The organism is Micromonospora sp. NPDC048909, assembly GCF_040649635.1.
In the GTDB taxonomy this organism is placed as follows: Bacteria; Actinomycetota; Actinomycetes; order Mycobacteriales; family Micromonosporaceae; genus Micromonospora.
Genome location: NZ_JBEZFU010000001.1, coordinates 337,187 through 393,483 on the forward strand (window position 1 = coordinate 337,187; position 56,297 = coordinate 393,483).

A 56,297-nucleotide genomic window follows, 5' to 3' on the forward strand; every position below is an offset into this window, starting at 1 on the left:
ACGCGGGCGGGGTCCGGCGCTGGCTTTCCGTCGAGGAGGGCCCGGACCTGGAGCTGGTGCTCTGGGCCGCCGAGCCCGGCGCCACCGTCACCCCCGGCGCCCCGACCATCGACTTCGCCGGCCGCCGCTACAGCTGGGACGAGTCCGGTCAGGCCCGCTACACGGCCATCGGTGCCACCGGGCTCGACCCGGCCGGCACCATGCGGTACCACGACTACCAGGCACCCGGCGGCGCCCGGCTCTCCTTCGAGGCGTACGGGGAAGCGGGCTGGGAGGTGGCCCGGGGCGAGCTGCTGCACCGTGCCGAGGTGATGATCTACCCGCAGGCCGGGGAGGACTGAGTGCTGGTCACCCTCGACGCCCCGTACGTCGACACCCGCGCCGCCGACCTCAGCCTCGCCCGCGACGACGTGGAACGGCCCGCGCTGCACGTGCTCGACCTCGACCTGCCCGGGGCGGTCCGGCTGCGGCTGCGGTTGCTCGGCGCCTCGCACCAGGTGCTGCTCCGGGCGGGCGAGGTGGCGCTGACCGAGACGGTGGCCTGCCTGCCCGGTCGGCCGCCCGAGCTGCCCGCGGCGCTGCTCGACGAGGCCACCGGCTACCGGTTCGCCGCGACCGTGCTCCGGCCGGCCGGCACCGGCCTGCGCGACCGGGTCGCCGCGCTCCGCGCGGAGCTGGCCGACGACCCGTACGCCCTGGTGGGTGTCTTCCCCGGCGATCCGGACGCGGTGACCGCGCTCGCCGTCCGTCCCGAGCCGCCCGTCGGCACACTCGGCTGGCGCACCTGGCACGCCTATCCGCAGACCAACGAGCTGGTCCTGACCGAGACGGTGGTGGCACTGCGATGACGTACCGACGCTGGTTCGTGGTGGGGGTGGCGTTCGCGGTCATCGGCGCGTTGGTGGCCGCCTTCGCGATCTTCTACGGCAACTTCTCGCCGCGCGGCTACGTCGAGGACCGGTACACGCGCGCCGCCGGCCAGGACATCGGCCGGGACGCCGTCGCCTACACCTCGAACCGCACCCCCAGCGAGGTGGCGAAGGACGTCACCGACGCCTGGCGACCGGCCGACCAGTACGTCGACGGCAGCGGCGTCTACCTGCGCTACGACGACGACTCGGTGGTCATCCTGCCGGTCGCCGCCGGGTCGCTGATCCTGCTGGAGCGGCTCGGCACCGCCTACCCGCGCTACCACTCCACGGTCGGCTCCGGCTGGGGCTGGGGACGTGGAAGCACCGTCCGGGGCGGCGGCCCCGGCAGCGGGAAGTAGCCCTCCCGATCGACCCCTCACCCCTGGAGCACCCCGTGCAGACCCTCGTCACCGATCTGCTGGTCACCCTCGCCTACGGGGTGGTCGGCGTGCTGCTGATGGGCATCGGCTACGTCCTGGTGGACGTGGCCACCCCCGGCCGGCTCAAGGAACTGATCTGGACCGACCGCAACCGCAACGCGGCCCTGCTGCTCGCCTCGAACCTGGCCGGGGTCGGCGTCATCGTGGTCGCCGCGATCGCCGCCAGCGAGGACGACTTCGTCCTCGGCATCATCGGCGCGGCCGCGTACGGCGTCCTCGGGCTGGTCATCATGGCGACGGCGTTCCTGCTGCTCGACGCGGTGACCCCGGGCCGGCTCGGGCAGCTCCTGGTCGACCCGGAGCCGCACCCGGCGGTCTGGGTCTCCGCCGTCGTCCACCTGGCCACCGGCGCGATCATCGCCGCCGCGATCAGCTGATGGCCGCCGGGAAACGGGGCGCGGCGAAGTCCTCCGGCGCGGCCAAGGCGGTCGCGATCGGCGCCGTCGTGCTGGTGCTGGGCGGGGTCTGCCTCGCCGGCGTGCTCGCCGACGACGACGGCGGCACCACGGTCCTCCCGCCCACCGCCACCGAGCGGGCCGACACCGTGCCAATCCTGAAGCGGGCAACCGACGCCCAGGGGATCTGCTACGGCTGGCGGTTGACGGACGGCACCAGGGTGGTGAACGTCGGCTCCAGCCTCGGCGACGGCGTGCCCGCCGAGGGCGATCCGCGCTGCCCGCGTTGGGTGCAGGTCGCCGCGGAGATCACCTACACCGCCGAGAGCAGCGAGTCCGAGGACAGCGCGCTCGTCGGCGTCGAGGGCTCCGCCGACCTGGACCGGTCCGACCTCAGCACCGTCCGGGCCGGGCTGGCGCGGTTCGGGCTGACCGACGACGCCTTCCTCGACGATCCCGGTTGGGCGGTCACCCGGGCCGCGGTCAGCCTGCCGCTGCTGGTCGCCGAGGCCGGTGCGGCGAGCCCCGCGCCGGTCGCCGCGGCCACCCCGGCGTCGACGCCGACGCCGCTGCCCGACGCCGGCAACGACCTGTGGCGGGACCGCTGGGGCTACCTCCTCACCGCCGCCGGGCTGCTGCTGCTCACCGCGCTGCTGATCACCGTCGGCGTGGTCCAGCGCCGCCGGCATCGTCGTCGCCCCACCGCGACGGCGACGCCGGCACCTCCGCGTCCAGTCGATGCGGCCACCGGCCGTACGCCGGAGCGAGGGTGACCACCGAGGCGCCCGCGTCCCCGACCCGGCGGCCGGCCCGCGCGGCGGTCCTGGCCGCGGTCTTCGTCTGCGCGGCCTGTGGCCTCGTCTACGAGCTCGCGCTGGTCGCGCTCGGCAGCTATCTGATCGGGGACACCGTCGGTCAGGCGTCGATCGTGCTCGGCGTGATGGTCTTCGCGATGGGCGTCGGCGCGCTCGCCGCCAAGCCGTTGCAGCCCCGGGCCGCCGCCGCGTTCGCCGCGATCGAGCTGGCCCTGGCGCTGCTCGGCGGGCTCTCGGTGCTCGGCCTCTACGCGGCGTTCGCCTGGCTGGATCTCTACGGTCCGGCGCTGGTCGGCACGGCGTTCCTGCTCGGCCTGTTGATCGGGGCGGAGATTCCGCTGCTGATGGTGCTGCTGCAACGGATCCGGGAGCAGGCGGCGGGCAGCGCGGTGGCCGACCTGTTCGCCGCCGACTACGTCGGCGCCCTGCTCGGCGGGCTCGCGTTCCCGTTCCTGCTGCTGCCGGTCTTCGGGCAGCTCAAGGGGGCGATCGTGGTCGGCGCGGTGAACGCCGTGGCCGGGCTCGCCCTGGTCTGCACGGTCTTCCGCCGGGAGCTGGGTCGGCGGTCCCGGGTCGCGCTCGGGGCCGGCGCCGTGGTGGTCGCGCTCTGCCTGGGGTACGCCTGGCTGACCGCGCACGACTTCGAGGTGACCGCCCGGCAGCAGCTCTACCGCGACCCGGTGGTGCACGCCGAACGGAGCCGCTACCAGGAGATCGTGCTGACCCGGTCGGTACGCGAGGTCGGCCACACCGACACCGACCTGCGGCTGTACCTCAACGGCGATCTCCAGTTCAGCTCGGTCGACGAGTACCGCTACCACGAGGCGCTGGTGCATCCGGTGCTGAACGGGGCTCGCGGCGAGGTGCTGGTGCTCGGGGCCGGCGACGGCCTCGCGGTTCGGGAGCTGCTGCGCTATCCCGACATCCGACGGATCACGGTGGTCGACCTGGACCCGGCGGTGGTGGTGCTGGCGCGTACCGAGCCGCAGCTGCGCCGGCTCAACGGGGACGCCTTCGCCGACCCCAGGGTCCGGGTGGTGCACGCCGACGCCTTCGGCTGGCTGCGCAGCAACACGGCCCGCTTCGACGCGATCGTCGCGGACCTGCCCGACCCGGACGAGACGGCCACCGCCAAGCTCTACACCGTCGAGTTCTACACGCTGGTCCGCGCCGCGCTCGCCGACGGCGGACGGCTGGTGGTGCAGTCCGGCTCGCCGTACTTCGCGCCCCGGTCGTACTGGTCGATCGAGGCGTCGCTGCGCGCGGCCGGTTTCGCCACCCTGCCGTACCACGTGGACGTGCCGTCCTTCGGGGACTGGGGGTTCGTGCTCGCCGGGCCCGGCACCGTCCCGCCCGCGCTGGCGCTGCCGGCCGACGCGCCCCGGTTGCGTTTTCTGGACGAGCCGACGCTGCGCGCGGCGGCCACCTTCCCCGCCGACCGGGGCCGGATAGCGGTCCCCGCCTCGACCTTGTTGCAGCCCCGGGTGCTCGAGTACGCCCGCGCGGAGTGGCGGGGCTACTGACCGACCGGCGTGGTGCGGGCTCGGCCCCACCCTTTGCCGGCCGGCCCCGGGGCGTCGCGGCATGCCGGGTTGGCCGGTTGCCGATACGGTGTGGGCCCGATCTAGGGAAGGAGCACCGTGGTCGACCCCCAACGCCCGCCGGCCCGCACACGGCCGAGCGTGGTGACCATTTCCAGCTACCTGCTGATCCTGTTCGCCGTCCTCCAGGTGATCAATCTGATCATCACCCTGACGACCATCGGCACCATCCGCGACGTGCTGCGGGACGCCTACCGCGGCACCGAGGCGAACGGCGCGGAGACGATCGCCGACTTCACCTTCGCCATCGGCATCGGCACCGCGATCTTCGTGCTGCTGCTGGCGATCGGTCTGGTCGTGCTGGCCATGCTGAACAACCGCGGCAAGAACGGATCCCGGATCACCACCTGGATCCTCGGCGGCATCCTGATCTGCTGCACGGGCGGCAGCCTGATCAGCGGTGCGGCGGGCGGCCTCGGCGGTGCCGGCGGCGGCAGCACCAGCGGTGACATGCCCAGCGGCGAGGAGATCCAGCGCCGCCTCGACGACGCGCTGCCGGGCTGGTTCACGCCGCTGAGCACCGTGCTCGGGGTGCTCGGCGTGCTCGCGCTGCTCGCCGCGCTGATCCTGCTGGCCCTGCCGAAGTCGAACGAGTTCTTCCGCAAGCCGAAGGCCGGTTGGGAGCCGCCGGTGCCCGGCGCCGCCTACCCGGGCTACCCGCCGGCCCCCGGCTACCCGCAGGGCCCGGGCCAGCCCGGTCAGCCCTCGGGCGATCCGGGCTACCCGCCGGCCCCGGGGTACCCGCCGCCCAGCCAGCCCGGCCCGTCGGGACAGCCGCCGGCGCCGGGTCAGTCCGGCGACCAGCCACCCCCGTCGGATCGACCCGGCTCGACCCCGCCGCCGGTGAGTTGATCGTCGGATAACGGCGACGCTGACGGTCCCTCCGAGTAGGTTGCAACCCGACGCCTACCGGAGGGATCCGTCGTGTCGTACCCGCACCAGGCGCCGGCCCGCCGTCCCCCCGCGGTCGCGCTGGCGACGGCGGTGCTGCTGCTGATGGCGCTCGTCGCGCTCGCGTACGCGGTCGCCGGGCTGCTCGTGCTCGGCGGCACCGTCGACCGGTTCCGGTCCGCCGCCACCGGCACGTCGGCCACCGCCGGTGACATCGACGCGATCGTCGCGCTGCTGCGCACGTCCGGGGTGGTCTCCGCGGTGCTCAGCCTGCTGGCCGGGGTGCTCCTCGCCGGGCTCGCCCTCGGCCTGGGCAGTGGCCGCGCGGGCGCCCGGGTGGCCACCTGGGTGGTCAGCGGGCTCGGCCTGCTCTGCGGCTGCTGCGGTCTCGCGGTGCTGGTCGGCCAGCGGGCCGCCCCGCTGCGGCTCGGCGCCGACGAACGCTCCACCGCCGAACTTCTCAACCTGGTCGGCGACGCCTACCCGCCCTGGTGGATTCCGCTGAACGCGGGGCTTTCCGTCGGCCAGACGCTCGGTTACCTTGTGGTGGCCGCGTTGCTGGCGCTGCCGGCGGCCAACGCCTGGTTCCGCCGACGCCCGGCCGCGCCGTCCGGGTTTCCACCCGCCCCGCATCCGGCCCCGCCGGCGCCCACCACGCCCTCTTACCGCCCAGCTGAGGATCGCCCGTGACCCCCGACTCCACCTCCACCGAGCGACGGGCCCTGGTGACCGGCGCGACGGCTGGCATCGGCGCGGCGTTCGCCCGCCGGCTGGCCGCCGACGGCTCGCACCTGGTGCTGGTGGCCCGGGACGCCGCCCGCCTCGGCGAGCTGGCCGCCGAGCTGACCGGCCGGCACGGTCGGGAGGTCGAGACCATCGCGGCCGATCTGTCCACCGACGACGGTAGTGCCGTCGTCGAGCGCCGGCTCACCGGCGGCAGCCCGATCGACCTGCTCGTCAACAACGCCGGGATCAGCCTCAACAAGCCCTTCCTGCGCTCCTCCGTCGAGGACGAGGCCCGACTGCTCCGGCTCAACGTGCACGCGGTGATGCGGTTGACCCTTGCCGCGCTGGGTCCGATGACCGAACGGCGGAACGGGGCAGTGATAAATGTCTCTTCCGTTGCCGGGTTCGCGGCGGTCATGCCGGGCTCCACCTATTCGGCCAGCAAGGCGTGGGTGACCAACTTCAGCGAATCGGTCGGCCAATCGGCGCGTCCGTTCGGCGTACGGGTGATGGCGCTCTGCCCCGGCTACACCCGCACCGAGTTCCACCAGCGGGCCGGCATCAACATGTCCAAGACTCCGGAGTGGATGTGGCTACGGGCCGACGACGTTGTCGAAGGCGCGCTTCGTGACCTGCGGAAAGGCAAGTTGGTCAGCGTTCCGGCTTGGAAGTACAAGCTCGCCGTCGCCGGCCTGCGGCATGCGCCCCAGCGGCTGCTGCACGCGGTCGCCCGGGACACCCGGGGCCGGATCGGCCGCGACGAGCGCTGATCCGGCCGCCACGCGGCGTTCCGGCGGCGTCACAGGCCTTTGTCGGTAACTGATCCGGCCCGATCGCGCAGAGTAGTGGTACATCGCCACTCATCGGTCGCCCGGCGGATGGATCCGGGTGGACCCCACACCCGGCTCCCAGACTTGCGCAGTACCCTCTATCGCCATGGGGGACCACGACGACCTGCGTAAATTCATCACTGACCTGGCTGTGGTGCACGGCCGGGTGGTGCTCTCGTCCGGGCGCGAAGCGGACTGGTACGTGGATCTGCGGCGCGTCACGCTCCATCACCAGGCCGCACCGTTGGTCGGCCGGGTGTTGCTCGACCTCACCGCCGACTGGGCGTACGACGCGGTCGGTGGCCTGACCCTTGGCGCCGACCCGGTCGCGCTCTCGATGCTGCACGCCGCGGCGCCGAGCGGCCGGGCCCTGGACGCCTTCGTGGTCCGGAAAACCGGTAAGGCGCACGGGTTGCAGCGCCGGATCGAGGGGCCGGAGGTGGCCGGCCGCCGGGTGCTGGCGGTGGAGGACACATCCACGACGGGTGGAAGTGTGTTGACCGCGGTCGAGGCGCTTCGTGAGGCCGGGGCCGAGGTCGTAGGGGTTGCGGTTATTGTTGATCGAGGCGCCGGCGACGCGGTGCGAGCCGCCGGACTGCCGTATCGGGCGGCCTATACGTTGGCTGACCTCGGCCTTGTGGCGTAAAAGTCTGCCGATTCGGATCTGCTGATATGCAGGCGGATCGATGCTGCTGGTGGAAGGATGGAAATCGTGGGAACTGCGTTGGCTGAAATGACTATGCCTCAGATCTCGCCGCTTGCCGGCGAGCCGATCGAACGTGCCGATGCCGAGCGTCTCGCGGGGGTCCTCAAAGCCCTCGCCGACCCTGCCCGGCTGCGGCTGCTCAGCCTGATCCAGTCGGCCCCCGAGGGCGAGGCGTGCGTCTGTGACCTGACCGCACCACTCGGCCTCTCTCAGCCGACGGTCAGCCACCACCTCCGCATCCTCACCGAGGCCGGCTTGCTGGAGCGGGAGAAGCGCGGTGTGTGGGCCTACTACCGGCTGGTCCCGAGCGCGATCGCGACGATCGCCGATCTGCTGACTCCGCCGCGCAAGCGGGCCACCAAGAAGGCCCGCTGAACTGAACCGATCGTCCGGTGCCCTCCCCGCAGGGAAGGCGCCGGACGGCCGGCCGGTCAGTGCTTGCCGTAGTGCTGCCGGGTCTCCCGGATCGCCTGCTCGGCGGCGGCCCGCTCGGCGGCGGTCGTGCCCCGCTTCGCCGCGATGCGCGCCCGGAGCAGCTCGATCGCGATCGGCACCACCGAGATCGCGACGATCGCGATCAGGATGAGTTCGATGTGCTCCTTCACGAACGGGATCTGGCCGAGGAAGTAGCCGAGCACCGTCACCCCGGTGCCCCAGAGCACCCCGCCGATCACGTTGTAGATCACGAACGTCCGGTAGTTCATCCGGCTGACGCCGGCCACGATCGGCGTGAACGTCCGCACGATCGGCACGAAGCGGGCCAGCACGATGGAGCGGGCACCGTACTTCTCGAAGAACTCGTGCGCCTTGACCACGTTCTCCTGCTTGAACAGCCGGGAGTTCGGGCGGCGGAAGAGTGACGGCCCGACCTTACGGCCGAACGCGTACCCCACCTGGTCGCCGGCGATCGCCGCGAGCGTGATGAGCAGGCAGACCAGCCAGAGCGGGTAGGTGATGTACTGCCCGTCCGCGGTGAGCAGCCCCGCGGTGAACAGCAGCGAGTCGCCCGGCAGGAAGAACCCGATGAGCAGGCCGGACTCGGCGAAGACGATGGCCAGGATGCCGAGCAGCCCGAACGTCGAGATCAACCACTCCGGATCGAGCCAATCGGGCCCCAGGGCCAGGGTGGTGGTGGGCGTCGGCACGAGCGGACCTCCGATGGCTACCAGTGGGGGTGGCGTTCAGCCGCCACCGGCGACGCCACGTCCGTAGTCTAGGTGCCCGCCCGACACGCCCGGTGCTCGACGTCACACCTGCCGCCCTCAGCCCAGGCCGACGCGGGTGCGCGCCGGCCCGGGCGACGACTAGAGCCGCGGGTCGACCGGCTCGGACTCGCAGGCCAGGATCGCGAAGACCAGCTCGTGCCGGCGCCACAACGGCGCCCCGGCGGCCAACGCGTCGAGCGCCGCCAGCCCCAGCCCGTGCTCACGCAGCGCCAGCCCGCGCTTGCGGCCCAGCGACCGCCGGCGCAGCGCGGCCAACTGCTCCGGCTCGGTGTAGCCCGGTCCGTAGATGATCCGCAGGTACTCCCGCCCCCGGCACTTGATCCCCGGCTGGAGCAGCGAGCCACGCTCGGTCCGAGCGGCCAGCCCGGCGTACGGCTTGACCACCATTCCCTCGCCGCCGGCTGCGGTGAGGGAGAGCCACCACCGCGTGGCCGAGGCGACCGCCTCGTCGTCGGCGAGGTCGACCACCTGCCGCCGGGTCGGCGTGAAGAACTCCGGGTCGGCGGCGCAGAGTCGGTCGGCCACGTCGAGGTGCCAACCGTGGTCCCGGTCGGCGTAGCTGGCACCGGCCCCGGCGAGCACCGCGAACGGTGCCAGGGTCACGCCGCGCAGGCCGTCCGTCGGTCGCACGTACGCCCGGTAGGCGTCGGTGTAGGCGCGCACCTCCTCGTCGCGGCGGGCCATCTTCTCCCGCAGCCCGGTCAGCGGCAGCCCACGGGCGGTCGCCGCGTCGAGCACCCCCAGCACCGCGGGGAGAGCGGCTCGTCCGGCGGCCCCCACTCCGGCGTACTGCTCGCGGATCAGCCCAGCGGCCTTCGCCGACCAGGGCAGCAGCTCGGTGTCGAGCAGCAGCCAGTCGGTGCCCAGCTCGTCCCAGAGCCCCGCCTCGGTGACCGCCCGGCGGACCCGGTCGAGCAGCGCGGCGTCCAGCGGTTCGCCGAAGAACGGCCGGCCGGTGCGGGTGTGCACCACCCCACCGCCCGGTCCGAACGGTCCACCGGCCGGATCACGGCAGACCAGCACCACGGCCCGCGATCCCATGTGCTTCTCCTCGCAGACCACCCGGTCGACCCCGGCCGCCCGGTAGTCGGCGAACGCCTGCGCCGGGTGCTCCAGGTAGCCGTCCTCGGTCGCGGTGGAGCAGGGCGCCATGGTCGGCGGCAGCCAGGCCAGCCAGCGCGGGTCGACGGCGAACCGGCTCATCACCTCCAGCGCCGCGGCGGCGTTCTCGGCGGGCACAGTCAGCGAGCCGTACCCGTGCTCGATGTGCCGCCGGCCGGTCACGTCGGCCAGCTCCAGCACCAGGTCCGGGCGGGTCGGCGCGGCGGCCAGCGGCCGGGCCGGGGCGTACCACTCCCGCTCGGCCGGGACGGAGACCTGCTCCTTCTCCGGGTAGCGCAGCGCGGTGAGCCGGCCGCCGAAGACGCAGCCGGTGTCGATGCAGATGGTGTTGTTGACCCACTCCGGCTCGGGAGTGGGCGTGTGCCCGTAGACCACCATCGCCGAACCCCGGTAGTCGCGGGCCCACGGGTAGCGGACCGGCAGCCCGTACTCGTCGGTCTCGCCGGTGGTCTCCCCGTAGAGCGCGAACGAGCGGACCCGACCGGACGCGCGTCCCTGGTACTCCTCCTTCAGCCCGGCGTGCGCGACCACCAGCCGGCCGCCGTCGAGCACGAAGTGGCTGACCAGGCCGTCGATGAAGCCCGCCACGGTGGTGGCGAACTCCGGCTCCTCCGTCGCCAGCTGGGCCATCGTCTCGGCCAGGCCGTGGGTGAGCCGCACGTCGCGACCGCGCAGCTTGCGCAGCAGCTTCTGCTCGTGGTTGCCGGGCACGCAGATCGCGTGCCCGGCGGCGACCATGCCCATCACCAGGCGGAGCACGCCGGGGGAGTCCGGGCCGCGGTCCACCAGGTCGCCGACGAACACCGCGGTACGCCCCGACGGGTGCGTCGCGTCGACCGGGCGGCCCCGGTCGTCGTGGTGCAGCTGCCAGCCGAGCCGGCCCAGCAGCGTCGCCAGCTCGGACCGGCACCCGTGCACGTCGCCGATGATGTCGAACGGCCCGGTCAGCTCGCGCCGGTCGTTGTAGAGCCGCTCGTAGCGGACCTCGGCCGCCTCGATCTCGGCGATGCCGCGCAGCACGTGCACCTTGCGGAAGCCCTCCCGGGCCAGCTGCCCGTACGTACGCCGCAGGTCGCGCTGCATCCGGGCGAGCACCTGGCGGCCGAAGGTCCGGTCGGCGCGCCCCTCGGTGCGCTCCCAGGCCAGCGCCTCGGGCACGTCCAGGACCACGGCCACCGGCAGCACGTCGTGCTCCCGGGCCACCCGGACCAGCCCGGCCCGGGCGTGCGGCTGGAGGTTGGTCGCGTCGACCACAGTGAGCCGGCCGGCGCGCAGCCGCTTGCCGGCGACGTAGTGCAGCACGTCGAAGGCGTCGGCGGAGGCGGACTGGTCGTTCTCGTCGTCGGCCACCATTGCCCGGAACGTGTCCGAGGAGAGCACCTGGGTCGGGGCGAAGTGCCGGCGGGCGAAGGTCGACTTGCCGGAGCCGGAGATGCCGACCAGCGCCACCAGCGCGAGTTCGGGAATGTCGAGGGTGGTCACGGCCGGTCCTCCTGCCGGGTCGGGGCCCGCGCGGCGAGCGTCAGCACGGCCAGTTGGGTGGGGGCGCCGACCTCCGGGTCCTCGTCACCCACCCCGCTGATCCGGGCGGTGTAGCCGTAGTCGGTCGCCACCCGGTCGACCCAGGCGGCGAACTCGGCCCGGGTCCACTCGAAGCGGTGGTCGGCGTGCCGGAATCGGCCCGCCGGCAGCCCCTCGTAGCGGACGTTGTACTCGGCGTTCGGGGTGGTCAGCACGACCGTGCCCGGCCGGGCGTGCCCGAACACGGCGTCCTCCAGCGCCGGCAGTCGGGGCGGGTCGACGTGCTCGATCACCTCCATCAGCACCGCCGCGTCGTAGCCGCGCAGCCGGTCGTCCCGGTAGGTCAGCGCGGACTGCCGCAGGGTGATCCGGTCCCGCTGCCGCTCCGGCAGCCGGTCCAACCGCACCCGGCGAGCGGCCATGGCCAGCGCGTGGGGGGAGACGTCGGTGCCGACGACCTCGGTGTACCGGCGGTCGCCGACCAGGGCGGCCAGCAGCGCGCCACCGCCGCAACCCAGGTCGAGCACCCGGCCGGCGCCGCTCTCGGCGAGGGCGGCGAGCACCGACTCTCGGCGGCGGGCCGCCAGGGACGGCCGGCGCTCGGCGGTCCCGTCGGTCTCCTCGTCCACCGTGTCGGCGACCGCCGGCTCGTCGGCGAGCCGCTGCTCGGCGAGGCGGGCCAGGGCCTGCCCGGCCAGCGCCCGCCGGTGGGCGAGGTAGCGCCGGCTGATCATCCCGCGCTCCGGGTGGTCGGCCAGCCAGCCGGCGCCGGCCCGGAGCAGCTTCTCCACCTCGTCCGGCGCCACCCAGTAGTGCTTGGCGTCGTCGAGGACCGGGAGCAGGACGTACAGGTGGTTGAGCGCGTCGGAGAGCCGGAGAGTGCCGGTCAGCCGCAGGTCGACGTAGCGGCTGTCGCCCCACGCCGGGTGCTGCTCGTCCAGCGCGAGGGCGGTGGCCTCCACCGCCCAGCCGAGCGGGGTGAAGACCCGGGTCGCCACCTCCGCGCCGCCCCGGCAGCGCAGTACCGGCACCCGCACCTCCAGCGGGATCGGAGTCGCGGCCAGCTCCGGCCGGTCCCGGGACTCGCCGCGCAGCGCCGAACGGAACACCTTTGCCAGGGCCGAGGCGAGCAGGCTCGACGCCGCGTACGGCCGGTCGTTGACGTACTGGCCGAGGGTGAAGGTCTCCGGGGTGGCCGTCGAGCCGCCCCGACCGCGGCGACGGGCACCGGCCAACCGCAGCGGGTCCACGTCCAGCAACAGGGCGGCCGTGCAGCGCTGCTCGTCCGCCTCCGGGTAGAAGACGTGCGCGGTGCCGACCGGCACGTCGAAGGCCTGCGCGCGGTCAGGATGCTTGACCAGCAGGTGACCGAGGTCGGTCGCCGGCTGGTGGGTGGTGGTCAGGGTGAGCAGCACGCCGACCATGGTGGCAGCCGCATCGATCTTGCGTCGCCCGGTTTTGTGGGCGGCCGGGTATCAGTGCCGGGCCGTGGGCGGGAAACGACGGTGCCCCGCCGACCGGGCGGTCGGCGGGGCACCGGATGTTGGTACGGATCAGGCGACGAAGTTGGTCCTGCGGCGGCGGGCCAGCAGGAAACCGACCAGGCCAGCGACGAGGAGCAGGCCGCCGAGGCCGGCGATCAGGCCGGTGGAGGTGCCGGTGATCGGCAGCGAACCCTCGCCGTCGTCCGCAGCACCGTTCTCGCCGCCACCCTGGCCGCCGGTGGTCCCGTTGACCAGGATCTCTGCGGTGTCGTTCGCTGGATTCAGGTCCTCGACCTTGACCGGGTCGGCGTCCCTGCTCAGCATCATGTCGACTCGCCCCACGAGGTGGCCCGGCGTGTCGATCCGGAGTTGGAAGGTGTACGTCGCCGACTCTCCGGCGTGACGCCGCCCGTCCCCGCCACAGTGATAGATGGCGGCACCAGCGTTGCCCGACCCGGGCGGGCGCCAACAATTCGTCGCTGCCTTGACCACAGTGGTGCCCTTCGGGATGGTCGCCGTCGCCGAGGCGTACGGCGTCCTGTCCCCTCCGTTCGAGATGACCGCCGGACCGTTGTTGATGTAACCGACGGTCATCGGCACGGTCGTGCCGACGGTGGCGTTCAGGGTCGCACCCACGGCCGCGACGTCGGCCCTCTGCCCGCCGGTCACGATCAGTTCGAGCCGGGTCCAGCTGTTGTACGGATCGGTGTCCGCCTGGGGGTGCTGTTTCGCCCGGGCTGCGATCGCTGCCGGCTCCAACTTGAGGACGCCCTGCGTGCCCTTCTGGCCGAGCGGGCCGAGCACCTGGCGCTGGTTCTGCCACTCGTCCGGCGTCATCCAGTGGACGGTTCCGTGGTACTCGTCCGGAGCCCAGACGTCTGCTCGCACCTTCAGAGCGAAGTCGTCCGGCACCCTCAGCGCGGTGCCCGGCTGAAGGACGTCGTCGAAGAAGCAGACGAAGGGGCTCTCCAGGTCATCCGGTTGGTACTCGCAGTTCTCGTACCGCCGCTGGGGGGCCAGCGCGTACTGGGGGTTGACCTCCATGACGAAGCCGTGGACGGGCTTGTCGCCGACGTTGGTGACGGTCAAATTCGGAGCCAAAGTGTCACCCGGCTCGGCGCGCAGCCGTAACTCCTGGTCGGCCGCCAGGTTGACAGCTTCACCGAGGGTGACCTTCGACCGGTAGGTCGAGGTGAGGCCATTGGACGTGGTGGCGGTGAACTCCAACTCCCCTGCCTGCCCGATCTCGCCGGTACCGTCCGCCATTACGGTCAGATCGAGCATGTAGGTGCGGCCGGTGTCCCCGGGGTAGTTCCACAGGGTGCAGGTGAGGATTTCGCCGGCCTGGGTGCAGTGGTCGCCGATCGGCTTCGACACCCTGGCGCCCTTCACACCGCTCTGGTCCACGGTGACGGTGGCGTGGAGGCTGGGCTCTTCGACGGAGAAGCGCACGGTCAAGGGCTGCGGTGCACCCCCTGGCGCGACCAGGACGTCGTTTGCGTAGAGCTCGAAGTCACTGGCCGGGGCGGCCGAGGTCGGCGTGCCGGCGGCGGTGACGACCGCAGCCGCGACGGCCAGCCCAGCGAGCAAGCGCCGGATGGAGTACCTGAGCATCGTCGGGTTCCTCTCCGGAGAGGGCAATCAAATGAACCTGCTGGTGCCCCGTCGAGCATCACGTCAACGGGACACCAGCAGCAGTGGTACGAATCAGGCCACGAAGCGGGTCCGGCGGCGCTTGGCCACCAGGTAGCCGCCGACGCCGGCCACGAGCAGCAGGCCGCCGAGCCCGGCGATCAGGCCGGTGGACTCGCCGGTGATCGGCAGGGCGCCGCCGTCACCATCGCCGCCGCCTTGGCCGCCGGACGCGTTGACAAGGACCTTGGCGCTGTCGTTGGCCGGGTTCGAGTCCTTGGCCGCATTGTCATCGAACCCGTGGCGCAGCTCGACGCCGCCGGTGAGGCTACCTGCACGGTCGATGCGCAGGCCGAATTCGAAGTCGACCCGCTCGCCGGCCCCGACCCTGCCCCGGACGAAGCACAGGTAGGTCTCGGCGCCAGGCTTGCCGTCGCTCTCGCCGGTCTCGTCCGACATGTCCTCGCAGGTGTCCGGAACGGTGACTGCCGTCGTGCCCTTCGGCAAGTTCACGGCCACGGCGGTGTAGAGGCCCTCCTCACCGCCGGTGCCGATAGCCGCAGGGCCGGCGTTGGTGTAGCCGACCTTCACCGTGACGGTCTTGCCAACCTCACCGGTGGCGCTGGCGCCGTTCGCCACCACATCCGCCTTCTGCTCACCCTTGAGGGTGAGCCGGAGGCTGGTCTCGTTGTTGTACGGGTCGACGTCGGTCTGCCCGAGCGAACGCGCCTGATCGGCCGGGATCGTGCCCAGCTTGAGGGTGCCCTCCGTTCCCTTCGGGCCGAGCGCCTGGGCGACGCCGACCTGGGACCGGAACTCCTTCCAGTCGGCTGGGGTGTACCAGGTGGCGAACCCGTAGTGCGTGTTCGGCGCCCAACTGTCGGCGGGAACGGTGAACCCGAACGTCGAGTCAAGCCGCGCGGTGGCACCCGGCTCCAGTTCGGTATCGAAGGTGCAGGCGAAGGCATTTTCGTCGTAGTCGTCATTGGTGTACTCGCAGTTCTCGTACCGCTTGGACGGGGTGAACCCGTCGGAGCCGAAGAAGAACAGCACGCTGCCACGGGCGGTCTTTTCGCCCACGTTCTGCACGGTGAGCGGAGCGCTGACCGTGGCGCCGGGTGCCCCGCCGAGCTGAGTGAAGCCCTCGGCGGCGAAATCCACGCCCTCACCGATGGTGATGGTCGAGCGGAACTTTGCCGAGCCCGAGTCGGGCGTGGTGACGGTGAAGGCCAGTTGGCCCTCCTGGCCGGCTTCAGCGTCGCCGCGGGGCAGCACGGTGAGGGTGAGTAGGTCGAGGTCGGGCTCGTGGTCGCCCGTGACGGTGCACGTCAGGATGACGCCGGCTTCGCTGCAGCTGCCGTAGCCCTGCGGCTCCTGGACCTCGGCGAATCCGTCGACGGCGCTGCGGTCGACGGTGACCGTGTAGTCGGTGAACGGCTGTTCCACCAAGGAGTAGAGCGAGAGCCATTTCTCCGGCCCGCCTGGTGCGACGATGAGGTTGTTCGCGTAGAGCTCGAAATCGTCGGCCGGTGCGGCGGCGGCCGGGGTGGCGGAGGCGGCGACGAGCGCGCCTGCGACGCCCAGCCCGGCGAGCCAGCGCCGGGTGGAGTGCTTGAGCATGGGGGGTTCCCTCATGTCGGGGGACGAAGGTGAAGCCTGCGGATCTTAAGGAGCCGTTAAGGTCCACCGCCGCCCCGAATGCTCGCTGGCTGCGGAAATAGGCCGAACGGATGATCGGGACCGCCGCAACGTTCCGCCCGCCGGCAGTGGATCAGGCGACGAAGCGGGTCCGGCGGCGCCTGGTCAGGAGGTGACCGGTGAGGCCGGCGGCGAACAGCAGCACACCCAGGGCGGCGAGCGCCCCGGTAGAGCCGCCGGTGATCGGCAGCGAGTCGTCGTTCCCGCCACCGATGCCGCTCGATCGCGCGCTGACCGGGGTGAGGGTGATCTGCGCCGTGTCGTTGGCGGCGTTGGTGTCTCCCGGCATGTCGATGCTCACCGGAGCGGAGGTCGGCGTCGTCAGCCGCTCCACCCGCAGGGTGAAGGTGAAGGTCACCGGCCGACCGGGGTAGGCGAAGTCGGTCTGGGGGCGGCACCCGTACGCACGGGCTCCTGGCTGGCCCCAGGTGTCTCCCGGCTTCCATTCCCCCTCGCCGATCGGCGCGCAGGTCTCCGGCACCGTGACCGCCGTGCTGCCCTCGGGGATCCCTACCCGCACCAGCGGCGACATCCGCCAGGTCTCCACGGCCGCCGGCCCGAGATTGTTGAAGCCGGGCGACACCCGCACCCGGTCGCCGGGCCGGGCGCTGGTGCTGCGGCCGATGGCGGCCGCGTCAGCAGTCTGGTCACCGGTGACCGTGAGATCGACGGCGGTGAAGTTGTCCCAGGGTGACGTCTCGGTCTGCCGGGTCGCCGGCTGCTCGACCAGGCGTAACTCCTCGCCGGTGCCCGGGGTGTCCGGCGGAAGCGACTCGTCCGGTGCCCGCTCGACCAGCGCCCAGTCGTCCGTCGTCCACCACTGCAGGCGGTTGACCAGCACCAGCCCGCTGCGCGCACTCTGCCTGAGGGCGAGCGGCAGCGGTACGGAGAGCCGGTAGGACACCCCGGGTCGTAGTTCGGTGTCGAACCGGCAGATGGTGGGCAGGGCCTCCTGGTGGCGGCAGTTGCGGAAGGTGCCGGTGTATTCGAGGAGCCAGTCCGCGGTGAACACCAGCACCGCGCCGTCGACGGGGGCGGGACCGGCGTTGCGTACCGTGCTCGGCAGCTGGAGCCGCGCGCCGGGGGCGGAGGCGAGCGGCGCTCGGGGCTCGGTCTGCAGGTCGATCCCCTCGACGACGGTGGCCGTCGTGGTCCGGGCGCCCGTCCCGACGGCTGACGTTCCGGTGATGCTCAGCTGGGCCTCCTCGCCCAGCGTCGCGTCCGCGCGCGCGGACACCTGGTAGTAGAGCCGGGGCGTCCGTCCCCACCGGTCTGCGGTGGTGGCGCAGCGCAGCAGGTCCGCGCTGCGGGTGCAGTCCCACCCGTTGTCGGTCAGCTCGAAGCCCCCCAACGCCGCCAACTCGGACGCGTCGATGTCGAGGCGCACCTCGATGTCCCTCGCTTCGGGATACCCCTCGATCCTGGCGTCGATGTGGCCCAGCGCGCTGTGGCCAGGCGCGACCAGCAGGTCCCGGGACGCGATCCGCAACTGATGGGCCGCGGCGACCGCGGGGGCGGCGCCCACGGCGATCAGCGCGCCGGCTGCGCTGATCCCGGCGAGCCAGCGTCGGACGGAGTGCCGGAACATGATGTCCTCCCGTCAGTGGCGGAGTGTGGTCAGGCTCTCACGGATGTCGCTGTCCGGGTGGCCGCCGCGCCCGGCCGGCCGGGGCCACCGGTCGGCCGAAACCGGGCCGCAACGTTCCGCCCGCCCGGATCCGTCATCAGGGGCAGGAGACCGGGAGGTGCAGTGACCTACGAGGAGTTCGCGGATTCGCGGCTCGCCGCGCTGCTGCGGTACGCGGTGATGCTGACCGGTGATCCGCATCAGGCGGAGGACCTGGTGCAGGAGACGATGGTCCGGGTACAGCTCAACTGGCGGCGGGTGGCGCGGGCGGATCTGCCCGAGCGGTACGTGCGCCGGATGCTCACCAACCAGTACATCGACTGGCGGCGGGGCTCCTGGGTGCGTCGGGTGCTGCTGCGCGCGGAGCCCGACGAGGTGGTGCCGGAGCCGACCGACCACGCCCAGTCCGCAGTGGACCGGGACCAGGTCTGGTCCTGGCTGGCCCGGCTGCCGCGCCGGCAGCGGGCCACCCTGGTGCTGCGCTACTACGAGGACCTGCCGGACGCCGAGATCGCCGAGATCCTGGGCTGCGCCGTCGGCACCGTCCGCTCCTCCATCTCCCGCGCCCTGGCCACGCTCCGGACCGAGTACGTGGAGGTCAGTTCATGATCGAGGAGAACCTGCGGGCCGCGTTCGCCCGGCACGAGGCGCTGGCCCCGGCCGCCGGTCCGGTGCGTGCGGCGATCGACCAGGTGGCCGCCGTACGTCGCCGTCGCCGGCAGCGGTTCCGGGCGGCCGGAGTCGCGCTCGCCCTGGTCGGTGGCCTGGGGGTCGGGATTCCGCAGCTCACGCCCACCCCGGCGGCCACGGACGGCACCCTGGCCGAGCGGTCGGCGTCCCCGGCCCCGGCCAGGCCGCTGAACGTGCTGCTGGTCGGCCTCGACCTGAGGTCGGGCCAGGCCCCACCGCTGGCCGACTCGGTGCTGATCGTGCACGTCCCCGCCGACCGCAGCCGGCCGTACCTGATCTCGCTCCCGCGCGACCTGGAGGTCGACATCCCCGGGTTCCACCGGGACAAGCTCAACGCGGCCTTCGTGTACGGCGCCGGGACCGATCGCCCCGACCTGAGCCGGGGGTACGACCTGACCCGGCGGGCCGTCGCCGACGTGACCGGCGTACCCGTCGACGCCGGCGTCGTGCTGACCTATCCGGTGCTGCGGAAGGTGACCGACACGCTGGGCGGGGTGGACGTCTGCCTGCCGCAGCAGGTCCGCTCGGTCCACACCGACCGGGTCTTCCGCGCCGGCTGCCAGCGGCTCGGCGGCGCGGCCTCCGTCGACCTGCTGCGCCAGCGGCAGGGACTGCCCGACGGTGGTCTGGACCGCGACCGCAACGCGCAGCGCTTCGCGGCCGGCCTGGTCCGCCGGGCCGGGGAGCAGGAGGTCCTGACCAACCCGGTGCAGCTCTCCCGCCTCGTCGCCGAGGTCGGCCCGGAGCTGACCGTGGCCGGCGGCTCGCTGCCCGACCTGCTGCGGGTGGTACCGGAGTTGGCGTCGACCGAGCCGGTAGGGCTCAGCCTTCCGGTCGGGCCGCCGGAGGGCCCCGCCTGGCGGCTGCGTGCCGATCCGAAGGCCGCGCCGGCCTTCCTCGCCGCCCTGCGGGAGGACCGGCTGGCCCAGTGGGCCGCCGCCAACCCGGACCGGGTCACCCGGCTGCGCTGAGCGGGCCGCGCCGTCCGGCAGGTACGCCGGGCGGCGCGGGGCGTTCGACGGCGGGGACCGCCAGCCGCGCTGCTCGGGTCAGCGGTAGTCGTCCTCGTCGCCGACGACCACCCGCGCCTGCTCCATCGCGTCCCAGTCGTCGACCTCCAGGCCGCGGTGCGGCTCCGGGTCGCCGTCGATCGGGTCGACGGTGGTGGCCTGCTCGACCGCGTCGGCCGGCTCCGCTTCCAGGTCGCGTTCCTCCGGAGAGAGGTGGGCGCTGGGGGCGAAGTCCTCGTCGGGCTGACTCATCGTCCCTCCCTGGATCTCGGCGGGCGGTTACCCACACACCGTACGGGCTGCGTCTGCGGGGCGCTCGCGGAGCGCGGCGGGACGAGTCGGCCGAATCGCCCCTCCGGTGCGTACGGCCGGTGCCAGGATGGTGCCGTGGGCTTCCTGATCCGGCTGGCGATCACCGCGGTGGCGCTGTGGATCACCACGCTGATCGTGCCCGGCGTCGAGGTGAGCGGCCGGTCCGGTGCCAACACGGTGCTCACGCTGGTCGTGGTGGCGTTGATCTTCGGCATCGTCAACGCGGTCCTCAAGCCGGTGATCAAGGTGATCGGCTGCCTGTTCTACCTGCTGACCCTGGGCCTGTTCGCGCTGGTCGTCAATGCGTTGCTCTTCCTGCTGACCGACCGGATCGCGCACGCGCTCGACCTGCCGTTCCGGGTGGACGGTTTCTGGGCCGCGTTCTGGGGCGCCATCGTGATGACCGTGGTCACCTGGCTGATCAGCGTGGTGGTGCCGGACAGCGTGGACGACCGGTGACCGGCCGCGCCGGGGTCACCGACGGGTGGACGTGCACCGGGTCGGTTGCGTCCACGCGCACCGGCTGCGGGATACTGCCCGGCGGAGGACAGCGCGGTCCGGCGCACCCATGGACAACAGCGGCCTGCACGGCCGACAGCGGTAAGTAAGGAGCGTTTGACATGCCCATCGCTTCCCCCGAGGCCTACGCGGAGATGCTGGACCGCGCCAAGGCGGGCCGGTACGCGTACCCCGCGATCAACGTGACCTCCTCCCAGACGCTCAACGCGGCGCTCAAGGGCTTCGCCGACGCCGAGAGTGACGGCATCATCCAGGTCTCCACCGGTGGCGCCGAGTACCTCTCCGGCCCGTCGATCAAGGACATGGTCACCGGCGCGGTGGCGTTCGCCGCGTACGCGCACGAGGTGGCCAAGAAGTACCCGGTCAACATCGCCCTGCACACCGACCACTGCCCGAAGGACAAGCTGGACAAGTTCGTCCGGCCGCTGATGGGCATCTCGCAGGAGCGCGTGAAGCGCGGCGAGGAGCCGCTGTTCCAGTCGCACATGTGGGACGGCTCGGCCGTGCCGGTGGCGGAGAACCTCGAGATCGCCGCCCAGCTCCTCGACGAGGCCGCCAAGGGCAAGATCGTCCTCGAGATCGAGGTCGGCGTCGTCGGCGGCGAGGAGGACGGCGTCGAGAACGCCATCAACGAGAAGCTCTACACCACGGTCGAGGACGGCCTGGCCATGGTTGAGGCGCTCGGCCTCGGCGAGAAGGGCCGCTACATGGCGGCGCTGACCTTCGGCAACGTGCACGGCGTCTACAAGCCGGGCAACGTCAAGCTGCGCCCCGAGGTCCTCGACCACATCCAGATGGCGGTCGGCGCCAAGTACGGCAAGGAGAAGCCGCTCAGCCTGGTCTTCCACGGCGGTTCCGGCTCGCTGCTGTCGGAGATCCGCGAGGCGCTGGACTACGGCGTGGTGAAGATGAACATCGACACCGACACCCAGTACGCCTTCACCCGGCCCGTCGCCGACCACATGTTCCGCAACTACGACGGCGTGCTGAAGATCGACGGCGAGGTCGGCAACAAGAAGCAGTACGACCCGCGCACCTGGGGCAAGGCCGCCGAGGCCGGGCTCGCCGCCCGGGTCGTCGAGGCCTGCGAGCACCTGCGCTCCACCGGCACCAGCATGAACAAGTAACCACCTGCCTACCGCGACGGCCGGCGCCCCACCCGGGGAGCCGGCCGTCGCCGCATGCTCAGGCGGTGGCGGTGAGCACCCGGACGGCCTCCCGGACGTCGTCGGTGAGGTGGATCGTCGGCGACAGGTCACCGAACGGGGACGCGCCCAGCAGCGGACGCAGCAGCGACTCGACCGGCAGCTCCCGGGTCCAGTAGGCGCGGTCCAGGAAGACGTACGCGCCGCTGGCGCCGTCGGTGCCGTAGTAGGTCTTGGTGGCCGCCTGGAACACCTCCTGCACGGTGCCCGCCCGACCCGGCGCGAACACGATCCCGCCCCGGGCCAGCCGCAGGATGGTGTCCTCCCGGATCGCGTTGGAGAAGTACTTGGCGATCCGGCCGGCGAAGAGGTTCGCCGGCTCGTGCCCGTACAGCCAGGTCGGGATGGCCAACCCACCGGTGCGCGCCCAACCCAGGTCGGCGGCCCGCTGCTGCGGCACCGGCGGCGGGGCGTAGCGCTCCCGCACCCCCAGCGCGGCCGCCGTGTACCGGTCGTGGTCGGTGAAGTCGGGCGCTGCGGCCAGCAGGTCGATCGCCGCGGTCAGCTCCTCCGCCGGCCGACCGGCCAGGTAGGCGCCGAGGTTCGCGGCCTCCATCACCCCGGGCCCGCCGCCGGTGACCACCAGCCGGTCGGCCCGGGCCAGCTCCCAGCCCAGCACGGCGGCCATCCGGTACGACACGCTGCCGCGCGGCACCGCGTGCCCGCCCATGATCCCCACCACCGACTGCGGCCCGTACGCCGCCAGCCAGGCCCGGGTGGCGTCGGCCAGCGCGTTGTCCACGCCGTGGTCGTGCAGCCGCTGGCCGAGCGCCTCCCGGACGTCGGGCAGCGCGCCACCGTGCGCCCGGAAGTGCGCGTACACCCGGGTGTCGTACATCCCGGCGAACCCGCCCTCGGCGAAGCCGGCAGCCAGCTCCTCGGGGGTGTAGAGGTGTGACGGCTGGGTCGGGTACGGCAGACCGGAGAACGGCGGCACCACGTTGGCCCCGCGCCGGACCAGGTCGGCACCGACCTCCCGGGAGGCGAACCGGCATCCGACGAAGAGCGTCCCGGTCACGGTGACGGCGGTGAGGTCCGGGACCGGCGCCAGGTCGAGGCGGAGCCCCTGGACGGTCAGCCCGGCGAGGCTGCCGGTGGCGAGCCGCCGGTCGAACTCGGCGCGGGTCTCGATCTCGTCGGTGGGGTGCGGCTCGATGACGTCTGCGGGCGGTGGGGTCGGCACCCGGCCATCCTGCCCCGCCGACCGGCCCGGCCAAACGCCGGCCGGGGCCGGAACCGACAGGAGCCCGGTGGCCGTGGCCACCGGGCTCCTGCGTAACCGGGTCCTGGGGAGGCTCCGGACCAATAGTTGTAGTGGAAAACACCTCCGAGCGGCATAGGCCGCAGGCGTGACCAACTCCTCAGCCGTTCAGCCATCCGGGTCGGCCGACCCTCTCGCGTGTCGGCCGGCGAAGCGGGTTGAATGGGGCGATGCAGAACCTCATGCCGGAGCCACCGGCCACCCTCCTCCCCGCGCACGACGAGGCCGCCGCCGCCCTGGCCGCCGCCGAACAGGCCGGCGACGAGGCGGCGTTCGCCGCGGTGGCGGCGCGGTATCCCACCAACAGCGCGGCCTGGGCGGCGCTGGCGGCGCGGGCGTTCGGGGCGGGCCAGGTGATTCCGGCGTACGCGTACGCGCGCACCGGCTACCACCGCGGTCTCGACCAGCTGCGCCGCAGCGGCTGGAAGGGCCACGGCCCGGTGCCCTGGTCGCACAAGCCCAACCGGGGCTTCCTCCGCTGCCTCTACGTGCTCTCCCGCGCCGCCGACGAGATCGGCGAGGCGGACGAGGCGGCCCGCTGCGCCCAGTTCCTCCGTGACTGCGACCCGGCCGCGGCGGACGCCCTGGCCAGCAACTGACCCACGCCGACGGCCGGCCCGGCAGCACCGGGCCGGCCGTCGCAGGGGGTGTTCCTACAGCCCCTCGGCCACCGCGGCGGCGATCTTCAACCAGGCGTCCCGGGTGGCCGATGAGAGCGCGCCGTAACGGATCGGCTCGCCGCTGTCGATGAGCCGCTCGTACGGCGCCAGCAGCACCGCCCGGGTACGTGCCGCGAAGTGCTCCTGGATCGCCGGCAGGTCGATCTCCTTGCGGGACGGCGGCATCGACACCACGGTGACCGCCTGCCGGACCAGCCGCTGCCGACCGCTCTGCTCCAGGTGGTCGAGCATCCGGGCGGCCGTCTCGGCCGAGTCGTTCCGGGCCGACATGGTGACCACGAGCTGGTCGGTGGCGTCCATCGCGGCCTGCCAGTTCTGCGCCCGGACGTTGTTCCCGGTGTCCACGAAGATCAGCTTGTAGAAGCGGCTGACCACCTCGCGGATCTCCGCGAACGCGGCCGCGGTGAGCATCTCGCCGCCGGTGGCCGACTCGTCCGAGGCGAGCACGTCGAACATGCCCTCGCCCTGCGAGCGGACGTACTGCGACAGGTCGCCGACCCGTCCGTGCGCGCCCTGGAACTGGCCGAGGTCGCGCAGCATGTCCCGCACGGTGCGGGAGTGGAAGTCCTGCTGGGCCCGCATGCCCAGCGTCCCCTGGGTCTCGTTGTTGTCCCAGGCGAGCACGTAGCCGCCGCGCTTCTGGCCGAACGTCATCGCGAGCAGCAGGATGGCGACGGTCTTGCCGGCACCGCCCTTCGGGTTGACCACGGTCACCTGGCGCAGCCCGCCGAAGTTGCGGCGCACCATCTCGATGTCCCGCTTCAGCTCCTGCTCGTGCCGCCCGGGCGCGAGACGCAGGCCGATCTTGTTGGCCACCGCCCGTACGCCCATCGTGGCCACCGGGTCGGCGGGACGTACCTGCCGGCGCCGGGCGAAGTCCTCGGCGGTCGGCGCGGCGGTGGTCTCCGGGGTCCAGTTGGCGTCCGGGTAGCCCGACGCCGCCTGGGCCGGCTGTTCCGGCTGCGCCGGCTGTGCCTGCGGCGTCCCGGCCGCACCCTGCTGCCAGGGCGGCGGGTACCAGCCGGGCGACGGCGGGTACGGCCCGGGCGGCGGGGTCGCCCCGACCTGGGGCGCCGGTACCGGGTCGCCGGGCTGCGCGGTCGGCGGCGGTGGCGGCGGCTGCTGCCCGGCAACGCCGGGCCAGGGCGCGGCACCGGCTGCGGCGCGATCGCCGGGCGGCGGCGCTACGGCCGTCACCCCGGGGCTGCCGCCGTCGGGCGCCGCCGCGCTACCCACGGCGTGCGGACTGCCGGCGCCGGGCGTTGTCGCGGTGCCGACCGCGCGCGGATTGCCGACCTCGGGCGGTGGCGGGGTGCCGACCGGGCGGCTGCTCGCGTCGGGCGCCGGCGTGCCGGTGGCCGGCGGAGTCTCCTCCCGGTCCGGGCCGGCGGTGGCCGGTCGCTGCGGCGGATAGGCCCAGGGAGACTCGCCGGGCCGGCCCGCGCCACCTGACCGATCGCCGTCTCCCGAGCGCTCCTCGCCGGCCGCGACGTCGCTCACGGCGGCGGACCCGACTGGCCGGGGCGCGGCCTCCCCACCCGGCGCGGCCGCCCGGGGTGCTGCCTCCCCACCCTGGGTGGACGGCCCGGGCGTTGCCTCGCCACCCGTCGCGGCCGGTCCGGACCGACCCTCGGTGACCTCCCGGTCGGCCGCCGGTGGTGCGGGCCGCTGATCGGGAATCGTGCGACCGGTGGCCGCCTGTTCGGCGAAAGACCCGGTGGCCGGCGCGGCCCGCTGGTCGGGGCCGGCGCTGGCGGTGGCCGGCGCGATCGGCTGGTCGGGGCCGGCGCTGGTGGTGGCGGGTGCGGCCGGCTGGTCGGCACCGGCGCGGCCGGTGGTCGGCGGCGGCTGGTCGAGGGTGAACGGCATGTCGAGATCGACCCGGCCGGTGGCCGGCGGGCCGCTGGTCGCCGCCGCGACACCCGACGCCGACGCGACACCCGCCGTCGGCCCGGTGATCGGCCCGGCAGCGCCGACTGGTCCGGTGACCGGCCCGGCGGCGCTGGCTGGCCCGGTGTTCGTCGGCCCGGCGGCGCTGGGCGGCGCGGCGGGCGCGGGGGGTTGCCAGCCGGTCTGCGTCGCGGGCGTGCCGGTCGTCGGCGGTTGCCAGCCGGCCTGCGGCGCCGGCGCGTCGGCCGTCGGTGGTTGCCGGCCGGCCTGCGGGGCCGCGGCTGCGCCGGTGGCCGGGGGCGGCGGGGGCGTCCAGCCGCCCGACGTCGGCATCGCGCTGGTCAGCGAGGGGTAGTCGCCCGCGTGCGGCGGGGCGGGAACCGGGGGACTGGACGGCGGCTGGCCGGGAACCGGTGCCCCGCCCGACGGCGCGGCGTAGGGCCCGGCGGGCGGACGCGCGCTGTTCGGGTCAGCCGGGGACGGCACGACCACCGCAGCCCAGGGCGGTGTCGCCCCAGCCGCGCCGGAGTCGGCCGGATCCGGCGGCCAGAGTGGTTCGATGTCCCGCTCCGGCACCGGCTGCTGGCCGGGTGAGCGCACCCGGTCGGCGTTCTCGTCCACCACGGTTCCTCCCCATTCCTCCTGCCGAGGATAGGCCCACCGGCCGACGATGGTCGGCCGGCGAAACCGGGGCCGTGGGGGTCAGGCCGCCCAGACCGCCCAGGCTCCCGGCTCGGTCCACCAGGACCGTTTGCGGCTCAGCTGGCCCTCGACGCCGTCGTCGAGGTACGGCACCTTCTCGTCGCGGGGCAGCACGGCGACGGCCCGCCCCCGGGCCCGGCGCACCTCGAGGCGTACCCGCTTGCGCCCGAACGTGGAGCGGGTCACCACCGGCACCGCCACGGCCACCTCGACCAGACCGTCGGTCGGGTCCACCCGGCCCAGCAAAGCGACGTCGTCGAGCGTCGCGTAGCCGCCGGCGTTCCCGATCGCGCAGGCCAGCAGCGGGTCGTCGCCGTGTGAGAGGACGGTGTCGTCGACCTCCACCCGGCCCCGCCAGTGCAGCGGCCGACCGGCCTCGTCGGCCGCACCCAGCAGCGCGCCGTCCAGCGTCACCGAACCGCCGTCGTTGCGCAGCAGGTCGAGCCGGCGGGGAGCGCCGTCGAGCACCGCGGCGGCCACCGCCGCCGGATCGCGGGGCAACCCGAGCTGCGCGGCCAGGTCGCGGTGCGCCGTGCCGCGGGCCGGATCGAGCGGCAGTACGCCGACCGGCGGCAGGTCCGGCACGGTACGGCCCATGGGCAGGTCGTCGGGGCGGCGGCTCGGCGGCGGGGCGTACCGCCGGACCAGCCGGCGCAGCACGGCCCGTAACTGTGCGTCACTGGCGGTGGCGATCACGAGCCGGGTCTTCGAGTCCGGATCCGGCCAGACGAGGCCGTCCGGGCGGGGCGGGCCGTCGAGCCGGGCCAGCACCTCGTCGATCTGCGCGTCGGTGCGGGCGGTGACCGTCTCGACCCGGGCGCCCCGGGCGGTCAGCGCGTCCGCGCAGGCCAGCACCGGCACCCGCGGGGTCTCGCACCGCTCGGCGGTAATCTCCGGCTGCCCGTCGGTCGTCGTCGCGTCGGTCTTCGTCGTCGCGTCGGCCTTCTGCGCGGCGTCAGTCGCACCGCCGCAGCAGGCTCCGCCGCTGCCACATCCCCCGGGAGCGTCCCGCTCCGAGCCGAGGGTGAGCAGCACCACGTCGTACACGGATGGAGCCTCCTGCCTCTCGACGCGACCCCTGCCGGCCACGCCGTCACTACTTGTTAACCTGACACCCCGGGCTCGCCAACCGGTCGCCACCTGGCACCCGAGCCTTCTGGAGGCGAAAAGATGCCAGCGATCGTGCTCATCGGCGCTCAGTGGGGCGATGAGGGCAAGGGCAAGGTTACCGACCTGCTGGGTGAGCGGGTCGACTACGTGGTGCGTTACTCAGGCGGCAACAACGCGGGGCACACGGTGATCACGCCGGACGGCCAGCGGTACGCCCTGCACCTGATGCCCTCCGGCGCCCTCTCCCCGAGCGCGAAGATCGTGATCGGCAACGGCGTGGTGGTCGACCCGAAGGTGCTGCTCGCCGAGATCGACGGTCTCGCCGAGCGGGGCGTGGACGTCTCCCGGCTGCGCATCTCCGGCGACGCGCACCTGATCATGCCGCACCACCGGGCGCTGGACCGGGTGGTCGAGCGCTACCTCGGCTCGTCCCGGATCGGCACCACCGGTCGCGGCATCGGCCCGGCGTACGGCGACAAGGTCGCCCGGATGGGCATCCGGGTGCAGGACCTGCTGGACCCGGGCATCCTGCGCAAGAAGCTGGAACTCGCGCTGCGCGAGAAGAACCAGATCCTGTTCAAGGTCTACAACCGCAAGGCCATCGACGTCGAGGCGACGATCGAGGAGTACCTGCAGTACGCGGAGCGGCTGACGCCGTACATCGCGGAGACCCGGGGTCTGCTCTGGGACGCGCTCGACCGCGGCGACATCGTCCTGCTCGAGGGCGCGCAGGCCACCATGCTGGACATGGACCACGGCACGTACCCCTTCGTGACCTCGTCCAACCCGACCGCCGGCGGCGCGTGCGTGGGCGCGGGCATCCCGCCGACCGCGATCAGCCGGGTCATCGCGGTGAGCAAGGCGTACACCACCCGGGTCGGCTCCGGGCCGTTCCCGACCGAGCTCTTCGACGCCGCCGGCGAGCACCTGCGCAAGATCGGCAGGGAGTACGGCACCACCACCGGCCGGGAGCGCCGGTGTGGCTGGTTCGACGCGGTCGTGGCCCGCTACTCCTGCCGCCTCAACGGCGTCACCGACCTGGTCATCACCAAGCTGGACGTGCTCACCGGCCTGCCGAAGGTGCCGATCTGCGTCGGCTACGAGATCAACGGCAAGCGGGTCGACGACATGCCGATGACCCAGACCGACTTCCACCACGCCACCCCGGTCTACGAGGAGATGGACGGCTGGTGGGAGGACATCACCGAGGCCCGTAGCGCCGACGAGCTCCCCGAGAACGCGCGCCGCTACATCGCCCGCATCGAGGAGCTCTGCAACACCCGCGTCAGCGTCGTCGGCGTAGGCCCCGGCCGCGAAGAAAACGTCCTCCTCCACCCCCTCCTCCCCTAACCCCCACCCACCCCACCCCCACCCCCACCCCCGGGCCCGGGGGCACCCGCCCCGGCTGGCCCCGGTGATCATGAGGTCTACGGCGCGAACGGGGATCAACTTCGCCGCCAACCTCATGATCAACTCCTCTATCCACAGGGTTGTCCACAGGGGCTTTGGGGTGGGGTGGCGGTGGTCCATGGTTCGTGTCCATGGAGCGCGGGGAGATGTTGCGGCGGGTGGCTCGTGGGCAGGACGGTCTGGTGACCCGGGCCCAGGCTGTCGGTGCCGGCTTCACCCGTCATGAAATCGACAACCTGGTGAAGTTCGGCCGCTGGATGCCGCTGGCCTGGTCCGTCTACCTGGTCAGCGACGCGGAGCCGTCCCGGCGACGTTTGATCCGTGCGGCCCAGCTCTCGTTGGGTCCACCGGCCCACGCGGTCCTGGGGACGGCAGCCGAACTGCACGGCATCGGTGGCCTCCCGCCCAGCGGCGAAATTCACCTGGCCCTACCCGGTGTCGCGGCGAAGTCGGACCGGGTTCGTCAGCCCGGCCTGGTGTTGCACCAACTGGAGCATCCTGCGTCGGCCATCGTCAGCCTCGGTGGCCTGCGGGCGACCGGTCCGCTCCGTACGGTCACCGAGGTGATCCTCCGCGTGGATCGCTATCCGGCGGTCTGCGTGCTCGACTCCGCACTGAACCGCGCGCTGGTCAGTGAGGAGGAACTGCTGGCGGTCCCCCGTCTGATTCGGGGGCGCCGGGGAGCGGTCGCCGCCCGCAGCTACCTGGCCGAGGCGGACGGGCGGGCGCAGTCGCCGCTGGAGACGCGCGCCCGGCTGAGGTGCGTCGACGGCAAGGTTCCTCCGGACATCCTTCAGCTGGCGGTACGCGACGACGACGGCTGCCTGCTCGGCGTCGGTGACCTCGGCTGGCGCGGGCCGAGGGTGATCGCCGAAGCCGACGGTCGAGCCGCGCACGACACCCCGGGTGCGGTCTTCGCTGACCGCCGTCGCCAGAATCGCCTGGTGAACGCCGGTTGGACGGTTCTCCGCTTCACCTGGGCCGATACTCTCCGACCGGACTACATCCCCTGGACCGTCCGGCAGGCGATCCGCGCCGCTGCCCGCGATCGATCATGAGGTCGGCGGCAGTGGAAGAGATCGAACCCGCCGCAAACCTCATGATCACCGGTGCTTCCCGAGCCTGGGGAGGGGGGTGCGTAGGATCTGGGGGCGTGCGGGTTCTTCTGGTGGGTGGTGGCGGGCGGGAGCATGCGCTCGCACTCGGGTTGGCGGCCGATCCGGCCGTTTCGCAGCTGATCGCGGCACCGGGGAATCCCGGGATCGCGGCGGTCGCCGAACTGCGGGCGGTCGACGCGAACGATCCGGCGGCCGTGGCCGCGCTCGCGGTCGAGACCGGGGTCGACCTCGTGGTGATCGGGCCGGAGGCGCCGCTGGTCGCCGGGGTCGCTGACGCGGTCCGGGCCAAGGGCATCGCGGTGTTCGGCCCGTCCGCCGAGGCCGCCCGGCTGGAGGGCTCGAAGACGTTCGCCAAGGACGTGATGACCGCCGCCGGGGTACCCACCGCGCGCGCCCACACCTGCACCGACCCGGAGAGCACCGGCCGCGCCCTGGACGAGTTCGGGGCGCCGTACGTGGTGAAGAACGACGGCCTGGCCGCCGGTAAGGGCGTGGTGGTGACCGACGACCGGGCCGCCGCGCTGCGACACGCGCAGGAGTGCGGCCGGGTCGTGGTCGAGGAGTACCTGGCCGGCCCCGAGGTCTCGCTCTTCGTGGTCACCGACGGCGAGGCCGCGGTGCCGCTGCTGCCGGCGCAGGACTTCAAGCGGATCGGCGACGGCGACACCGGCCCGAACACCGGCGGCATGGGTGCGTACGCGCCGCTGCCGTGGGCTCCGCCCGGCCTGGTCGACGAGGTCATGCGGGACGTGGTCCACCCGACCCTGGCCGAGCTGCGTCGCCGGGGTGCCCCGTTCGCCGGCCTGCTCTACGTCGGCCTGGCGATGACCGCGGCCGGCCCCCGGGTGATCGAGTTCAATGCCCGGTTCGGCGACCCGGAGACCCAGGTGGTGCTCGCGCTGCTGGAGACCCCGCTCGCCGGGTTGCTGCACGCGGCGGCCACCGGCACGCTGGCCGCGCACCCGCCGCTGCGCTGGCGGGACGGCGCCGCGGTGACCGTGGTGCTCGCCTCCGCGGGCTACCCGGGCACGCCGCGTACCGGCGACGTGATCACCGGTGGGGACCGCCCGGGCATCATCCACGCCGGCACCGCCCGCCGGGCCGACGACGGCGCGTTGCTCTCCGCCGGCGGCCGGGTGCTCTGCGGTACGGCCACCGGGCCCGACCTGGCCGCCGCACGGGACGCCGCGTACGCCCTGGTGGGCGGGGTGGAGCTGGCCGGCGCCCAGTACCGGACCGACATCGCCGCGGCGGCGGTCGAGGGCCGGATCAGAATTCCCGGCTGAGCCGGGCAACCGCCACCCCGCTCGTCTCCGTTTGATCGGTGAGGCGAGGAGGTGGCGGCTTGTCGGCCGACACGGAGGGCTACCGCGAGTACGTCGGCGCACGGCTGGAGCCGCTGCGCCACACGGCGTACCTGCTCTGCGGTGACTGGCACACGGCGGACGACCTGGCGTCGACGGCGCTGGTCAAGCTGCTGCGGCACTGGCGGCGGGTGTCCGCCATGGAGAATCCCGACGCGTACCTCCGGCGGACCCTGCTGCGGGTCTGGCTGGACGAGCGGCGCCGGCCGTGGCGTCGGGAGGCCGCCTGGGCGCAGGTGCCGGAGCGTCCGGCGCTGGTCGGCGGCACCGAGGGCGCAGCGGACCGATTGACCATCCTCGCTCTGCTGGCGGAGCTCCCACCGCGCCGACGCGCGGTCCTGGTGCTGCGCTTCTTCTGCGACCTGTCGGTCGAGGAGACCGCGCGTGAGCTGGGTTGCGCGCCGGGCACCGTGAAGAGCCAGTCGGCGCGGGCGATCGAGGCGCTGCGGGGTCGCCTCGTCGCCGCGTCGCGGGGAGCCGAGGAGGTAGGCACCGATGGATGAGCTGGTGGAGCAGTTGCGGGCGAGCGTGGACGGGGCGCCGCCGACCCGGATCGACGTGGACGAGCTGATCGCCGCCGACCGGCAGCGCCGCCGGCACCGCACCTGGACGATGGCCGGCACCGGCATCGCCGCGGCGGTGGCGGCGGTCGCCGTGGCACCGGCGTTGCTCGCCGGCCCCGGCCCGGCCCCGGGCGGCCTCACGCTGCCGCCGGTCGGCACCGGCTCATCGGCCGACGAACCGTCGCTCTGCCCGGTGCTCACCCCGAAGCCGAGCGGCCCCCAGCCGCCCCTGCAGACCTACGACACGGTGCGCAGCCGCCCGACCGAATCCCCGAACTCGGGGGTCGCCCGGCTGACCGGCGCGCTCCGGCCCGCGCTGGCCGCGAACCTGCCGCCGGGGCTGACCGTGGACGGCTTCGACGGGCTGGTGCCGGATTGTGAACTGGTCCAGTTCACGTACCACCCGAGCTACCGCGAGTATTCGGCGCACGCCCGGTTGGTCGAGGACGGACGAAGCACCAACTTCACGGTCTCTCTGCTGCCCACCGCGGTCCACGATCCGACGGACTGCGCGGTCGCGCCCGATCCGCGCGGGTGCACGAGCGAGGTGCTGGACGACGACGGCGTCCTCATCGTCAGCGTCGACCAGCCGGGCGATCAGGGTCATGAGCAGCGCCGGGTGCTGTTGCAGCGACCGGACGGCACGTCCGTGGTCGTGTCGACGAACAACTTCCCCGCCGGGCCCAGCCCGGACGGGCCAGGCGGGGGCACCCCGTTGATGGTCACGGTGGACCAGCTGGTCGCGATCGCCCGTACCCCGGGTCTGACGCTCTACCCGTGAACCGCCCGGGTGCTCAGCCGTAGTAGCGGCGCAGCTCGCGGCTGAGCACCTTGCCGGTGGCGTTGCGGGGCAGGTACTTCACGAACACCACGTCGCGGGGGACGGAGAAGCGGGCCAGGTAGTGCCGGACGTACTCGCGGACCGCCTCCGGGTCGAGGGTCTCGTTCGGGTGCAGGGCGAGGAAGGCGGCCAGCCGCTGGCCGTACTCGGGGTCGGGGACGCCGATCACCGCCGCCTCGCGGACCTGTGGCAGCTGGGCCAGCAGGTCCTCCACCTCGGACGGGAAGACGTTCTCACCGCCGGAGACGATCATGTCGTCGGCGCGGCCGTCGACGAAGAGCAGCCCGTCGGCGTTGATCCGGCCGAGGTCGCCGGTATCGAGCAGGCCGTCGTGGGTCTCCCGGCTGCCGCCCGAGGTGTAGCCCTCGAAGAGCATCTCGTTGCCGACGAAGATCCGCCCGACCCGCCCGTTCGGCACCGGCTGGCCGGCGGCGTCGAGGAGCTCCAGCCGGGTGCCGTGCGGCGGCCGGCCGGCCGTGGTCGGGGCCGCGCGCAGGTCGTCGGGGCCGGCGATGGAGGCCCAGGAGACCTCGGTGGAGCCGTAGAGGTTGTAGATGACGTCGCCGTAGACGTCCATGAACTTGGGTGCGAGCCCGCCGGGCAGGGCCGAGCCGCTGACCGCGACGACCTTGAGCGGCGGGCGCGGGTCCGGCGGCGGCACCTCCAGCAGCCGTTGCACCATCACCGGTACGGCGAAGAGCGCGTCGCACCGGTGCGCCACCAGGGCGGCGAGGATGGCGGCCGGGTCGAAGCGGCGGTGCAGCACGATGGTGGCCCGCAGCGCGAAGCAGACCTGGAGGGCGGCGAAACCCCAGGTGTGGAAGATCGGCGCGGCGATCATCACCCGGTCCCGGGTGTGCAGCGGGATGCGGTCGATGATGGACACCAGCGGGCCGAAGCCGCCGGGGATGGGCCGGCGGGCGCCCTTGGGCGTGCCGGTGGTGCCCGAGGTGAGCACGATGATCCGCCCGTCCCGCTCCGGCGGGTGCAGCTCGCCCGGCAGCGCCCCGACGACCAGCTCCTCCCGGGCGCGTTCGTCGAGGCGGGACAGTTCGGCGGGGAGGCCGAGGACCCGGTCGGCGAACTCGTCGTCGTGCACGAGGATCCGCAGTCGCTGCTCCTCGGCGACGGTCGCCAGCTGGGCCGCGGAGAGCCCGGTGTTGACCAGCACGGCGTCGACGCCGAGCAGGGTGGCCGCGACGATCGTCTCGATCAGCCCGTGGTGGTTGCGGCAGAGCACCCCGATCCGGTCGCCGACCTGGATGCCGAGCCCCGCCCGCATCGACCGGGCCAGCCGCTCGGCCCGGTCGAGCAGGTCCTGATAGGTCAGCTCGACGCCGTCCTCGTCGATGACCGCCGTTCGACCGGGGTCCCGGGCTGCCGCCTGCCGCAGCTCACCGGCCAGGCTCCAGCCCCATTTGCGCAACGCGCTGAGCTGCGAGGCGACCCGGATCGGGCGGCCGGGGGTGAGCAGTCCGCGCCGGGTCAGCGTGGTGACGATGAACGGCAGGTCCATGCCGCAGACCTCCTTGGCGGTGGTGCGCGGACGGGGCGACGGATGCCCCGCCCGTCGGGGCGTCTCACTTGATCATGCACCGGACGCGGCATCCGGCCCAGTCGGCGGCGGCACGGCGTGACGAAGCACGCACGGATCGTGCGATGCGAGGGGGGTGGAGCGACGGCGGCCGCCGGCGTCGGTGTGCGTGACACCGGCGCCGACGGCGCGGTCGTCAGCGGATCTGCATCCCGGAGATCGCCCGCGAGATGACCAGCCGCTGGATCTCCGAGGTGCCCTCGAAGATGGTGTAGATCTTCGCGTCCCGGTACCAGCGCTCCACCGGGTGGTCGCGGAGGAACCCGGCCCCGCCGAGCAGCTGCACCGCCTTGTCGGTGACCGAGACGGCCACCTCGCCGGCCTTCAGCTTGGACATCGAGCCCTCGCCGGCGGTGAACGGCCGGTTGTTGCGCCCCATCCAGGAGGCGCGCCACACCAGCAGTCGGGCCGCGTCGATCTCCATCTTCATGTCGGCCAGCGCGAACGCGACCGCCTGGTTCTCGATGATCGGCCGTCCGAACTGGACCCGCTCCTTGGCGTAGTCCAGGGCGTACTCGTAGGCGGCCCGGGCCACGCCGAGCGCCTGCGCGCCGACGGTGGGCCGGGACAGCTCGAAGGTGCGCATCGCGGCCTGTCCCGAGGCGCGCTGCCCGGAGCGGGCCCGGTCCAGGCGTTCGAGCAGCGCCTCCCGCCCGCCGAGCAGGCAGCTGCCGGGCACCCGTACGTCGTCGAGGAAGACGTCGGCGGTGTGCGAGGCGCGCAGCCCGAGCTTGCGCAGCTTGCGGGTCGCGCTGAGCCCGGCGGTGCCCGACGGTACGACGAACGCGGCCTGCCCCCGGGAACCGAGCGACGGCTCGACCGAGGCGGTGACCACGTGCACGCCGGCGATGCCCCCGTTGGTGGCGTACGCCTTCTGACCGGTCAGCACCCACTCGTCGGCGGCCTCGTCGTAGACCGCCCGGGTGCGCATCGCGCCGACGTCGGAGCCGGCCTCCGGCTCGCTGGTGCAGAACGCGGCGACCGCCGGCTCGTCCACCGAGCCGAAGCACTGCGGTACCCACTCGACCATCTGGTCCGGGGTGCCGGCGCCGTAGATCGCGGCCACCGCGAGCGAGGTGCCGAAGATGCTCAGGCCGATGCCCGCGTCGCCCCAGAAGAGCTCCTCGCTGGCGATCGGGAGGGAGAGCCCGGTGGGGTCGGCCCAGCAGGTGGCGAGGAACTCGAAGCCGTAGAGGCCGACCTTCGCCGCTTCCTGGATGACCGGCCAGGGGGTCTCCTCGCGGGCGTCCCACTCGGCCGCGGCCGGGCGCACGACCTCGGCGGCGAAGCCGTGCACCCAGTCGCGGAGATCCCGCTGCTCCTCGTTCAGGTCGAGGGAGAACTCGGGCATGTCAGGCCTTGGGGATGTCGAACAGGTTGGCGATGTTGGCGGCCAGACCCAGGTCGCCCTTGGCCTTGAGCTTGCCGGTCATGAACATCATCACCGGGTTCGCCCCACCGGAGACGATCTTGAGGAACTCGACCGGGCCCATGGTCAGGGTCAGCTTCGGGTCGCGCTGCGGCGTCTCCGGGACGGTGCAGGTGCCGTTCTCGATGACCACCTCGTAGGTGTCGCTGCCGCCGTCCGGCCGGCCGGTGATGGTCCAGTGGATGACCGCGTTGGTGGAGCCGGCCCGGTCGGCCCGGAACAGCGACGGCATCCGGCCGAAGACCTCGCCCAGGATCTTGCCCCGCGCGTCGCCGGACATCACCTCGGCGATCTTGTCGTCGGGGGTCGACTTGACCAGCTTGGCGAACTCCTTCGGGCCGACGTTCGTGAAGTTGGCCGGATCGAAGTCAGTCATGGGGGAAACACCTCTCGGGCGGGCCGGCTTGGTTACTCCGGCGTAACCTTACGCACGAGTAGGTATGCTCGCAAGGTGTCCACCGGTCCCACCTTCAAGCGCCTGCCCCGGGCCGTACGCGAGCAGCAGATGCTCGACGCGGCCGTCCGGGTCTTCTCCCGGCGTGGCTTCCACGCGGCCAGCATGGACGAGATCGCCGAGGACGCCGGCATCTCCAAGCCGATGGTCTACGCGTACCTGGGCACGAAGGAGGAGCTCTTCGTCGCCTGCCTGCACCGGGAGGGCACCCGGATGATGCAGGCGATCGCCGGCGCCGCGGCCCCGGACCTGCCGGCCGACGAACGGCTCTGGCGCGGGTTGCGCGCGTTCTTCGGCTTCGTCGGGGCGTACCGGGACGGCTGGGCGGTGCTCTACCGGCAGGCGCGCGGTGAGCAGCCGTTCGCCGGCGAGTTGGCGACCATGCGAGCACGGCTCGTCGAGGTGGTCGCCGGCATGCTCGACCACGCGCTGCGCGGCGAGGGGCGCGAGGTGGCCGCCACCGACCTGGAGGTGGTCGCGTACGCCCTGGTGGGCGCGACCGAGTCGCTGGCGGACTGGCTCGCCGACCATCCCGAGGCCGACCCGGAGAAGACCGCGACCCGGATGATGAACGTCGCCTGGCTCGGCGCCGGCCAGTTGCTGCACGGCGTCACCTGGCGCCCGCCCGCGAGCTGACCGCACCGCCCGTCCCGCTCCCGCTCGGTCGGCGCCGGGCGAGCCGGCGTACCCCTTCGACCACGAGGGTCACCGTGAGAGCCAGCCCGAGGCCGAGCAGCAGCCCGCGTACCGGGTCCTGTTCGAAGGCCAGCCCGCCCAGGTAGCCGACGAGGGCCGAGTAGAGCCCCCAGGAGCCGGCGGCGAGCGCGTCGAAGGCGAGGAAGCGCCGCCGCGGATAGTGGACGGCGCCCATGGTGAGCGTGACGGCGGTCCGTCCGCCGGGGACGTAGCGGGCGACGGTGAGGATCAACCCGCCCCGTTGCGCGATCCCGCGTCGGGCCCACTCCACGCCGGCCCGTCGCCGTCCGCCGGCCGGGAGACGGCCCAGCAGCCGGGTGCCGCCGGTCCGGCCGATGGCGTACGACACGTGGTCGCCGACCAGCGCACCGGCCGCGGCCACCACGATCACGGCCGGCAGGTACGGCTCGCCCGACGCGGCGAACACCCCGGCTGTGATCACCGCGGTCTCGCTCGGCACCACCGGGAAGAAGCCGTCGAGCACCGCGATGGAGAAGAGCGCCAGGTAGACCCAGGGCGAGGACATGGTCTGGTGCAGCAGGTCGAGCAGATCCATGGTTCCGATGCTGGTCGTTGCGGCGCTGCCCGCCATCGGCCGCTGGTCACCCGGGGACCACTACTTAAGTAGCGTCCGCCCCGGACCGGGGATCCGGGTCTCCCCCCACCCGACCCGGGTCCGTCCCGTCGCGGCCGGCCGCGCCGCCGGGCAGCACCTAGGCTCGGCCCGTGGCCATCAGCGCCGTCGTCCTCCGGCGGCTCGTCGAGCGGTACGTGCCACCGCTGCTCGCCCTGGTCGTGGCCGCCGCCGTCTGGAGCTCCGCCACCGGCGCGATCGGGGTGCGTTCGCCGCTGCCGGCCGGGCTGGTGCTGCTGATCGCCGTGGCCTGCGGTGGCGCGGCCGGTTTCGTGCGGTCCCGCCGGTGGCCGCTGTTCCTGGCCGCCGCCGTTGGATGGCTGGTGCTGGCCGCGGGGCCGGTCGTGGCAGTCGCCTCGTACCAGGCGGGCCGGCGGTTGCGGGGGCGGCGCCGGCTGGCCGGCTATGTGGTGGGGGCGGCACTGGCGATGGCGGGCGGGGTGCTGGTCGGGCTGTCCGTCGGCGGCCTGCGCCGGCTCACCACCGCCACCCCGGCCAACGCGGCGCTGCTGGTCGCCTGGCTGGTGGTCTTCCCGCTGCTCGCCGGCCTGCTGGTCCGATCCCGGTGGGACGTGCTGGCCGCGCTGCGGGACCGGGCCGAACGGCTGGAGCGCGAGCAGTTGGCCCGCACGGAACGGGTCCGGGCCGAAGAGCGGGCCCGGATCGCCCGGGAGATGCACGACGTGGTGGCGCACCGGGTGTCGCTGATGGTGGTGCACGCCGGGGCGCTGGAGGTGACCTCCACCGACGCGTCGACCGTCGAGGCGGCCGCCCTCATCCGGTCCACCGGCCGGCAGGCGCTGACCGACCTGCGTGAGGTGCTGGGCGTGCTGCGCCAGCCCGACCCGGACGCCGGCAGCGGCACGCCCCCGTCGGCCGGCCCGGACTCCGAGGGCAACCCGCTCGACGCGGTGGAGGAACTGCTCCATGAGTCGCGGGCGGCCGGGCTCCGGGTGCGCCGGTGGGACGAGGGCGTCGCCCGGCCGCTGCCGCCGACCGTCGGCCGCACCGTCTACCGGGTGGTCCGGGAGGCGCTGACCAACGTCCGCAAGCATGCCCCGGAGGCCGAGACGACCGTCTGCCTGCGCTACCTGCCGGACGGGGTGGAGGTCGTGGTGCGCAACGGCAGTTCACCGGCGGGCCCGGCGCTGCCCGGTGCGGGGCTGGGGCTGCTCGGCCTGCGCGAGCGGGTCGAGTTGCTCGGCGGCCGGCTGGAGACCGGTCGGGTCGACGGCGGCTTCCTGGTCCGGGCGCTGATCCCGGTGGCGGTGCCGTGATCCGGGTCGTGGTGGTGGACGACGAGCACCTGGTCCGCGCGGGGCTGCGGGTGATCCTGGAGGCGGCGCCGGACATCACCGTGGTCGGCGAGGCGGCGGACGGCTCCGCTGCCCTGGTCGAGGCGCGCCGGCTCCGCCCCGACGTGGTCCTGCTCGACGTCCGGATGCCGGGCACCGACGGGCTGGCCGCCGCGCCCGAGGTGGTCGCCGCCGGACCGAAGGTGATCATGTTGACCACCTTCGACCTCGACGAGTACGTGCACCAGGCGCTGCGCGCCGGTGCCGTGGGCTTCCTGCTCAAGGACACTCCACCCCGGGAGCTGGCGGCGGCGGTCCGCACGGTGGCGGCCGGGAACGCGATGCTCGCCCCGACGGTGACCCGGCGGCTGATCAGCTCCTTCGCCGAGCGCGGCCCGGCTCGACGGGAGGCCGCCCGGCAACGGCTCGACCTGCTCACCGGGCGCGAGCTGGAGATCATCCGGGAAGTGGCGCACGGGCACGCCAACGCCGAGATCGCCCGCCGGCGGGCGATGAGCGAGGCGACCGTCAAGGCGCACGTCAGCCGGGCGCTGGCCAAGCTCCAGGTGACCAACCGGGTGCAGGCGGCGATTCTGGTGCACGACGCCGATCTGACGTGACCGGCGGGTTCCGGTCAGCGGCGGGCGGTGCGGGCGTGGGCCCGGCGGCGTAGCCGGCGGACCACTTCCAGGGCCAGCGTGATCGCGACCGCCAGGCCCAGCCCGGCCACCACACCTTTGATCGGGTCGCGCTGGAAGGCCAGCCCGCCGAAGTAGCCGAGCAGCCCGCAGTAGCAGCCCCAGGTGATCGCGGCGATCGCGTCGAAGAGGAGGAAGCGCCGCCGCGGATAGCGGACCGCGCCCATGGTGAGGGTGACCGCGGTCCGCCCGCCGGGGATGTACCGGGACGTGGTCAGGATGACCCCGCCACGCCGGTCGATCGCCCGCCGGGCCCACTCCGTTCCGGCCCGCCGCCTGCTCTGCTCGGGGAGGCGGGCGAGCCGCCGTGATCCGCCGCCGCGGCCGATCCAGTACGAAATGTGGTCGCCGATCAACGCGCCGAGCGCGGCCGACGCGATCACCCCGATCAGGTTGGGGTGCCCACCTGCGGACGAGAGGACGGCGGCGGTGATCACCGCCGCCTCGCTCGGCACGGCCGGGAAGAACGCGTCGACCGCGGTGATCGCGACGAGCACCAGGTAGACCCAGGGCGAGAGGACCGTCTCCCGGAGCAGGTCGAGCACGGCTTCCATGCCCTCATGCTCGGTGCCCCGCCCTCCTCCGGGGCTTCTTCGGCGAAACTCCGGTCAGCCCACCGAGCCGGCGAGGTGCGGACGGGCCGAGCGGGCGTCGTGCAGGGCGAACTCCCAGCCGGCGTCCGCGGGGGTGGCGCTGAACGCGACGGTTCCGGGCAGCGGCACCGGCAGCTTGAACGCGACCTCGACGGTGAACGCGTCGGGCAGCCGGTTCGCCAGCGCGGCGAGGCAGCGGGCCTTGCTCCACATGCCGTGCGCGATGGGGCGCGGAAAGCCGAAGAGCCGCGCGCCCAGCCGCGAGGTGTGGATCGGGTTGTGGTCGCCGGAGACCCGGGCGTAGTCGGTGCCGACCCGCGGGGTGACCCGCCAGCTCGCCGAGGCGGCCGGCGCCGCCGGCCGCTCACCCCGGTCGCGCCGGTCACCGCCGCCGCGCCGCTCCCGGCTGAGGTACGTCGAGACGCCGCGCCAGACCTCCACGCCGCCGACCGACCCGACGAGTACGACGTCGAGCTGCCGGCCCCGGTCGTGCGGCCGCAGGTTCTCCGCGTACGCGGCGAAGTCCAGCGTCTCGTCGGTGCGGATCGGCCGGTGCACGGTGATCCGGTTCGCCACGTGCACGACGCCGGTCAGCGGCACCGGGAACTCGGGCGCGGTCATCAGCCGCAGCGCCAGCGGGAAGCCCATCACGTGCGGGTAGGTGGCCGGCAGCCGGTCGGCGAGCCGGAACCCGCAGACCCGGTCGTAGTCGGCCAGGTGGTCGAGGTCGACCGGCATGTCGGCGACGCTGAGCCGGACCGCCGGCGGTTGGGACGCCCGCCGGCCGCCCGTGCCGGGCAGGGCACCGACCAGCGCCCGGCGGTACAGCGCTCCGGCGGAGGGCATCCGGGGCAGCTCGACGGTCGTGCGGGCGGTCGCCGGCTCGGGCGTGCCGGTGGCGGGCTCGGTCATCACGCCCCCAGCAGACTCTGGCCGCAGACCCGGACCACGTTGCCGCTGACCGCCCCGCTGGCCGGCCAGGCCAGCCAGCCGATCGTCTCGGCGACGTCGACCGGGAGCCCGCCCTGGGACATGCTGTTCATCCGCCGGCCGGCCTCGCGCAGCATCACCGGGATCCGGGCGGTCAGCCGGGTCTCGATGAAGCCCGGCGCGACCGCGTTGACGCTGACGCCGCGCTCGCGCAGCGCCGGGGCGAGCGAGTCGACCAGCCCGATCACGCCGGCCTTGCTGGTGGCGTAGTTGGTCTGGCCACGGTTGCCGGCGATCCCGGCGATCGAGGAGACCGAGACGATCCGTCCGCCGGCCGGGATCAGCTCCCGCTCCAGCAGCACGTCGTTGATCCGCTCCTGGCTGGAGAGGTTGACGTCGATCACCTGGTCCCACCGGTCGGCATCCATCCGGCCGAGCGTGCGGTCCCGGGTGATGCCGGCGTTGTGCACCACCACGTCGACCCGGCCGTGCCGGGCGGCGAGGTGCTCGGCGAGCCGGGTCGGGGCGTCCGGCGCGGTCAGGTCGAGCTGCACCGCGCTGCCGCCGATCTCGTTCGCCACCCGGGCCAACTCGTCGCCGGCGGCCGGCACGTCCAGGGCCACCACCTGCGCGCCGTCCCGGGCGAGCACCCGGGCCAGCGCCGCGCCGATGCCCCGGGCCGCCCCGGTGACCAGCACGACCTGGCCGTCGAGCGGTCGGTCCCAGTCGGCCGGCGCGCTCGCCTGGCCGGCGCCGATCCGGATCACCTGCCCGGAGACGTACGCCGAGCGGCCGGACAGCAGAAACCGGAGGGTCGCGTCGAGGCCGGTGAGCGTGCCGGGGTCGCCGTCGCGGGTGACGTGGACCAGTTGGGCGGTGACGCCGCGGCCGAACTCCTTGCCGATGCTGCGGGTGAGGCCCTCCAGGGCCCGCTGGGCGGTGGCCTCGCGTGGGGTGGGGCACTCGGCCGGCGGGGTGCCGAGCACGATCACCCGTCCGCTCGGCGCGACGGACCGGGCCGGCGGGTGGAAGAAGTCGTACAGCTGCCGCAGGCCGGTGGAGTCGGTGATGCCGGTGGCGTCGTAGACGAGGGCGCCGAAGCGCGCGTCGGGTTCCACCCCCGCCGGGTCGCGCAGCTCGACCCCGGCGGCGGTCAGCAGCTTGCCGACCGGCTCGGCGAGCCGGCCGCCGGTGGCCGCGCCGAGCAGCGCGGGCCCGGGCAGGATCGGGTCGCCGGGGCGGTGCCGGCGCAGTCGGGGCGGGTCGGGCAGCCCGAGGCGCTTGACCAGCGTGCGGCCGGCCCCCGATTGGACGAAGCTCGCGTACCTGTCGGTCATAGGCGTAGCCTACTGGCGAGTAGGGTACGGGCAAACACTGTCGAGGAGGCCGATCGTGCAGAGCATCCGGCGGGTGGCGGTCATCGGCGGCAACCGCATCCCCTTCGCCCGCTCCAACTCGCGCTACGCGAGCGCGTCCAACTCGGACATGCTCGGCGCGGCGCTGGACGGCCTGATCGCCCGCTACGGCCTGGCCGGGCAGCGGGTCGGTGAGGTGGTCGCCGGGGCGGTGCTGAAGCACTCCCGGGACTTCAACCTCACCCGCGAGGTGGTGCTCGGCTCCCGGCTCGACCCGCACACCCCCGCGTACGACATCCAGCAGGCCTGTGGCACCGGCCTGGAGGCGGCGATCCTGGTCGCCAACAAGATCGCCCTTGGGCAGCTCGACGTCGGCATCGCCGGCGGGGTCGACACCACCTCCGACGCGCCGCTGGCCGTCAACGAGGACCTGCGCCGCACGCTGCTCAAGCTCAACAGCGCGCGCACCCTCGGCGAGCGGCTCAAGGTGGCCGCGAAGCTCCGCCCGCTCCAGCCGTTCAAGCCGGAGATCCCGCGCAACGCCGAGCCGCGTACCGGGCTGTCGATGGGGGAGCACGCCGCCCGCACCGCGCTGCGCTGGAACGTCGACCGACGCTCCCAGGACGAGCTGGCGCTCCGCTCGCACCAGCGGCTGGCGGCCGCGTACGACCGGGGCTTCTTCGACGACCTGATGACGCCGTACCTCGGGCTGACCCGGGACGCGAACCTCCGCCCGGACACCACCCTGGAGAAGCTGGGCTCGCTGCGGCCGGTCTTCGGCGCCAAGGGGCCGGACGCCGAGCACGCGACGATGACCGCCGGCAACTCGTCGCCGCTGACCGACGGGGCGTCCACCGTGCTGCTCGCCTCCGAGGAGTGGGCCCGCGCGCACAGCCTGCCGGTGCTGGCCTGGTTCAGCTGGTCGGAGACGGCCGCCGTCGACTTCGTGCACGGCGACGAGGGGCTGCTGATGGCCCCGGCGTACGCGGTGCCCCGCATGCTCGCCCGGGCCGGGCTGACCCTGCAGGACTTCGACTACTACGAGATCCACGAGGCGTTCGCCTCGCAGGTCCTGGCCACCCTGGCCGCCTGGGAGTCGCCGGAGTTCTGCAAGGACCGGCTCGGTCTGGACGCCCCGCTCGGCCCGATCGACCGGGAGAAGCTCAACGTCAACGGTTCGTCGCTGGCCGCCGGGCACCCGTTCGCGGCGACCGGTGGCCGGATCGTGGCGACGCTGGCGAAGCTGCTGGCCGAGCGGGGTGGCGGGCGCGGGCTCATCTCCATCTGCGCTGCCGGCGGCCAGGGCGTGACGGCGATCCTGGAGCGCTGAGCGGAGGCTCCGGGGCGCTGATCGGCGTTGGCCGATCGTTCACACCGGAGCCAGGCCACGGTCACCTCGGCACGCGAGGGTGACTGGCCACGTGCCCACGCACGTGACCAGGTGAAGCCTTTCTGCGTCCGGAACGGGGCCGGCATCGATGGGAACCAACACACCTGGGTCGGTCACGCTCTCCGTGGTCGTACCCATGTTCAACGAGGAAGCGGTGATTCCTGCTCTCGTCGCCCGGCTCCGGCCGGTGCTCGACGGGCTCGAGGTCGGCTACGAGGTGGTCGCCGTCGACGACGGCAGCCGGGACGACACCGTGGCCCTGCTGGCCGGGCACGCCCGCGACTGGCCGCAGCTGCGGATCGTCCGGCTGCGCCGCAACAGCGGGCACCAGGCCGCCCTCACCGCCGGCCTGCACCGGGCCCGGGGCGCCTGGGTGGTCAGCCTCGACGCGGACCTGCAGGATCCGCCGGAGGTCATCGCCGAGATGCTCCGGCTGGCCCGCGAGGGCGCCGACGTGGTGTACGGGGTCCGCGTCGACCGCCGCACCGACACCTTCTTCAAGCGGCACACGGCACGGGCCTACTACCGGCTGATGCGTCGGATCGTCGGCGCCGAGGTGACCGCCCAGGCCGGTGACTTCCGGCTGGTCAGCCGGGAGGTGGTGGAGACGTTGCGCCGGCTGCCCGAACGGACGCCGGTCTACCGGCTCCTGGTGCCGGCGCTCGGCTTCCCGAGCGCCGAGGTGCCCTACGTACGGGCTGCCCGCACGGCGGGCGAGACGAAGTATCCGCTGCCGAAGATGCTCGCCCTCGCCTGGAACAGCGTGGCCGACTTCTCCGCCGCGCCGCTGCGGCTGGCCACCTGGCTCGGCGCGGTGAGCTTCCTGGGCTGCCTCGCGCTGATCGGCTTCGGGATCACCGCCCACCTGCGCGGGGTGACCATCCCCGGCTGGACCTCGACGTTCGTCGCGGTGCTGCTGCTCGGCGGCGTGCAGTTGGTCTGTCTGGGCCTGCTCGGCGAGTACGTCGGGCGGATCTACGCCACCGTGCAGAACCGGCCGACGTTCCACGTCGGCGCGGACTCCGTGGACCCGGAGCGGACCACTCCCGGCGTGGACTCCGTGGACCCGGAGCCGGCCGCGGCCCTCGCGGACCCGGACGGGGAGCGGGCCGCCGAGGTGGACCTTCCGGCAGCCCGCCGGTCCGTGCTCGCCGGTGGCTGAGTCGCTGCTGGCCGAGCGCGTCGCGCCGCTGGCCGGAACCCGAACGCGGCCGACCGGCCGATGGATGCTGGCGATTCTGCCCTGGCTGGTCGTCCTCGCCGCCCTTCCGTCGGCCTGGTGGTGGACCGGCGTGCCGGCGACCGACGTCGCCCGCTTCGCCGCCTACTGGGCGTTGACGCTGGTGCTGCCGGGCACCCTGGTGCACCGCGCACTGCGCGGCAGCCGGGGCAACCTGCCGGAGGACCTGGGTCACGGCGCCGCCACCGGCCTGCTGCTCGAACTCGGGGCCTGGGCGCTCGCCGCCGCGACCGGCGGTCAGCACCTGCTGCGCTGGTGGCCGGTGCCGCTGCTGGTGGCGTTCGTGGCCGTACCCCGGCTGCGCCGGCACTGGCGGGTCGGGCCGCGGCGACCGCTGCCGGTGGCGTGGCACTGGTCGGTCTGCGCGGTACTTCTGCTTCTGATGCTCTGGGGCGTCACGCAGTGGCGCCTGGTGCCGTTGCCCCCGGTCAGCTACGCCTACTACCCGGACCTGCTCTACCACCTCGGGCTGGTACACGAGCTCACCCGGTCGATGCCGTTCGAGCTGCCGCACGTGGCCGGTGAGGAACTGCGCTACCACTATTTCTCCGACGCCCACCTCGCCGCCGGCAGCATGGTCACCGGAGTGCCTCCGACGGTGCTCCTGCTGCGCCTCTGGCTGGTGCCGGTCGCCGCCACCGCGGCGCTGGTCACCGCCGGCCTCGCCCGGGACCTCGCCGGATCATGGTGGGCCGGGCCGGTGGCCGCGGCGGTCGCGTACCTCGGGGTGCCGGTGGTCCTCGGCTCCGCCGTCGCGGACGGCTCGGCCGCGCTGTCGTACGCCAGCCCGTCGCAGACCTACGTGCTGGCGCTGGTGATGCTCCTCGCCGGAGCCTGCGTCACGGTGGTTCGGGGCCGAGGGCTGGGTGCCGGCTGGGTGCTGGTGCCGGCGCTCGGGCTGGCCTGCGCCGGCGCCAAGTCCAGCGCCCTGCCCCCGCTGATCGCCGGCCTCGGCCTGGCCGCGGTGGTCGCCTGGTGGACCCGCCGCCGGGTGCCGTGGCGGGCGTTGGTCGCGCTGCTCTGCCTGGTGGCGGCGATGGGACTCGGCTACCGGCTCTTCGCCGGTGGCGGCGCCGGCACCCTCCGGGTGCAGGCGTTCGGGCTGCTGCGCTTCATGCTGCCGTACGGCGAGACGGTCGGCGCCGACGACGGCGCCCGGGCCGGGGGTCTGCTGCCCCCGGGCCTCGCCGGTACCGACGCGACCGGCTGGCTGCTGGCGCTGGCCCTGTTCGGCTGGTGGTTGCTGACCCAGGCGCCCCGCCTGGCCGGCCTGCTCCTGCCGGCGGCCCGGGAACACCGGTCCGATCCGGCCGGTTGGCTGCTCGCCGGGGCGGTGCTGGCGGGCGGGGGTGCGACCTGGGTCTTCCACCACCCGTCGGCGAGTCAGATCTACTTCTGGCTCGCGGTGATCCCGTTCGGCGCGGTGTTGAGCGGCTGGCTGCTTGCGGCCGCCCGCCCGGCCTGGCCGGTGGCGGTGACCGCCGGCGTGGCCGGCGCGGTCGCCCAGCTGGTTCTGCCGACGGTCGCCCGGCCGGCGGCGACCCCGCAGGGCTGGCTGGGGGTCCTCGCGGTCAGCGGGGCCCGATTCGCCGCCTTCGTCGCACTGGCCGCGCTGCTCGCGCTCGGGACCGCCCGGCTGCTCCGTCGGCAGGAGCGCGTCTCGCGGACCGCGACCACGCCGGGCACCGCCAACCCGGCCGACGTCGATTCCGGTGCTCCGGCTCCGGGCGGCGAGGCCGATTCCGGTGATGCGGCTGCGGCCGGCGAGGCCGATTCCGGTGGTCCGGCTCCGACCGGCGAGGTGGGTTCCGGTGATCCGGCTTCCGCCGACGTGGCGGAGCCCGAGGGGGTGCGCGCCGGGCAGGGCGGGTTGGTACGGGTCCGGTCCGGTCGCCGCAGGTGGGTGTCGGTGGTGCTGGTCGGGGTGACCGCCGCGTTCCTCGGCGCCAGCGTCGCGCAGGGCGTCGACGAGGTGGCGCGGTCCGTCCGGACGGAATCCCCACCCCAGGATGCGAAGACCCGGGCGCTGGTGGTGACCGCCGACGAGATGCGTGCCGCCCTCTGGCTGGACGGTCACGCCGGTGCCGACGATGTGGTGGCGACCAACGTGCACTGCCGGCCGGTGCGGACGACCGGCCACTGCGACGCGCGCGCGTTCTGGGTGACCGGCCTGGGCGGGCGCCGCGCGGTGGTGGAGAGCTGGGGTTACACCGATGCGGCGCTGGCCGCGCACGGTCGGGACGGTCTGGGCTACGCCCGGCAGGCCCCGCCCGACGGGGAGCAGTTCGCGCTGAACGAGCGGATCTTCGCCACCCCCACCCCTGTCGACCTGGAGCGGCTGCGCCGCGAGTACGGAGTGCGCTGGCTCGTCGCCGACACCCGCGCCGGAGCGGTCTCGCCGGAGTTGGCCGCGCTGGCGGTCGTCCGCCACCGTTCCGGCCCGGTCACGGTCTACGAGCTGGGGCGCCCCTGAGCCGCGCGGCCGCCGGGGGTGTCGCCGAACGGCTCAACCACCACGGTGGGCTGTGCCGCCCGGCGACGTCCCCGGTGACCAGGTACGGGAGAATGAGGTACGTGACGACGATCCCGAACGTGCTCGCCCACCGTTACGCCTCGCCCGAGCTGGTCGCCCTCTGGTCGCCGGAGGAGAAGGTCCGGATGGAACGGCGGCTCTGGCTCGCCGTGCTCCGTGCGCAGCGCGACCTCGGTGTGCCGGTCCCGGGCGGGGTGGTCGAGGCGTACGAGCGGGTGGTCGACGACGTCGACCTCGCCTCGATCGCCGAGCGCGAGCGGGTCACCCGGCACGACGTGAAGGCCCGGATCGAGGAGTTCAGCGCGCTCGCCGGGCATGAGCACGTGCACAAGGGGATGACCTCGCGGGACCTCACCGAGAACGTCGAGCAGCTCCAGATCCGCGCCTCCCTGGAGCTGGTCCGGGACCGGGTGGTGGCCACCCTGGCCCGGCTGGCCTGGCACGCCAACGAGTACTCCGGCGTGGTGATGACCGGCCGTTCGCACAACGTGGCGGCGCAGGCGACCACGCTCGGCAAGCGCTTCGCGTCGGCCGCGGAGGAGCTGCTCATCGCGTACGAGCGGCTGGAGGAGCTGATCGCCCGGTACCCGCTGCGCGGGATCAAGGGGCCGGTCGGCACCGCCGCCGACCAGCTCGACCTCTTCGACGGCGACGCCGACAAGGTGGCCGAGCTGGAGCGCCGGGTGGCCGAGCACCTCGGCTTCGCCCGGGTGCTGGACAGCGTCGGCCAGGTCTATCCCCGCTCGCTGGACTTCGACGTGCTCGCCGCGCTGGCCCAGGTCGCCGCCGGGCCGTCGTCGCTGGCCACCACGATCCGGCTGATGGTCGGTCAGGAGCTGGTCACCGAGGGCTTCAAGCCCGGTCAGGTGGGCTCCAGCGCGATGCCGCACAAGATGAACACCCGGTCCAGCGAGCGGGTGAACGGCTTCGCCGTGATCATTCGGGGCTACCTGTCGATGGTCGGCGAGCTGGCCGGTGACCAGTGGAACGAGGGGGACGTCTCCTGCTCGGTGGTCCGCAGGGTCGCCCTGCCGGACGCGTTCTTCGCCGCCGACGGGCTGTTCCAGACGTTCCTCACCGTGCTCGACGAGTTCGGCGCGTACCCGGCGGTGATCAACCGGGAGCTGGAGCGCTTCCTGCCGTTCCTGGCCACCACGAAGATCCTGGTGGCGGCGGTCCGCCGGGGCGTCGGCCGGGAGGTCGCACACGAGGTGATCAAGGAGCACGCGGTCGCCGTGGCGCTCGGCATGCGGGAGAAGGGCGCGCTCGAGAACGACCTCTTCGACCGGCTCGCCGCCGACGGACGGCTGGGTCTCACCCGGGCCGAGATCGACGAGTTGGTTGCCGACCGGGCCGCCTTCGTCGGCGCCGCCCCGGCCCAGGTGCAGGCGGTAACCCGCCGCATCACCAAGCTCGTCGAAGCCCACCCGATCGCCGCCACGTACTCCCCACCCCCCATCCTCTGACCCCCACCCGGGCGCCCGGCCCGAGCGCTGTTGATCAAGAGGTTCGCGTCAAGTTCGATCTCCAACCTGACGCAACCTCTTGATCAACTGGGCGCGGGGTGGGGTGCGTGAGGTGGGTGGGGTTGGTGGGTTAGTCGCGGGTGGGGGTTTCGGCGGCGGTGCGCAGGTTCGGGGCGCTGGCCGGTTCGGCGATGCCGCCGGGGGCCTCCGCGATCTCCGACTCGTGGGCGGTCTCCGCGGCCACCAGGGGCTGGTCGGGCGGCATCACGTCGGGGACCTTGGGCACCACGATCACCGCCGTGCCGTACGCGCAGATCTCCATCCACATCTCGCCGCAGTCGCGGCTGTCGAACCGCATGCCGATCACCGCGTTCGCGCCGAGCCGCATGGCCTCCTCACCGAGCCGGGCCACCGAGTCGGTACGCCAGCGGGTGAGGTTGTCCGGCGCCATCGGGTCGTACGCGCCGCCGCGCAGGTTCTTGACGCCCTCGCGATAGGGGTTGCGCGTCCTGGCCATCGATGACACCACCTCACCGAGGATCTGGCGGATCTCGTAGCCGGGCAGTTGCTCCGTCGTCACGACCAGCACGGTTCTGATGCTGTCAGCAGGTCAGCGGGGTGTTCGCGAGGGTTGTTCACCTGATCGGATGCTGCAAAACGGCGCGGCGCGGACGGCCGGCGCGGGGCCGACCATCCGCGCCGCGGGGGCGCTAACCGTCAGACACCGGCCACCGAGGTGATCCAGGCCCGGTTGTACGCGACACTGCCGTAGTTCTGGATGCTGGAGCCGTCGGCGGTGGAGGCCACCCCGACCTGCCGGCCGTTGTAGAACTGCGGCCCGCCCGAGTCGCCCCGCCAGGCGTTGCCGTTGATCCGCGTGCTGCGGATCGCCTGCCCCCCGTACGCGTCGGTGGCGCTGTTGCTGGTCACCTGGACGTTGGCGGTCTTGAGCTGGCTCGACGCGGAGCAGCCGCTGTAGCAGGTCATGCCCCAGCCGTAGATCGAGTTGGTCGAGCCGATCGGCGGGTTGCTGCTGGCCAGCGTGACCGCGGAGGTGCTCACCGAGCTGGAGAGGCGCATCAGGGCCAGGTCGTTGCGGGTGTAGGTGGCGCTGACCGTGCGGGTCACGCCGCCCGAGGCGCGGTAGACGCTGCCGACCCGGACCGACATCGTGCCGCTGATGCAGTGCCGGGCGGTGAGCACCCACTGCGCGGCGATCACGCTGCCGGAGCAGGTGAACGAGCCGTTGCTGAGGACCGCGGCGGCCCACGGGGCGGACGAGACGGTGCCGCCGCCGATGATGGGCTGCGGGCCGGCGGGGGCGGCGGTGGCGCCCGAGGCGGCGCCGAGGGCGCCGACCAGCGCGGTGCTGGCCACCACGAGCAGGGAACGGATACGCATGTCGCTGGACTCCTTGACGGTGGGCGGGGCCCGGGGTCGCCGGGCGGGGACGGCCGGCGGCAGGGGTCACCCACCGGCGCATCATTGAACTCTGTCGATGTAGGTTAGGGCTCGGCGGTGGTGTTTTCAATATTGCGATTGAGGCTGATCTATGTAACGATTTGGCCTCCCCCGACGCCGTGAATGGCCTGGTCGGCCCGGGTGCCGCGCTCGTCGGGGCGGTCCGCCCACCGCTCGGCGGATGGTTATGTTGATCACTGTCTGGACGGGGCCCGGCCGGTGCGGCCGGGGCGGTATCTGCCAGGTAGGCTGGCTGGGCTCGCCCCTTGTGGGTAGGCACCCAACTGCGTACACAGTCAGGAGTGCCCAGTGCCTCGCGTCGTCGTCGACGTCATGCTCAAGCCCGAGATCCTCGATCCGCAGGGCCAGGCCGTCGCAAACGCGCTGCCCCGGCTCGGCGTCAGCGACGTCGCCTCGGTCCGGATCGGTAGGCGGATCGAGATCGAGTTCACCGGTGAACCGGACCTGGACCAGGCCCGGGAGATCGCGGACAAGCTGCTCGCCAACCCGGTCATCGAGGACTTCACCGTCCGCCTGGTCGAGACCGACGAGACCGCGGGCGCGCGACCGTGACCGCGCGGGTCGGAGTGGTCACCTTCCCCGGCTCGCTCGACGACGGGGACGCCGCCCGGGCCGTCCGCATCGCCGGCGCCGAGGCGGTCCGGCTCTGGCACGGTGACCCGGAGCTGCACGGGGTCGACGCGGTCGTCCTGCCCGGCGGGTTCTCCTACGGTGACTACCTGCGCTGCGGCGCGATCGCCCGGTTCGCCCCGGTGATGGAGACCATCGTCGACGCGGCCCGCGGCGGCCTGCCGGTGCTCGGCATCTGCAACGGCTTCCAGATCCTCTGCGAGGCCCACCTGCTGCCCGGCGCGCTCACCCGCAACCAGCACCTGCACTTCCGCAACCGGGACCAGTTCCTGCGCATCGAGACGGCCGGCACCGCGTGGACCAACGCGTTCCAGCCCGGCCAGGAGGTGCTCGTCCCGGTCAAGAACGGCGAGGGCTGCTACGTCGCGGACGACGCGACGCTCGACCAGCTCGAAGCCGAGGGCCGGGTGGTCGCCCGCTACATCGGCGGCAACCCGAACGGGTCGCAGCGCGACATCGCCGCCATCACCAACCAGGCCGGAAACGTGGTCGGCATCATGCCGCACCCCGAGCACGCCGTGGAGGCGCTCACCGGGCCTTCCCTGGACGGCCTCGGCTTCTTCACCTCGGTCCTCAAGCACCTGGTGGGAGCGCCGGCGTGACCGGCGGCGACAGGATCATCGGTCAGCTCAACCGTCCGGCGGGCGGCCACGAGCGCAGCGAGGAGAGGTCATGACCACCCATCCGGACCCGGTACGGGAGACACCGGACGCCTTCCCGGCTGCCCCGACGCAGCCGGCGGAGTCGCGCCCGGCCGACGTCGTGCCGCCGGCCGCCCCGGCCCGCGTGGTCGAGCCGGTCGCCGCCGAGTGGGTCGACGGCGTCGACACCGTGCCACGCGCCGGTGGCACCCCCGGCGAGCTCCAGCCGTACGCCGAGCTCGGTCTCCGCGACGACGAGTACGACCGGATCCGGCAGTTCCTCGGCCGCCGGCCCACCCAGGCCGAGCTGGCCATGTACTCGATCATGTGGAGCGAGCACTGCTCCTACAAGTCCAGCAAGGTGCACCTGCGCCAGTTCGGTGAGAAGGCCCCGCCGAGCGACCGGCTGCTCGCCGGCATCGGCGAGAACGCCGGCGTGGTGCAGGTCTCCGACGAGCTGGCGGTGACCTTCAAGGTCGAGTCGCACAACCACCCGAGCTTCGTCGAGCCCTACCAGGGCGCGGCCACCGGCGTCGGCGGCATCGTCCGGGACATCCTCGCCATGGGCGCCCGCCCGGTCGCGGTGATGGACCCGCTGCGCTTCGGCGCGGCCGACCACCCGGACACCGCCCGGGTGCTCACCGGCGTGGTCGCCGGCGTCGGCGGCTACGGCAACTGCCTCGGCCTGCCGAACATCGGCGGGGAGCTGGTCTTCGACCCCAGCTACCAGGGCAACCCGCTGCTCAACGCGCTCTGCCTCGGCGTGCTGCCGGTCAACCGGCTGCAGAACAAGGCCGCCGCCGGCCCCGGCAACATCGTGGTGCTGATGGGCGCCAAGACCGGCCGGGACGGCATCGGCGGCGTGTCGGTGCTGGCCAGCGCCACCTTCGACGAGGGCAGCGAGCAGCGCCGCCCGGCCGTGCAGGTGGGTGACCCGTTCATCGAGAAGCTGCTGATCGAGGCCTGCCTGGAGCTCTACGACGGCGAACTGGTCGTCGGTATCCAGGATCTCGGCGGCGCGGGCCTGACCTGCGCGCTCACCGAGACCGCCGCGGCGGCCGGCACCGGCATGCGGGTGTGGCTGGAGCGGGTGCCGCTGCGCGAGCCCTCGATGGAGCCGCACGAGATCCTGGCCAGCGAGTCGCAGGAGCGGATGCTTCTCGTCGTCGCGCCGGACAAGCTCGACGCGGTGCTCAAGACCGCCGACAAGTGGGGCGTGCTGGCCACCGCGATCGGCGAGGTCACCCCGCCGGAGGCGGACGGCCGTCCGGGCCGGCTGACCATCACCTGGCGGGACCACCTGGTGGTCGACGTGCCGCCGGGCTCACTGGTCGACGACGGCCCGGTCTACGCGCGCCCGATGCGGGAGCCGGCCGACCTGATCCTGCTCCAGGCCGACCGGGCCGAGACGCTGCCCCGCCCGGCCGGCCCGGAGGCGCTGCGGGAGACCGTGCTGCGCATGATCGCGTCGCCGAACCTGGCCGACAAGACCTGGGTCACCGAGCAGTACGACCGGTACGTGCTGGGCAACACCGTGCTCGCCCAGCCGGAGGACTCCGGCGTCATCCGGATCGACGAGCGGACCGGCCTCGGTGTCGCCCTCTCCGTCGACGGCAACGGCCGCTACGCGCGGCTCGACCCGTACCACGGCACCAAGTTGGCGCTGGCCGAGGCGTACCGGAACGTGGCCGTCACCGGTGCCAAGCCGATCGCGGTCACCAACTGCCTCAACTTCGGCTCGCCGGAGGACCCGGGCGTGATGTGGCAGTTCGCCGAGGCCGTGCGCGGCCTGGCGGACGGCTGCGCCGAGCTGGGCATCCCGGTGACCGGCGGCAACGTCAGCTTCTACAACCAGACCGGCGCGGCGGCGATCCACCCGACCCCGGTGGTCGGCGTGCTCGGCGTGCTGGACAACGTGGCCGAGCGGGTGCCGATGGGCTTCGTGCCGCGGCCGAACGGCGACCACGACCAGCTCTTCCTGCTCGGCGAGACGCACGTGGAGCTCTCCGGCTCGGAGTGGGCCTGGGTCACCCACGAGCACCTCGGCGGCATCCCGCCGCAGGTCGACCTCGCCCGCGAGAAGGCGCTCGGCGACCTGCTGGCCGAGGCGGCCCGGGTGGGTCACCTCAGCTCGGCCCACGACCTCTCCGACGGTGGCCTGGCCCAGAGCCTGGTCGAGTCCTGCCTGCGTCGCGGGGTCGGCGCCCGGGTCGCGGTGCCGGAGCAGTTCGCCGGTGGCTCGATGCCGTTCGTCTACCTGTTCAGCGAGTCCGCCGGGCGGGCGTTGGTCTCGGTGCCGCGCGGGCACGAGAAGGCGTTCACCGCGCTCTGCGCGGAGCGTGGTGTGCCGTTCGAGCTGATCGGGGTCACCGACCCGGGCGCCGGTGCGCTCGAGGTGCACGGCCAGTTCCGGATCGGTCTGGACGAGCTGCGCGCCGCGCACACCGCCACCCTGCCGCGGCTCTTCGGGGGCGCGGAGCTGGTCGAGGTGCCGGCGCCGGCGGCCGGTGTGGCCGGGGCCGTCGAGGCGGTCCCGCTGCCGGTCACCGAGCCGACCGCCGAGGTCGCGCCGGTGGACCCGGAGTCCGTCGAGTCCGAGCCGATCGCCTCGGCCGGCCCGGTCGCGCCGGTCGGTCCGGCGGAGCCGGTCGCGACGACCGGGAGCGACGAGGTGGCCGACCGCGACGCGGGTGACACCGAGCAGCCGTCGGCGCCTGACGAGCGCTGAGGCGGTGGACGCGGCGGTCTACGCCCAACCCGGTTCCGGCGCCCGGTTCGACTGGGGGCTGAGCGGCGCGGCGGAACTCGGCCGGGTCTGTGCCGCGCTGGTGGTGGTGGACGTGCTCTCGTTCACCACCGCCGTCGAGGTGGCGGTCGCCCGGGGCACCCGGGTGCACCCGTTCCCCTGGGGGGACCAGGCGGCCGACTACGCCCGCCGGGTCGGCGCGGTCGCCGCGGTGGGTCGCCGGCAGGCCAGCCCGGAGCAGCCGTGGTCGCTCTCACCCGCGGCGCTGCGGGCGGCGCCGGCCGTCCCGGACCTGGTTCTCCCCTCGCCGAACGGTTCGGCGATCAGTGCCGCGGCCAGCGCCACCGGACTACCGGTGGTCGCGGCCTGCCTGCGCAACGCCCGCGCCGTCGGGCGATGGCTGCGCCGCCAGGGGTACGGCACGACGAACGCCCCGGTCGGGGTGGTCGCCGCGGGGGAGCGTTGGCCGGACGGCTCGCTGCGCCCCTCAGTGGAGGACCAGCTCGGCGCGGCCAGTGTGCTGGACGCCCTCTCCGGGGTGCCCGGTGGGCTCTCCGTCGAGGCGGCGATGGCCCTCGCCGCGCTGGCCAGTACGCCGGACGTGCCGGCGGCGATCCGTGGCTGTGTCTCCGGCCGGGAACTCGTCGAGCGCGGCTTCGCCGAGGACGTCGAGATCGCGGTCCGGCTCGACGTGTCGGACGTCGTCCCGCTGCTGCGCCAGGGCGTCTTCTCCGCCGCCTGAGCTACCGAGACAGCCGCTTGAGTTACCGAGACAAGAGACGAAGAAGGGGCCGCCCGGGTTGACCCGGGCGGCCCCTTTCGATCGTGCGGTCAGGCGGTGTGGCCCGCCGGTCAGTCGTCCAGCCAGTCCAGCCGGCGGCCGCCCCGGTCCTGCTGCGGCGCGTTGGCGTCGCGGCCTCGGCCACCCTGGTTCTGGTCGCCGTAGCCGCCGCCCTGGCCATATCCGCCCTGGTCGTAGCCCCGGTCGTCGTAGCCACCGCGCTGCGTCGGGGGCTCCTGGCCGTAGCCACCGGACTGGGCCGGGGGCTCCTGGCCGTAGCCACCGGACGACGCCGGAGGCTCCTGGCCGTAGCCACCGGACTGGCCGTAGCCGCCGCCCTGGCCATATCCGCCCTGGTCGTAGCCCCGGTCGTCGTAGCCACCGCGCTGCGCCGGCGGCTCCTGGCCGTAGCCACCCGGCTGGTCGTAGCCGCTCTGCTGGCCGTAACCACCCTGGTCGTAGCCGCCACCAGCCTGGCCGTAGCCACCGGCCGGCTCGGCGCCCCGGCCGTACGGCGCGGGCTCGGTCTGGCCGTACCCCTGGGCCTGGTCCTGCTGGTAGAGCCCGGTGGCGTACGGGTCGGCCGGAGCCGGGTACTGGGTGCTGTCGCCGGTGTAGCGCCCGGTCGGCTCGTCATAGCCGGCAGCGCCCGCGGTCGCCGGCGGATAGCCCGCGGCCCCGGTCGGCGCGCCGTAGTCCCGGCTGCCGTAGCCGCCGCCCGAGGAGGGCGCACCGCCGTAGCCGCCGTCGGAGGCGGGCGGAGTGCCGTAACCGTCACCGGGGGCGCTTCCGTAGCCACCGTCGGCTCCCGCGCCGGCGCCGTAGCCGCCGCCCGAGCCCGGCGCGTTGCCGTAGCCGCCACCGGAGGCGGGCGCGTTGCCGTAGCCGCCACCGGAGGCGGGTGCGTTGCCGTAACCGCCAGCGCCGTAGCCGGCCGGCTCGTCGCCGTAGCCGTTGCCGGCCCAGCCCTGCTGGGGGCTCGCGCCGTAGGACTGCGGCGGGGCACCGTACGGGTCCGGCGGGACGTCGTCGACGACCGGGCGGTGCATCATCGTCGGGGCCTCGCTCAACGCCGCGCCGCCGACCATCGTCGGGTCCGGGCCGGCTCCGGCCCGGTTGACCACCCGAGTCTGGTCGTCCGCGCCGCGGAAGGCACCCCGGGAGGCCGGCACGGGACCACCCGCGGGGCCACCGGCCGGCGCGTCGTCACCGGCGTCGTCGGGGTTCTCCCGGCGCTTCATCCAGAGCAGCACGATCGTGCCGACGCCGGCGGCGACGAGCAGGCCGCCGAGCAGGATGATCACGTAGGAGCCTGTGCTGCTGCCGGAGTCCTCGTTGCTGGCGTTGGCCGCCGCGCCGTCGGTCGCCTCCGGCGTCTCCTCGGTGGTCTCGTCGGTCGCCTCGTCGGTC

Annotated in this window: 51 protein-coding genes and 2 pseudogenes (2 of these 53 running past the window's edge); 33 read left to right on the forward strand and 20 right to left on the reverse strand. The window is 73.5% G+C overall.

Annotated elements, in window-relative coordinates; genetic code table 11:
- The 11 genes from AB0C04_RS01635 to AB0C04_RS01685 all read left to right on the forward strand — a co-directional run.
- A protein-coding gene (locus AB0C04_RS01635; protein ID WP_357046859.1) for a DUF4178 domain-containing protein crosses the window boundary here: on the forward strand, positions 1–341 show its 3' portion. 283 nt of this gene lie to the left of the window's left edge; only the last 341 of its 624 coding nucleotides appear in the window; its start codon lies off the left edge, out of view; its stop codon occupies positions 339–341.
- Positions 342–848 carry a DUF2617 family protein gene (locus AB0C04_RS01640; RefSeq protein ID WP_357046861.1) on the forward strand — a complete coding sequence of 169 codons (507 nt, stop codon included), beginning with the start codon at positions 342–344 and terminating at the stop codon, positions 846–848. It begins immediately after the preceding gene.
- A complete protein-coding gene (locus tag AB0C04_RS01645) occupies positions 845–1,270 on the forward strand; it encodes a DUF4247 domain-containing protein (protein ID WP_357046863.1) in 426 nt (141 codons plus the stop codon). Before AB0C04_RS01640 ends, AB0C04_RS01645 begins: the two co-directional genes overlap by 4 nt.
- A gap of 35 nt (positions 1,271–1,305) precedes the next feature.
- A complete protein-coding gene (locus AB0C04_RS01650; protein ID WP_357046865.1) occupies positions 1,306–1,728 on the forward strand; it encodes a DUF350 domain-containing protein in 423 nt (140 codons plus the stop codon).
- Entirely contained in the window at positions 1,728–2,519 is a 792-nt protein-coding gene (locus tag AB0C04_RS01655) for a hypothetical protein (protein WP_357046867.1), read from the forward strand. The genes AB0C04_RS01650 and AB0C04_RS01655 overlap by 1 nt, the downstream gene beginning before the upstream one ends.
- Positions 2,516–4,084: a polyamine aminopropyltransferase gene (locus AB0C04_RS01660; protein WP_357046869.1), complete on the forward strand. Its 1,569-nt coding sequence runs from the start codon at positions 2,516–2,518 to the stop codon at positions 4,082–4,084. The genes AB0C04_RS01655 and AB0C04_RS01660 overlap by 4 nt, the downstream gene beginning before the upstream one ends.
- 162 nt (positions 4,085–4,246) lie before the next feature.
- Complete coding sequence (locus tag AB0C04_RS01665; RefSeq protein WP_357049041.1) at positions 4,247–5,014, forward strand: hypothetical protein; 768 nt, start codon at positions 4,247–4,249, stop codon at positions 5,012–5,014.
- A 72-nt stretch (positions 5,015–5,086) separates the two neighbouring features.
- Positions 5,087–5,743 carry a hypothetical protein gene (locus AB0C04_RS01670; protein WP_357046871.1) on the forward strand — a complete coding sequence of 219 codons (657 nt, stop codon included), beginning with the start codon at positions 5,087–5,089 and terminating at the stop codon, positions 5,741–5,743.
- On the forward strand, positions 5,740–6,549 hold the full coding sequence (locus AB0C04_RS01675) for an SDR family oxidoreductase (RefSeq protein ID WP_357046873.1): 810 nt from the start codon (positions 5,740–5,742) through the stop codon (positions 6,547–6,549). Before AB0C04_RS01670 ends, AB0C04_RS01675 begins: the two co-directional genes overlap by 4 nt.
- 166 nt (positions 6,550–6,715) lie before the next feature.
- Positions 6,716–7,255 carry an orotate phosphoribosyltransferase gene (gene pyrE, locus AB0C04_RS01680; RefSeq protein ID WP_350868428.1) on the forward strand — a complete coding sequence of 180 codons (540 nt, stop codon included), beginning with the start codon at positions 6,716–6,718 and terminating at the stop codon, positions 7,253–7,255.
- Positions 7,256–7,312: 57 nt separating this feature from the next.
- The gene (locus tag AB0C04_RS01685; RefSeq protein ID WP_350868426.1) at positions 7,313–7,690 is read left to right on the forward strand and encodes a metalloregulator ArsR/SmtB family transcription factor; all 378 of its coding nucleotides are present in this window, start codon (positions 7,313–7,315) and stop codon (positions 7,688–7,690) included.
- Positions 7,691–7,746: 56 nt separating this feature from the next.
- On the opposite strand, the gene AB0C04_RS01690 is transcribed toward AB0C04_RS01685, so the two are convergent.
- The 6 genes from AB0C04_RS01690 to AB0C04_RS01715 all read right to left on the reverse strand — a co-directional run bounded on the left by AB0C04_RS01690 (position 7,747) and on the right by AB0C04_RS01715 (position 17,586).
- Positions 7,747–8,460: a VTT domain-containing protein gene (locus AB0C04_RS01690; RefSeq protein ID WP_357046876.1), complete on the reverse strand. Its 714-nt coding sequence runs from the start codon at positions 8,458–8,460 to the stop codon at positions 7,747–7,749.
- 159 nt (positions 8,461–8,619) lie between these two features.
- The gene (locus AB0C04_RS01695; protein ID WP_357046878.1) at positions 8,620–11,145 is read right to left on the reverse strand and encodes a polynucleotide kinase-phosphatase; all 2,526 of its coding nucleotides are present in this window, start codon (positions 11,143–11,145) and stop codon (positions 8,620–8,622) included.
- Positions 11,142–12,599: a 3' terminal RNA ribose 2'-O-methyltransferase Hen1 gene (locus AB0C04_RS01700; protein ID WP_357046880.1), complete on the reverse strand. Its 1,458-nt coding sequence runs from the start codon at positions 12,597–12,599 to the stop codon at positions 11,142–11,144. Before AB0C04_RS01700 ends, AB0C04_RS01695 begins: the two co-directional genes overlap by 4 nt.
- 138 nt (positions 12,600–12,737) lie before the next feature.
- The gene (locus tag AB0C04_RS01705) at positions 12,738–14,282 is read right to left on the reverse strand and encodes an LPXTG cell wall anchor domain-containing protein (protein ID WP_357046882.1); all 1,545 of its coding nucleotides are present in this window, start codon (positions 14,280–14,282) and stop codon (positions 12,738–12,740) included.
- 93 nt (positions 14,283–14,375) lie between these two features.
- A complete protein-coding gene (locus AB0C04_RS01710) occupies positions 14,376–15,920 on the reverse strand; it encodes an LPXTG cell wall anchor domain-containing protein (protein ID WP_357046884.1) in 1,545 nt (514 codons plus the stop codon).
- A 151-nt stretch (positions 15,921–16,071) separates the two neighbouring features.
- Positions 16,072–17,586 carry a hypothetical protein gene (locus AB0C04_RS01715; RefSeq protein ID WP_357046886.1) on the reverse strand — a complete coding sequence of 505 codons (1,515 nt, stop codon included), beginning with the start codon at positions 17,584–17,586 and terminating at the stop codon, positions 16,072–16,074.
- A gap of 162 nt (positions 17,587–17,748) precedes the next feature.
- Between AB0C04_RS01715 and AB0C04_RS01720 the strand changes: the two genes are divergently transcribed.
- The gene (locus tag AB0C04_RS01720) at positions 17,749–18,234 is read left to right on the forward strand and encodes a SigE family RNA polymerase sigma factor (protein ID WP_350868417.1); all 486 of its coding nucleotides are present in this window, start codon (positions 17,749–17,751) and stop codon (positions 18,232–18,234) included.
- Positions 18,231–19,286, forward strand: a complete 1,056-nt coding sequence (locus AB0C04_RS01725; protein ID WP_357046888.1) for an LCP family protein — start codon at positions 18,231–18,233, stop codon at positions 19,284–19,286. Before AB0C04_RS01720 ends, AB0C04_RS01725 begins: the two co-directional genes overlap by 4 nt.
- A gap of 78 nt (positions 19,287–19,364) precedes the next feature.
- Here the strand turns inward: AB0C04_RS01725 and AB0C04_RS01730 are convergent, their stop codons facing one another.
- Positions 19,365–19,577: a hypothetical protein gene (locus tag AB0C04_RS01730; protein WP_357046890.1), complete on the reverse strand. Its 213-nt coding sequence runs from the start codon at positions 19,575–19,577 to the stop codon at positions 19,365–19,367.
- Between the two features lie 135 nt (positions 19,578–19,712).
- On the opposite strand from AB0C04_RS01730, the gene AB0C04_RS01735 reads away from it, so the two are divergent.
- Together AB0C04_RS01735 and fbaA are read left to right on the forward strand one after the other, a co-directional pair.
- Positions 19,713–20,096 carry a phage holin family protein gene (locus tag AB0C04_RS01735; protein ID WP_357046892.1) on the forward strand — a complete coding sequence of 128 codons (384 nt, stop codon included), beginning with the start codon at positions 19,713–19,715 and terminating at the stop codon, positions 20,094–20,096.
- Positions 20,097–20,257: 161 nt separating this feature from the next.
- On the forward strand, positions 20,258–21,283 hold the full coding sequence (gene fbaA / locus AB0C04_RS01740; RefSeq protein ID WP_357046894.1) for a class II fructose-bisphosphate aldolase: 1,026 nt from the start codon (positions 20,258–20,260) through the stop codon (positions 21,281–21,283).
- Positions 21,284–21,341: 58 nt separating this feature from the next.
- Here fbaA and AB0C04_RS01745 read toward each other — a convergent pair whose 3' ends face one another.
- Positions 21,342–22,544, reverse strand: a complete 1,203-nt coding sequence (locus AB0C04_RS01745) for a hypothetical protein (RefSeq protein WP_357046896.1) — start codon at positions 22,542–22,544, stop codon at positions 21,342–21,344.
- Positions 22,545–22,792: 248 nt separating this feature from the next.
- Between AB0C04_RS01745 and AB0C04_RS01750 the strand changes: the two genes are divergently transcribed.
- Entirely contained in the window at positions 22,793–23,221 is a 429-nt protein-coding gene (locus tag AB0C04_RS01750) for a DUF3151 domain-containing protein (protein ID WP_357046898.1), read from the forward strand.
- Positions 23,222–23,275: 54 nt separating this feature from the next.
- Here AB0C04_RS01750 and AB0C04_RS01755 read toward each other — a convergent pair whose 3' ends face one another.
- Positions 23,276–25,171 (reverse strand): chromosome partitioning protein, encoded by a 1,896-nt coding sequence (locus AB0C04_RS01755; protein WP_357046900.1) that lies wholly within the window; start codon positions 25,169–25,171, stop codon positions 23,276–23,278.
- Here AB0C04_RS01755 and AB0C04_RS01760 point away from each other — a divergent pair.
- The gene (locus AB0C04_RS01760; RefSeq protein ID WP_357046902.1) at positions 25,170–25,547 is read left to right on the forward strand and encodes a hypothetical protein; all 378 of its coding nucleotides are present in this window, start codon (positions 25,170–25,172) and stop codon (positions 25,545–25,547) included. The two genes, AB0C04_RS01755 and AB0C04_RS01760, sit on opposite strands and share 2 nt — an antisense overlap.
- Before the next feature lie 347 nt (positions 25,548–25,894).
- Here the strand turns inward: AB0C04_RS01760 and AB0C04_RS01765 are convergent, their stop codons facing one another.
- Positions 25,895–26,941 carry a hypothetical protein gene (locus tag AB0C04_RS01765; RefSeq protein ID WP_357046904.1) on the reverse strand — a complete coding sequence of 349 codons (1,047 nt, stop codon included), beginning with the start codon at positions 26,939–26,941 and terminating at the stop codon, positions 25,895–25,897.
- Between the two features lie 123 nt (positions 26,942–27,064).
- Here AB0C04_RS01765 and AB0C04_RS01770 point away from each other — a divergent pair, with 123 nt between their 5' ends.
- From AB0C04_RS01770 to AB0C04_RS01790, 5 genes are all read left to right on the forward strand, one after another.
- Positions 27,065–28,354, forward strand: coding sequence for an adenylosuccinate synthase (locus AB0C04_RS01770; RefSeq protein WP_357046906.1), 1,290 nt, complete (start codon positions 27,065–27,067; stop codon positions 28,352–28,354).
- Between the two features lie 191 nt (positions 28,355–28,545).
- The gene (locus AB0C04_RS01775; RefSeq protein ID WP_357046908.1) at positions 28,546–29,472 is read left to right on the forward strand and encodes a hypothetical protein; all 927 of its coding nucleotides are present in this window, start codon (positions 28,546–28,548) and stop codon (positions 29,470–29,472) included.
- Between the two features lie 95 nt (positions 29,473–29,567).
- Positions 29,568–30,818 carry a phosphoribosylamine--glycine ligase gene (gene purD, locus AB0C04_RS01780; RefSeq protein ID WP_357046911.1) on the forward strand — a complete coding sequence of 417 codons (1,251 nt, stop codon included), beginning with the start codon at positions 29,568–29,570 and terminating at the stop codon, positions 30,816–30,818.
- A gap of 59 nt (positions 30,819–30,877) precedes the next feature.
- Positions 30,878–31,399: a SigE family RNA polymerase sigma factor gene (locus AB0C04_RS01785; RefSeq protein WP_357046913.1), complete on the forward strand. Its 522-nt coding sequence runs from the start codon at positions 30,878–30,880 to the stop codon at positions 31,397–31,399.
- Positions 31,392–32,240, forward strand: a complete 849-nt coding sequence (locus AB0C04_RS01790; protein WP_357046915.1) for a hypothetical protein — start codon at positions 31,392–31,394, stop codon at positions 32,238–32,240. The genes AB0C04_RS01785 and AB0C04_RS01790 overlap by 8 nt, the downstream gene beginning before the upstream one ends.
- 13 nt (positions 32,241–32,253) lie before the next feature.
- Here AB0C04_RS01790 and AB0C04_RS01795 read toward each other — a convergent pair whose 3' ends face one another.
- The 3 genes from AB0C04_RS01795 to AB0C04_RS01805 form a co-directional block, all read right to left on the reverse strand.
- Positions 32,254–33,816, reverse strand: coding sequence for an AMP-binding protein (locus tag AB0C04_RS01795; protein ID WP_357046917.1), 1,563 nt, complete (start codon positions 33,814–33,816; stop codon positions 32,254–32,256).
- Positions 33,817–34,030: 214 nt separating this feature from the next.
- The gene (locus tag AB0C04_RS01800; RefSeq protein ID WP_357046919.1) at positions 34,031–35,245 is read right to left on the reverse strand and encodes an acyl-CoA dehydrogenase family protein; all 1,215 of its coding nucleotides are present in this window, start codon (positions 35,243–35,245) and stop codon (positions 34,031–34,033) included.
- 1 nt (position 35,246) lies between these two features.
- Complete coding sequence (locus tag AB0C04_RS01805) at positions 35,247–35,699, reverse strand: SCP2 sterol-binding domain-containing protein (protein ID WP_357046921.1); 453 nt, start codon at positions 35,697–35,699, stop codon at positions 35,247–35,249.
- Positions 35,700–35,774: 75 nt separating this feature from the next.
- Between AB0C04_RS01805 and AB0C04_RS01810 the strand changes: the two genes are divergently transcribed.
- A complete protein-coding gene (locus AB0C04_RS01810) occupies positions 35,775–36,413 on the forward strand; it encodes a TetR/AcrR family transcriptional regulator (RefSeq protein WP_357046923.1) in 639 nt (212 codons plus the stop codon).
- Here AB0C04_RS01810 and AB0C04_RS01815 read toward each other — a convergent pair.
- On the reverse strand, positions 36,388–37,029 hold the full coding sequence (locus AB0C04_RS01815) for a DedA family protein (protein ID WP_357046925.1): 642 nt from the start codon (positions 37,027–37,029) through the stop codon (positions 36,388–36,390). The genes AB0C04_RS01810 and AB0C04_RS01815 overlap by 26 nt on opposite strands.
- Before the next feature lie 170 nt (positions 37,030–37,199).
- Between AB0C04_RS01815 and AB0C04_RS01820 the strand changes: the two genes are divergently transcribed.
- Together AB0C04_RS01820 and AB0C04_RS01825 are read left to right on the forward strand one after the other, a co-directional pair.
- Positions 37,200–38,384 carry a histidine kinase gene (locus AB0C04_RS01820; RefSeq protein WP_357046927.1) on the forward strand — a complete coding sequence of 395 codons (1,185 nt, stop codon included), beginning with the start codon at positions 37,200–37,202 and terminating at the stop codon, positions 38,382–38,384.
- A complete protein-coding gene (locus AB0C04_RS01825; protein ID WP_357046929.1) occupies positions 38,381–39,022 on the forward strand; it encodes a response regulator transcription factor in 642 nt (213 codons plus the stop codon). Before AB0C04_RS01820 ends, AB0C04_RS01825 begins: the two co-directional genes overlap by 4 nt.
- Positions 39,023–39,036: 14 nt before the next feature.
- On the opposite strand, the gene AB0C04_RS01830 is transcribed toward AB0C04_RS01825, so the two are convergent.
- The 3 genes from AB0C04_RS01830 to AB0C04_RS01840 are packed head-to-tail and all read right to left on the reverse strand — an operon-like array spanning position 39,037 to position 41,960.
- Entirely contained in the window at positions 39,037–39,654 is a 618-nt protein-coding gene (locus AB0C04_RS01830) for a DedA family protein (protein WP_357046931.1), read from the reverse strand.
- Positions 39,655–39,708: 54 nt separating this feature from the next.
- Entirely contained in the window at positions 39,709–40,605 is an 897-nt protein-coding gene (locus AB0C04_RS01835; RefSeq protein WP_357046933.1) for a MaoC/PaaZ C-terminal domain-containing protein, read from the reverse strand.
- Positions 40,605–41,960 (reverse strand): 3-oxoacyl-ACP reductase, encoded by a 1,356-nt coding sequence (locus AB0C04_RS01840; protein ID WP_357046935.1) that lies wholly within the window; start codon positions 41,958–41,960, stop codon positions 40,605–40,607. Before AB0C04_RS01840 ends, AB0C04_RS01835 begins: the two co-directional genes overlap by 1 nt.
- A 55-nt stretch (positions 41,961–42,015) precedes the next feature.
- On the opposite strand from AB0C04_RS01840, the gene AB0C04_RS01845 reads away from it, so the two are divergent.
- The 4 genes from AB0C04_RS01845 (at position 42,016) to purB (ending at position 48,607) form a co-directional block, all read left to right on the forward strand.
- Positions 42,016–43,308: an acetyl-CoA C-acetyltransferase gene (locus AB0C04_RS01845; protein ID WP_357046937.1), complete on the forward strand. Its 1,293-nt coding sequence runs from the start codon at positions 42,016–42,018 to the stop codon at positions 43,306–43,308.
- Between the two features lie 148 nt (positions 43,309–43,456).
- On the forward strand, positions 43,457–44,530 hold the full coding sequence (locus AB0C04_RS01850; RefSeq protein WP_357046939.1) for a glycosyltransferase family 2 protein: 1,074 nt from the start codon (positions 43,457–43,459) through the stop codon (positions 44,528–44,530).
- 64 nt (positions 44,531–44,594) lie between these two features.
- Positions 44,595–47,081 carry a hypothetical protein gene (locus tag AB0C04_RS01855; protein ID WP_357046941.1) on the forward strand — a complete coding sequence of 829 codons (2,487 nt, stop codon included), beginning with the start codon at positions 44,595–44,597 and terminating at the stop codon, positions 47,079–47,081.
- A 101-nt stretch (positions 47,082–47,182) separates the two neighbouring features.
- Entirely contained in the window at positions 47,183–48,607 is a 1,425-nt protein-coding gene (gene purB / locus AB0C04_RS01860; RefSeq protein WP_357046943.1) for an adenylosuccinate lyase, read from the forward strand.
- Between the two features lie 130 nt (positions 48,608–48,737).
- On the opposite strand, the pseudogene AB0C04_RS01865 reads toward purB, so the two are convergent.
- Positions 48,738–49,301: pseudogene (locus AB0C04_RS01865) on the reverse strand (YbjQ family protein).
- A 23-nt stretch (positions 49,302–49,324) separates the two neighbouring features.
- A complete protein-coding gene (locus AB0C04_RS01870) occupies positions 49,325–50,008 on the reverse strand; it encodes a trypsin-like serine protease (protein ID WP_357046945.1) in 684 nt (227 codons plus the stop codon).
- A gap of 369 nt (positions 50,009–50,377) precedes the next feature.
- Here AB0C04_RS01870 and purS point away from each other — a divergent pair, with 369 nt between their 5' ends.
- From purS to AB0C04_RS01890, 4 genes are all read left to right on the forward strand, one after another.
- On the forward strand, positions 50,378–50,641 hold the full coding sequence (gene purS / locus AB0C04_RS01875; RefSeq protein WP_350868365.1) for a phosphoribosylformylglycinamidine synthase subunit PurS: 264 nt from the start codon (positions 50,378–50,380) through the stop codon (positions 50,639–50,641).
- Positions 50,638–51,321 (forward strand): phosphoribosylformylglycinamidine synthase subunit PurQ, encoded by a 684-nt coding sequence (gene purQ / locus AB0C04_RS01880; RefSeq protein ID WP_357046947.1) that lies wholly within the window; start codon positions 50,638–50,640, stop codon positions 51,319–51,321. Before purS ends, purQ begins: the two co-directional genes overlap by 4 nt.
- Positions 51,322–51,391: 70 nt before the next feature.
- Complete coding sequence (purL, locus tag AB0C04_RS01885) at positions 51,392–54,088, forward strand: phosphoribosylformylglycinamidine synthase subunit PurL (RefSeq protein WP_357046949.1); 2,697 nt, start codon at positions 51,392–51,394, stop codon at positions 54,086–54,088.
- Positions 54,089–54,092: 4 nt separating this feature from the next.
- Positions 54,093–54,848, forward strand: coding sequence for a 2-phosphosulfolactate phosphatase (locus AB0C04_RS01890; protein ID WP_357046951.1), 756 nt, complete (start codon positions 54,093–54,095; stop codon positions 54,846–54,848).
- A gap of 110 nt (positions 54,849–54,958) precedes the next feature.
- On the opposite strand, the pseudogene AB0C04_RS01895 reads toward AB0C04_RS01890, so the two are convergent.
- Positions 54,959–56,297 (reverse strand): annotated as a pseudogene (locus AB0C04_RS01895) (hypothetical protein); it runs 811 nt beyond the window's last position.

What these genes read in the sequence shown, in the direction of transcription:
- AB0C04_RS01645 (WP_357046863.1), top strand. Translation starts at nt 845, where the DNA reads ATGACGTACCGACGCTGGTTCGTGGTGGGGGTGGCGTTCGCGGTCATC.
- AB0C04_RS01655 (WP_357046867.1), top strand. Translation starts at nt 1,728, where the DNA reads ATGGCCGCCGGGAAACGGGGCGCGGCGAAGTCCTCCGGCGCGGCCAAG.
- pyrE (WP_350868428.1), top strand. Translation starts at nt 6,716, where the DNA reads ATGGGGGACCACGACGACCTGCGTAAATTCATCACTGACCTGGCTGTG.
- AB0C04_RS01685 (WP_350868426.1), top strand. Translation starts at nt 7,313, where the DNA reads ATGGAAATCGTGGGAACTGCGTTGGCTGAAATGACTATGCCTCAGATC.
- AB0C04_RS01705 (WP_357046882.1), bottom strand. Translation starts at nt 14,282, where the DNA reads ATGCTCAGGTACTCCATCCGGCGCTTGCTCGCTGGGCTGGCCGTCGCG.
- AB0C04_RS01710 (WP_357046884.1), bottom strand. Translation starts at nt 15,920, where the DNA reads ATGCTCAAGCACTCCACCCGGCGCTGGCTCGCCGGGCTGGGCGTCGCA.
- AB0C04_RS01715 (WP_357046886.1), bottom strand. Translation starts at nt 17,586, where the DNA reads ATGTTCCGGCACTCCGTCCGACGCTGGCTCGCCGGGATCAGCGCAGCC.
- AB0C04_RS01725 (WP_357046888.1), top strand. Translation starts at nt 18,231, where the DNA reads ATGATCGAGGAGAACCTGCGGGCCGCGTTCGCCCGGCACGAGGCGCTG.
- AB0C04_RS01730 (WP_357046890.1), bottom strand. Translation starts at nt 19,577, where the DNA reads ATGAGTCAGCCCGACGAGGACTTCGCCCCCAGCGCCCACCTCTCTCCG.
- fbaA (WP_357046894.1), top strand. Translation starts at nt 20,258, where the DNA reads ATGCCCATCGCTTCCCCCGAGGCCTACGCGGAGATGCTGGACCGCGCC.
- AB0C04_RS01750 (WP_357046898.1), top strand. Translation starts at nt 22,793, where the DNA reads ATGCAGAACCTCATGCCGGAGCCACCGGCCACCCTCCTCCCCGCGCAC.
- AB0C04_RS01760 (WP_357046902.1), top strand. Translation starts at nt 25,170, where the DNA reads ATGTCGAGATCGACCCGGCCGGTGGCCGGCGGGCCGCTGGTCGCCGCC.
- AB0C04_RS01755 (WP_357046900.1), bottom strand. Translation starts at nt 25,171, where the DNA reads ATGCCGTTCACCCTCGACCAGCCGCCGCCGACCACCGGCCGCGCCGGT.
- AB0C04_RS01770 (WP_357046906.1), top strand. Translation starts at nt 27,065, where the DNA reads ATGCCAGCGATCGTGCTCATCGGCGCTCAGTGGGGCGATGAGGGCAAG.
- AB0C04_RS01775 (WP_357046908.1), top strand. Translation starts at nt 28,546, where the DNA reads ATGGAGCGCGGGGAGATGTTGCGGCGGGTGGCTCGTGGGCAGGACGGT.
- AB0C04_RS01790 (WP_357046915.1), top strand. Translation starts at nt 31,392, where the DNA reads ATGGATGAGCTGGTGGAGCAGTTGCGGGCGAGCGTGGACGGGGCGCCG.
- AB0C04_RS01795 (WP_357046917.1), bottom strand. Translation starts at nt 33,816, where the DNA reads ATGGACCTGCCGTTCATCGTCACCACGCTGACCCGGCGCGGACTGCTC.
- AB0C04_RS01800 (WP_357046919.1), bottom strand. Translation starts at nt 35,245, where the DNA reads ATGCCCGAGTTCTCCCTCGACCTGAACGAGGAGCAGCGGGATCTCCGC.
- AB0C04_RS01805 (WP_357046921.1), bottom strand. Translation starts at nt 35,699, where the DNA reads ATGACTGACTTCGATCCGGCCAACTTCACGAACGTCGGCCCGAAGGAG.
- AB0C04_RS01815 (WP_357046925.1), bottom strand. Translation starts at nt 37,029, where the DNA reads ATGGATCTGCTCGACCTGCTGCACCAGACCATGTCCTCGCCCTGGGTC.
- AB0C04_RS01830 (WP_357046931.1), bottom strand. Translation starts at nt 39,654, where the DNA reads ATGGAAGCCGTGCTCGACCTGCTCCGGGAGACGGTCCTCTCGCCCTGG.
- AB0C04_RS01835 (WP_357046933.1), bottom strand. Translation starts at nt 40,605, where the DNA reads ATGACCGAGCCCGCCACCGGCACGCCCGAGCCGGCGACCGCCCGCACG.
- AB0C04_RS01840 (WP_357046935.1), bottom strand. Translation starts at nt 41,960, where the DNA reads ATGACCGACAGGTACGCGAGCTTCGTCCAATCGGGGGCCGGCCGCACG.
- AB0C04_RS01850 (WP_357046939.1), top strand. Translation starts at nt 43,457, where the DNA reads ATGGGAACCAACACACCTGGGTCGGTCACGCTCTCCGTGGTCGTACCC.
- AB0C04_RS01855 (WP_357046941.1), top strand. Translation starts at nt 44,595, where the DNA reads ATGCTGGCGATTCTGCCCTGGCTGGTCGTCCTCGCCGCCCTTCCGTCG.
- AB0C04_RS01870 (WP_357046945.1), bottom strand. Translation starts at nt 50,008, where the DNA reads ATGCGTATCCGTTCCCTGCTCGTGGTGGCCAGCACCGCGCTGGTCGGC.
- purL (WP_357046949.1), top strand. Translation starts at nt 51,392, where the DNA reads ATGACCACCCATCCGGACCCGGTACGGGAGACACCGGACGCCTTCCCG.